General features: G+C 37.6%; 44 protein-coding genes and 1 pseudogene (1 of these 45 cut by a window edge). 20 read left to right on the forward strand and 25 right to left on the reverse strand.

All coding sequences use genetic code 11. The features are described 5' to 3' along the window. Positions 1 to 397: 397 nt before the first annotated feature. Together uvrB and ACFIL3_RS00520 are read right to left on the reverse strand one after the other, a co-directional pair. Positions 398 to 2,707 (reverse strand): excinuclease ABC subunit UvrB, encoded by a 2,310-nt coding sequence (gene uvrB / locus ACFIL3_RS00515; RefSeq protein ID WP_375668215.1) that lies wholly within the window; start codon positions 2,705 to 2,707, stop codon positions 398 to 400. A gap of 258 nt (positions 2,708 to 2,965) precedes the next feature. Beyond that, positions 2,966 to 3,280, reverse strand: coding sequence for an SH3 domain-containing protein (locus ACFIL3_RS00520; protein ID WP_375612971.1), 315 nt, complete (start codon positions 3,278 to 3,280; stop codon positions 2,966 to 2,968). A 338-nt stretch (positions 3,281 to 3,618) separates the two neighbouring features. Here ACFIL3_RS00520 and greA point away from each other — a divergent pair, with 338 nt between their 5' ends. Together greA and ACFIL3_RS00530 are read left to right on the forward strand one after the other, a co-directional pair. After that, positions 3,619 to 4,092, forward strand: coding sequence for a transcription elongation factor GreA (greA, locus tag ACFIL3_RS00525; protein WP_007347010.1), 474 nt, complete (start codon positions 3,619 to 3,621; stop codon positions 4,090 to 4,092). A 17-nt stretch (positions 4,093 to 4,109) separates the two neighbouring features. Next, positions 4,110 to 5,168, forward strand: coding sequence for a glycosyltransferase family 4 protein (locus tag ACFIL3_RS00530; RefSeq protein ID WP_375668214.1), 1,059 nt, complete (start codon positions 4,110 to 4,112; stop codon positions 5,166 to 5,168). Between the two features lie 1,211 nt (positions 5,169 to 6,379). Here the strand turns inward: ACFIL3_RS00530 and ACFIL3_RS00535 are convergent. Next, complete coding sequence (locus ACFIL3_RS00535) at positions 6,380 to 7,774, reverse strand: TrkH family potassium uptake protein (RefSeq protein ID WP_375631664.1); 1,395 nt, start codon at positions 7,772 to 7,774, stop codon at positions 6,380 to 6,382. 310 nt (positions 7,775 to 8,084) lie between these two features. Here ACFIL3_RS00535 and trxB point away from each other — a divergent pair, with 310 nt between their 5' ends. After that, the gene (trxB, locus tag ACFIL3_RS00540; protein ID WP_375638079.1) at positions 8,085 to 9,041 is read left to right on the forward strand and encodes a thioredoxin-disulfide reductase; all 957 of its coding nucleotides are present in this window, start codon (positions 8,085 to 8,087) and stop codon (positions 9,039 to 9,041) included. A 42-nt stretch (positions 9,042 to 9,083) separates the two neighbouring features. After that, the gene (locus ACFIL3_RS00545) at positions 9,084 to 9,989 is read left to right on the forward strand and encodes a LysR family transcriptional regulator (RefSeq protein WP_273791217.1); all 906 of its coding nucleotides are present in this window, start codon (positions 9,084 to 9,086) and stop codon (positions 9,987 to 9,989) included. Positions 9,990 to 11,151: 1,162 nt separating this feature from the next. Here ACFIL3_RS00545 and ACFIL3_RS00550 read toward each other — a convergent pair. The 4 genes and pseudogenes from ACFIL3_RS00550 to ACFIL3_RS00565 form a co-directional block, all read right to left on the reverse strand. Next, a complete protein-coding gene (locus ACFIL3_RS00550; RefSeq protein ID WP_375612967.1) occupies positions 11,152 to 12,354 on the reverse strand; it encodes a pyridoxal phosphate-dependent aminotransferase in 1,203 nt (400 codons plus the stop codon). 322 nt (positions 12,355 to 12,676) lie between these two features. Then, on the reverse strand, positions 12,677 to 12,886 hold the full coding sequence (locus ACFIL3_RS00555) for a cold-shock protein (protein WP_012754908.1): 210 nt from the start codon (positions 12,884 to 12,886) through the stop codon (positions 12,677 to 12,679). 247 nt (positions 12,887 to 13,133) lie between these two features. Further along, positions 13,134 to 16,619 (reverse strand): carbamoyl-phosphate synthase large subunit, encoded by a 3,486-nt coding sequence (carB, locus tag ACFIL3_RS00560; RefSeq protein WP_375628664.1) that lies wholly within the window; start codon positions 16,617 to 16,619, stop codon positions 13,134 to 13,136. 257 nt (positions 16,620 to 16,876) lie between these two features. Further along, a pseudogene (locus ACFIL3_RS00565) lies at positions 16,877 to 16,975 on the reverse strand (integrase); the annotation flags it as partial. 454 nt (positions 16,976 to 17,429) lie between these two features. Between ACFIL3_RS00565 and ACFIL3_RS00570 the strand changes: the two are divergent. Then, positions 17,430 to 17,954, forward strand: a complete 525-nt coding sequence (locus ACFIL3_RS00570) for a methylated-DNA--[protein]-cysteine S-methyltransferase (protein WP_375611196.1) — start codon at positions 17,430 to 17,432, stop codon at positions 17,952 to 17,954. Here ACFIL3_RS00570 and ACFIL3_RS00575 read toward each other — a convergent pair. The 9 genes from ACFIL3_RS00575 to thiC all read right to left on the reverse strand — a co-directional run bounded on the left by ACFIL3_RS00575 (position 17,951) and on the right by thiC (position 29,656). After that, the gene (locus ACFIL3_RS00575; protein WP_375620708.1) at positions 17,951 to 20,272 is read right to left on the reverse strand and encodes an ATP-binding protein; all 2,322 of its coding nucleotides are present in this window, start codon (positions 20,270 to 20,272) and stop codon (positions 17,951 to 17,953) included. The genes ACFIL3_RS00570 and ACFIL3_RS00575 overlap by 4 nt on opposite strands. Before the next feature lie 286 nt (positions 20,273 to 20,558). After that, positions 20,559 to 23,186, reverse strand: a complete 2,628-nt coding sequence (pepN, locus tag ACFIL3_RS00580; RefSeq protein ID WP_375681752.1) for an aminopeptidase N — start codon at positions 23,184 to 23,186, stop codon at positions 20,559 to 20,561. 73 nt (positions 23,187 to 23,259) lie between these two features. Continuing rightward, entirely contained in the window at positions 23,260 to 24,099 is an 840-nt protein-coding gene (locus ACFIL3_RS00585) for a uracil-DNA glycosylase family protein (protein WP_273791211.1), read from the reverse strand. Positions 24,100 to 24,543: 444 nt separating this feature from the next. Then, positions 24,544 to 25,302: a hydroxymethylpyrimidine/phosphomethylpyrimidine kinase gene (locus ACFIL3_RS00590; protein ID WP_375681773.1), complete on the reverse strand. Its 759-nt coding sequence runs from the start codon at positions 25,300 to 25,302 to the stop codon at positions 24,544 to 24,546. After that, complete coding sequence (locus tag ACFIL3_RS00595) at positions 25,293 to 25,898, reverse strand: thiamine phosphate synthase (RefSeq protein WP_375681753.1); 606 nt, start codon at positions 25,896 to 25,898, stop codon at positions 25,293 to 25,295. Before ACFIL3_RS00595 ends, ACFIL3_RS00590 begins: the two co-directional genes overlap by 10 nt. Then, complete coding sequence (locus tag ACFIL3_RS00600) at positions 25,895 to 26,668, reverse strand: thiazole synthase (RefSeq protein ID WP_375611200.1); 774 nt, start codon at positions 26,666 to 26,668, stop codon at positions 25,895 to 25,897. The genes ACFIL3_RS00595 and ACFIL3_RS00600 overlap by 4 nt, the downstream gene beginning before the upstream one ends. A 4-nt stretch (positions 26,669 to 26,672) precedes the next feature. Beyond that, positions 26,673 to 26,870, reverse strand: coding sequence for a sulfur carrier protein ThiS (gene thiS / locus ACFIL3_RS00605; protein ID WP_273791115.1), 198 nt, complete (start codon positions 26,868 to 26,870; stop codon positions 26,673 to 26,675). 3 nt (positions 26,871 to 26,873) lie between these two features. After that, positions 26,874 to 27,824: an FAD-dependent oxidoreductase gene (locus ACFIL3_RS00610; protein WP_375611201.1), complete on the reverse strand. Its 951-nt coding sequence runs from the start codon at positions 27,822 to 27,824 to the stop codon at positions 26,874 to 26,876. Beyond that, on the reverse strand, positions 27,821 to 29,656 hold the full coding sequence (gene thiC, locus ACFIL3_RS00615) for a phosphomethylpyrimidine synthase ThiC (RefSeq protein ID WP_375681754.1): 1,836 nt from the start codon (positions 29,654 to 29,656) through the stop codon (positions 27,821 to 27,823). The genes ACFIL3_RS00610 and thiC overlap by 4 nt, the downstream gene beginning before the upstream one ends. A gap of 1,862 nt (positions 29,657 to 31,518) precedes the next feature. Between thiC and ACFIL3_RS00620 the strand changes: the two genes are divergently transcribed. Further along, positions 31,519 to 32,493, forward strand: a complete 975-nt coding sequence (locus ACFIL3_RS00620) for a tail fiber protein (RefSeq protein ID WP_375611203.1) — start codon at positions 31,519 to 31,521, stop codon at positions 32,491 to 32,493. 1,123 nt (positions 32,494 to 33,616) lie between these two features. Here ACFIL3_RS00620 and ACFIL3_RS00625 read toward each other — a convergent pair. The 5 genes from ACFIL3_RS00625 to ACFIL3_RS00645 form a co-directional block, all read right to left on the reverse strand. Beyond that, entirely contained in the window at positions 33,617 to 34,450 is an 834-nt protein-coding gene (locus ACFIL3_RS00625) for a heme ABC transporter ATP-binding protein (protein WP_375681755.1), read from the reverse strand. After that, a complete protein-coding gene (locus ACFIL3_RS00630) occupies positions 34,447 to 35,544 on the reverse strand; it encodes a FecCD family ABC transporter permease (RefSeq protein WP_375638085.1) in 1,098 nt (365 codons plus the stop codon). The genes ACFIL3_RS00625 and ACFIL3_RS00630 overlap by 4 nt, the downstream gene beginning before the upstream one ends. Positions 35,545 to 35,549: 5 nt before the next feature. Further along, positions 35,550 to 36,452, reverse strand: a complete 903-nt coding sequence (locus tag ACFIL3_RS00635) for a hemin ABC transporter substrate-binding protein (protein ID WP_375612957.1) — start codon at positions 36,450 to 36,452, stop codon at positions 35,550 to 35,552. 18 nt (positions 36,453 to 36,470) lie between these two features. Then, a complete protein-coding gene (locus ACFIL3_RS00640; RefSeq protein WP_375681756.1) occupies positions 36,471 to 37,514 on the reverse strand; it encodes a hemin-degrading factor in 1,044 nt (347 codons plus the stop codon). A gap of 263 nt (positions 37,515 to 37,777) precedes the next feature. After that, the gene (locus tag ACFIL3_RS00645) at positions 37,778 to 39,955 is read right to left on the reverse strand and encodes a TonB-dependent hemoglobin/transferrin/lactoferrin family receptor (protein ID WP_375611208.1); all 2,178 of its coding nucleotides are present in this window, start codon (positions 39,953 to 39,955) and stop codon (positions 37,778 to 37,780) included. 242 nt (positions 39,956 to 40,197) lie between these two features. Here ACFIL3_RS00645 and ACFIL3_RS00650 point away from each other — a divergent pair, with 242 nt between their 5' ends. Further along, a complete protein-coding gene (locus ACFIL3_RS00650) occupies positions 40,198 to 40,968 on the forward strand; it encodes an energy transducer TonB (RefSeq protein WP_375611295.1) in 771 nt (256 codons plus the stop codon). Between the two features lie 992 nt (positions 40,969 to 41,960). Here the strand turns inward: ACFIL3_RS00650 and ACFIL3_RS00655 are convergent. After that, on the reverse strand, positions 41,961 to 44,051 hold the full coding sequence (locus ACFIL3_RS00655; protein WP_375638089.1) for a lytic transglycosylase domain-containing protein: 2,091 nt from the start codon (positions 44,049 to 44,051) through the stop codon (positions 41,961 to 41,963). A 250-nt stretch (positions 44,052 to 44,301) separates the two neighbouring features. On the opposite strand from ACFIL3_RS00655, the gene dapA reads away from it, so the two are divergent. Both dapA and smpB read left to right on the forward strand, forming a co-directional pair. Beyond that, positions 44,302 to 45,186 (forward strand): 4-hydroxy-tetrahydrodipicolinate synthase, encoded by an 885-nt coding sequence (gene dapA, locus ACFIL3_RS00660; protein WP_375612952.1) that lies wholly within the window; start codon positions 44,302 to 44,304, stop codon positions 45,184 to 45,186. A gap of 18 nt (positions 45,187 to 45,204) precedes the next feature. Continuing rightward, entirely contained in the window at positions 45,205 to 45,681 is a 477-nt protein-coding gene (gene smpB / locus ACFIL3_RS00665; protein ID WP_012231306.1) for an SsrA-binding protein SmpB, read from the forward strand. 48 nt (positions 45,682 to 45,729) lie between these two features. Here the strand turns inward: smpB and ACFIL3_RS00670 are convergent, their stop codons facing one another. Next, positions 45,730 to 46,398 carry a uracil-DNA glycosylase gene (locus tag ACFIL3_RS00670; protein WP_375630891.1) on the reverse strand — a complete coding sequence of 223 codons (669 nt, stop codon included), beginning with the start codon at positions 46,396 to 46,398 and terminating at the stop codon, positions 45,730 to 45,732. Positions 46,399 to 46,968: 570 nt separating this feature from the next. Here ACFIL3_RS00670 and rpoZ point away from each other — a divergent pair. The 11 genes from rpoZ to panB all read left to right on the forward strand — a co-directional run bounded on the left by rpoZ (position 46,969) and on the right by panB (position 56,392). Further along, complete coding sequence (gene rpoZ / locus ACFIL3_RS00675; protein WP_273791104.1) at positions 46,969 to 47,367, forward strand: DNA-directed RNA polymerase subunit omega; 399 nt, start codon at positions 46,969 to 46,971, stop codon at positions 47,365 to 47,367. A gap of 128 nt (positions 47,368 to 47,495) precedes the next feature. After that, positions 47,496 to 49,721, forward strand: a complete 2,226-nt coding sequence (locus ACFIL3_RS00680; RefSeq protein WP_375654947.1) for a RelA/SpoT family protein — start codon at positions 47,496 to 47,498, stop codon at positions 49,719 to 49,721. Between the two features lie 16 nt (positions 49,722 to 49,737). Beyond that, the gene (pyrE, locus tag ACFIL3_RS00685; RefSeq protein ID WP_375613047.1) at positions 49,738 to 50,316 is read left to right on the forward strand and encodes an orotate phosphoribosyltransferase; all 579 of its coding nucleotides are present in this window, start codon (positions 49,738 to 49,740) and stop codon (positions 50,314 to 50,316) included. 93 nt (positions 50,317 to 50,409) lie between these two features. Continuing rightward, the gene (locus tag ACFIL3_RS00690; RefSeq protein ID WP_375610146.1) at positions 50,410 to 51,018 is read left to right on the forward strand and encodes a DUF2062 domain-containing protein; all 609 of its coding nucleotides are present in this window, start codon (positions 50,410 to 50,412) and stop codon (positions 51,016 to 51,018) included. Positions 51,019 to 51,044: 26 nt separating this feature from the next. Then, positions 51,045 to 51,446 (forward strand): holo-ACP synthase, encoded by a 402-nt coding sequence (acpS, locus tag ACFIL3_RS00695; protein WP_375629295.1) that lies wholly within the window; start codon positions 51,045 to 51,047, stop codon positions 51,444 to 51,446. 79 nt (positions 51,447 to 51,525) lie between these two features. Then, positions 51,526 to 52,338 (forward strand): signal peptidase I, encoded by an 813-nt coding sequence (gene lepB / locus ACFIL3_RS00700; RefSeq protein WP_375611213.1) that lies wholly within the window; start codon positions 51,526 to 51,528, stop codon positions 52,336 to 52,338. Next, on the forward strand, positions 52,319 to 53,026 hold the full coding sequence (gene rnc, locus ACFIL3_RS00705) for a ribonuclease III (RefSeq protein WP_375612949.1): 708 nt from the start codon (positions 52,319 to 52,321) through the stop codon (positions 53,024 to 53,026). The genes lepB and rnc overlap by 20 nt, the downstream gene beginning before the upstream one ends. After that, a complete protein-coding gene (gene era / locus ACFIL3_RS00710) occupies positions 53,019 to 53,924 on the forward strand; it encodes a GTPase Era (protein WP_375612948.1) in 906 nt (301 codons plus the stop codon). The genes rnc and era overlap by 8 nt, the downstream gene beginning before the upstream one ends. Positions 53,925 to 53,949: 25 nt before the next feature. Next, positions 53,950 to 54,696 carry a DNA repair protein RecO gene (gene recO, locus ACFIL3_RS00715; protein ID WP_375612947.1) on the forward strand — a complete coding sequence of 249 codons (747 nt, stop codon included), beginning with the start codon at positions 53,950 to 53,952 and terminating at the stop codon, positions 54,694 to 54,696. Between the two features lie 23 nt (positions 54,697 to 54,719). Continuing rightward, on the forward strand, positions 54,720 to 55,580 hold the full coding sequence (gene panC / locus ACFIL3_RS00720) for a pantoate--beta-alanine ligase (protein WP_375612946.1): 861 nt from the start codon (positions 54,720 to 54,722) through the stop codon (positions 55,578 to 55,580). Continuing rightward, positions 55,577 to 56,392 (forward strand): 3-methyl-2-oxobutanoate hydroxymethyltransferase, encoded by an 816-nt coding sequence (panB, locus tag ACFIL3_RS00725; RefSeq protein ID WP_375612945.1) that lies wholly within the window; start codon positions 55,577 to 55,579, stop codon positions 56,390 to 56,392. The genes panC and panB overlap by 4 nt, the downstream gene beginning before the upstream one ends. 590 nt (positions 56,393 to 56,982) lie before the next feature. Here panB and ACFIL3_RS00730 read toward each other — a convergent pair. Further along, positions 56,983 to 57,600: a YfbR-like 5'-deoxynucleotidase gene (locus tag ACFIL3_RS00730; RefSeq protein WP_375610152.1), complete on the reverse strand. Its 618-nt coding sequence runs from the start codon at positions 57,598 to 57,600 to the stop codon at positions 56,983 to 56,985. Next, positions 57,593 to 57,671: the end of a YgfZ/GcvT domain-containing protein gene (locus tag ACFIL3_RS00735; protein ID WP_375612944.1), read on the reverse strand. 794 nt of this gene lie beyond the right edge of the window; the window shows 79 of its 873 coding nt (coding positions 795-873); its start codon lies beyond the right edge, outside the window; it ends in the stop codon at positions 57,593 to 57,595. The genes ACFIL3_RS00730 and ACFIL3_RS00735 overlap by 8 nt, the downstream gene beginning before the upstream one ends.

The raw sequence follows: 57,671 nt of genomic DNA on the forward strand, positions 1-57,671 counted from the left end.
TATAAACTCTTTATTTAGGGATAATTTTTTATTGTTTGGTACAATATGAATTGAACAATAGGGATATGAATAAAAGTTATCATTTTTTATCATAGGCTTATGGTGCTATGATAAAGTCTTATTTTACTTTATTTGTATTATAGGACAGTGTCCTATTTGAATATTTTCTTGTAAGGATAAATAATATTGAGTTAGATATCAGAGTATAACTGTATAAAGATAATATATTTTAGAAATTTTTTATAAAATGTTCTCTCTCATGTTGTTTTAGACAAATTGAAGCACCCTTGATGTTGGAGGTTGTCTATTTTTCGGATAACGCTGTTTGCTTTTGAGCTTTCGTCTTTTTTTAGAAGAGCTGAAGATTATTTTATGCGGTTTGAAATTTTTTGCTCCTTCATTGATTGCGTTTTTTTCGTTTTATTGTTGCTTGATTAGGGGTGTTTTTACGAGATTTTCCTTTTTGATTTTCCAAAATACCAGTGTCCATGGTTGGTCCCATGTGTGCAAGGTTTGGTTTGGAGAAAAGACTTGGTTGTAATACGCGCTCATGGGTGGATTGTTCGCTATGATGTGTTAAGGGATTTTCCGCGAGTTCTAGTTCTATCTTTTGTAATTGTTTGATTTCATCGCGAAGGTGTGCTGCTTCTTCAAAATTAAGATCAGCAGCTGCTTCATGCATTAATTTTTCGAGGTGTTTAATATGAGATGCTAAATTGTTGCCAACCATATTTTTTTTCTCGATGACATCAGGGATATTTGTACGAATATGGTTGTTTTCATAGCATGAATTGAGAATATCTCCGATATTTTTTTTGATACTTTTCGGTGTGATATGGTGTTCTTCATTATAGGCTATTTGTTTTTGTCGACGTCTTTGTGTCTCCTGTAAGGCTCGTTTTATGGAACCAGTGATCGTATCTGCATAGAGGATAACACGGCCATCTACGTTACGTGCAGCACGTCCGATTGTTTGTATGAGGGAAGTTTCAGAGCGCAAAAAGCCCTCTTTATCGGCATCTAGAATGGCAACAAAACCACATTCTGGAATATCTAAGCCTTCTCGGAGCAAGTTGATACCGATGAGGACATCAAAGGTGCCAAGCCGAAGATCGCGTAGAATTTCAATGCGTTCTAATGTATCAATGTCGGAATGCATATAGCGTACACGAATACCTTGTTCGTGGAGATATTCCGTTAAATCTTCGGCCATACGCTTGGTTAGGACGGTCACTAGTGTGCGGTAGCCTTTTTGAATTGTTTTACGAATTTCATTCACAACATCATCGACTTGATTTTTGGCTGGACGAACCTCTGTTGGTGGGTCAACAAGCCCTGTGGGGCGAATAACTTGTTCTGCAAAAGTACCGTGAGATTGTTCTATTTCCCACCGTCCAGGTGTTGCGGAGACAGCAATCGTTTGTGGGCGCATAGCATCCCATTCTTCAAAGCGCAAAGGACGGTTATCCATACAAGAAGGGAGGCGAAAACCATATTCTGCTAAGGTTGCTTTTCTGCGAAAATCACCTCGGTACATACCACCAATTTGGGGAATGGTTACATGGCTTTCATCGATAAAAACAAGAGAATTGAGTGGAATATATTCGAATAAAGTTGGGGGTGGTTCACCGGGATTTCGTCCTGTTAAATAACGTGAATAATTTTCAATTCCTGGACATGAACCGGTGGTTTCCAACATTTCCAAATCAAAAACTGTACGTTGTTCTAAACGTTGTGCTTCTAAAAGACGTCCAGCTTCGTTCAACTCATCGAGGCGTTGAACGAGTTCCATTTTGATAGATTTCATCGCTTGGTTAAGTGTTGGGCGTGGTATTACGTAGTGTGAGTTGGCATAAATTTTAATTGATTGAAGATCGCCTGTTTTTTGTCCGGTGAGAGGATCAAATTCCGTAATTGTTTCCACTTCATCGCCAAAGAGCGAAATACGCCAAGCACGATCTTCGAGGTGGGCAGGGAAAATTTCGATTGTATCCCCTCGTACACGAAAGGAACCACGAACGAAGTTGATATCTTGTCGATAATACTGTTGAGAGACTAAATCAGCCAAGAGTTTTCGTTGATTGAGTTTGTCCCCTTTTTCTATTTCGAAGGTCATGGCCGTATAGGTTTCTACGGAACCAATTCCGTAGATGCAGGAGACAGATGCGACGATAATAACATCATCACGCTCTAAGACAGCGCGTGTTGCAGCATGGCGCATACGGTCGATTTGTTCATTAATTGAGGATTCCTTTTCAATATAAGTGTCTGAGCGTGCAACATAGGCTTCTGGTTGATAATAGTCATAATAGGAAACAAAATATTCGACGGCATTATGGGGAAAAAAACTTTTAAATTCCCCATAAAGCTGCGCTGCTAGAGTTTTATTGGGAGCTAAAATCAGAGCTGGACGCTGTGTTTTTTCAATGATATTGGCCATTGTATAGGTTTTCCCTGAGCCGGTAACACCCAAAAGCACTTGTGTACGTTCATTTTTTTGAATTCCCTCAACCAGAGTTTTAATGGCTTGAGGTTGATCTCCCGCTGGTTTAAAAGATGTTTCGAGTTGAAATGGAATACCACCTTCAGATTTTTCAGGACGAATGGGGCGGTGAGGTGTCCATAATGCACCATTCTTAAAAAGAGGATTACCTGAAGCAATAAGAGCAGAAAGAGCTTCTACTGTTGCAGTAACACCATTTTTCATTGTTGTATCCTTTGATAGAAAAGTGCTGGTGATTTTAAAGAAAATACTAATTTTTACAAATTTATTACGACAACAGCAAAACGTTATTGAACAGATTTGTTTTGGTTTATTGGAGCCTTCATTAGGATATTGATCAAGTTTTTTATGAGACAAATTCTTCGAAGTATTTCTTTGGAAGGAGCATATTTGTGGTTGTTCGTGAACACTATTGTATTTTTGCCATGATGATATTCAAGAGGGCATAAGTTATTATGGCTGTTATGGAGAATAATCGGTACGTTTGGGCATTAAAGACATTGTATATGTGTGATAAAGATCATTTCCATCTTTAAATGAAAGATAACGAGATGACACCCAACCTATTTGAGTGTTATATCGGATATGGCACCAATTTCCTTCACAGTTTTTAACAAAAACTAATTCTCCAGCAGAGATTAAGCCGCAAAGTGCATATTGAGTGCTGGGACCTGTTCTAAAATTAAGATTTCTCGTAACAAAAGCATCTGCTGCCTCTGATATTGTTGTGGCTAAAAAGAAAGAGCCAAACATAAAAAAAATGACGATTTTTTTCATTTTTCTGTAAAGAATTTCTTTAGAGATTTTCTATCCTTCTCTCTTCATATTCTATATAATTTCTTTTACTAGATTATGATAAAACAGAAAAAAATACAATTCTTTCTTCTTTAGGACACTTTAAAGAGAAGAGTGAAGTTTAACGTTTTAAACACCAAAATGAGATGTTTTAATCACTATTTGTGCATGTTTTGTTTCCTTTATTTATTTTTATATGGAAAACAGCGATACTGTACTATATAATAAAAAAGATCGTAGTTTTCGGATTCCAAAAGTAATTTTGGAAGCCGTTTTTTGTATTTTTATTAAACCTTCCGTGTAATAGAAAGGGACGGATTATGGAAAAAGTTCCGATGACTACAGCTGGTTTTGAGAGTCTTAAAGAAGAGTTGCGTTGGCGTCAACAACAGGAGCGTCCGCGAATTATTGAAGCAATTTCTGAGGCGCGTGCGCATGGTGATTTATCTGAAAATGCTGAGTATCATGCAGCTAAAGAAGCACAAAGTCATAATGAGGGGCGTATAAATGAGCTTGAAGATTATATCGCACGAGCAGAAGTTATAGATGTCTCGCGTCTTTCAGGTGACAAAATAAAATTTGGTGCAACCATTAAACTCTTGGATGAGGATACTGAGGAAAAAAAAGTGTATCAGATCGTAGGGGATCAAGAAGCTGATGTAAAGGTTGGTAAAATCTCTATTTCTTCGCCTATCGCACGTGCACTTATTGGCAAGCAAGAAGGTGATGTGATTGAGGTGAATGCACCAGGTGGTGCGCATAATTACGAGATCATTAAGGTTCAGTACATCTAAATAACATATGGATTATTATGCGTGTATCTTTGGACGAAACTGAAATTATTGCGCCTCACTTTAAAAGGCGTTTGTCGGGAGTAACATCTACGATTATTCAGCTTATTCCACTGCAACGCGAACAGGGTGTGCGTATATCCACTTTGGGGTTTGGTTTACCACGAACTTTACCAACTCTTGCCTTTAGGGACCTTTTCGGACTTTGGAAAAGTCCGAAAGGGAAGCCGTTTCGTATTTGGCATGCACGACGCAATATTGAGATGCTTTGTGGGATCTTTTTGCGCGATGTTTTGCGAATGAAGCTGAAACTTATCTTCACATCGGCTTCACAACGTCATCATAAGCCTTTTACCAAATGGTTGATTCGCTGTATGGATAGGGTTATCGCTACCAGTACACGTACGGGCGTCTATTTAGAAGTGCCTCATAAGGTTATTATGCATGGGGTGGATGTGAGGCGTTTTACTCCACCACACACTCTTGATGATTACTTTTCTTCGACAGGATTTCCAGGAAAATATGCGGTAGGATGTTTTGGGCGTCTGCGCTACTCAAAGGGAACAGATTTATTTGTTGATGCCATGATAGCATTATTGCCTGACTATCCTGAATGGACAGCACTTATCGCTGGTCGTACGACAGAGCAATATTATCATTTTGAAAAAGAATTACGCCAAAAGATTGCTAAGGCTGGTCTGGATGATCGCATTATTTTTCTTGGTGAGATTCTGGACATCCCTTTATGGTACCGTCGTTTAACACTTTATGTTGCACCCTCTCGTACAGAAGGTTTCGGTTTAACACCATTAGAAGCAATGGCATCACAGGTTGCGGTTGTAACGAGTGATGCAGGAGCTTATAAAGAATTGGTTGTAGAAGCGACAGGAACAGTTGTAAAAGCAGGAGATGGAGCGGCTTTAACAGCAGCAATTGAACCTTATTTTGCTGATGTAGAAAAAACATTGGCATCCGGAAAGAAAGCTTTAACCCATGTTCGTACGCACTTTCCTTTGGAAAAAGAGGCAAGCAAGATTGAAAGTGTTTACAAAGAACTGTTTGCAGAAAAAAGACTTTGATTATTATATCAAAAATCTTCTTGAGGAATGATAAAAGTATTTTCCTTAAAGGTTTTTCATAGTTATCAAGAAAACAGCTCAATGATATAAATGTTATTTTACAAAATTTATATTGTCTTTAGTAGAACACTATAAGAAGTTCCCAAAATTTTGGATAAAAGATTAAAAATGTATACGCTTGAGAGCGATATGTAGTTTATGATAAAGCATACTAGGAGAGAAGAAAGCTACTTTTATTCATTGATATTTTAGAATAAGAAAATAATGCTTTAACTCAAGTCTGGGGATTTATGCACTATCTTATACGGGGTCGTGCTGATATTGTTGGTTTTGTAAGACTTAAATAGATAGCAAAAAAAACGTTTTCTTGTCTTAAAAAGATAATGATGGTATCTCCATGGATAAAATAGTCGTACATATTTTCAATAAATTCATGATAAGATGGATTTAAGATCAATATATATATATATATGATTTTTATAGATAACTTACCTTTTCAATTTGAATAAGAGCTTTGAGTAGCGTAAGATTTTCTTATGTCAAATCTGTTGATATTAACAATGAGAGCTATCTTCTTGCACATCACAATTGGAAGAAGGCATGTGGTGGATAAAAACTATTGAAGACAGGGTGTAAAGAGATTTCTTATAAATTGTCTGAAATGCAGGCTGTTACGACATTAATAGAAAGAAAATAATATGGTGGTACTAATTTATATCTTATTTTTTGGTACCGACTTGCACCTTATTGTTATTTAAGTAAAAATGATGGTGCCCATTTTATATCTTTCATGAGGGCTGTCGTGAAATGGGGGTGATGAGTATTGTGAGATGTTTTTTACAAGCTTGTGAGTTCGTAATATAATAGCATTTTTTTCTATAAGGGTGTAACTCTATTAAAGAGAAAAAACACTTTTATCAGCAAATATTCATATTTTTTGCATGAGAGATTATTCGTAAAAAAGAATGTTCTATGCGTCCACTTTATTTGATAAAGAAGATCAATAAAGTGAAGTTTTATATGTTATGGCTTTGAAAATATTGGTATTTGATTGTTTTTGTTGAATTATTTTATATCATTGATATGATGTTTTGTATGAAATTTTAGGAAATCTTCAGTAGATTGGGTGAGGAGTGAATATTATGACGCATACTGTTCTCGCCTTTTTATCTTGTCAATTTTTTATCATGGTAGCATAAAATATCTCTGCATTAGAATTGTTCACGCCAGAAAGCGGGAATAAAAAGGACGAATATTGTTATGATTTCAAGGCGTCCAGCTAACATTAGAAAACTTAAAATCCATAAAGCATGATCGTTGATTGTAGAGAAATTACCAGTGGGGCCAATAATATCTCCAAAGCCTGGACCAACATTTGAAAGTGCGGTTAAGACCCCCGTAAAGGCAGAGGTAAAGTCAAGACCGGTTGTAAGCAAAAGTGCAGTGCCGATAACAAGGCAAAACATATAAAGACAGACAAAAAACAAAACGGCTTGAGCAACATCATTTGATATATTTGAGTGATCGTAGCGCGCTTTTACAACGACATTAGGAGAAAGAAGTTTTTCTATATTTGTTTGTGTAATACGCCAAAGAATAATGAGGCGATTGATTTTCATGCCACCAGAAGTAGAACCAGCACATCCGCCTGTAAAAGAAACAATAAAGAAAATTCCAAGCGCAAACGGTCCCCAAAGTTGATAATCTTCAGCGCTGTAACCGGTGGTGCTAATAATGGATGAAAGGTGAAAAATGACATCAAGGAAAATCAAGTGGAACGCGCGATGATCATAAAACCGTAGCCATGCCGCTAAAGCAAAGCTGAAAAGGAGAACGATATGGAGAAAAACAATCACTTGTGGGTCAAGGAAGCGTTTAGAGTGTCCAGGAAGGACTAATTTAACATAAAGTACGAAAGGTAAAGCAGAAAGCAACATGAAGATTGTTGAAATAATTAAGATGGCTGGTGTATCAGAAAAATAGCCAAAAGAAGCATCATGCGTTGAAAAACCAGCTGTTGCTACTGTACTCATTGCATGGTTAATGGCATCAAATAAATTCATGCCTGCAGCAAAATAAGAAAGCATACAAGCCAATGTTAACCCAACATAAGCGATGATAATTCCGTTAGCAATTTGGTTGATGCGAGGCAATATTTTTTCAGATTTATCAGATGATTCCATATGAAAAAGTCGCACGCCACCCACACGCAGTGAAGGCAAAATTAAGAGGGCTAAACCGATAAAACCAATGCCCCCAATCCAGCATATAAGAGAACGCCATAATAAAATACTTCGCGATAAATTATCAAGATCAGAAAGGACTGTGGAGCCTGTTGTTGTAATTCCAGAAACAGATTCAAAAATGGCTCCTGCTAGAGAAATGGGAAGAGGAGAAAGATAAAGAGGTAAGGCACCTACGATGCTTCCTGTAAGCCAAAGACAAACAGTGAGCATAAAGCCAAGCCGTGCTGAAAAGCGACAAGTAGCTCCCTTAGTTGCTAAAAGAATCAGCGTTGCTAACATGGTGGTTATGGCACAAGAATAGAGAAAGCTTATCCAATTACGATTGTTGTCGTGCAAATCCACAAAAATTGGCAAAAGCATTGCTCCTCCCATGATTAAGGCAAAACGTGCACAGACATTGATAATAAATTGAAAAATGATCGTTCCCTATCTTTGTATCTCTTTTTATTATGGTTTTGTGCTCATAAGAAGTTACATTTTTCTCTTTATAGGATAAGGATTAATTCTTAACATTAGCGTGCCTTGATGAATTAGTAATCAGACCTTTTCATAAAACTTGAAAAGAAGTATACATAACATAATTAGGGCTCTTGAAAAATATTTTTTTAAAAGGCTGCATTCCGTTATCATTTATAGAATAATTAATTTATAATAAAGTGAAGGGGATTTAATGGTACAATCGCATATTCGTCTGCTGATTATTGGCTCAGGTCCGGCTGGTTATACAGCGGCGGTCTATGCAGCAAGAGCAATGCTTAAGCCTGTTTTGGTGACGGGCTTGCAGCAGGGGGGACAATTGACAATTACAACTGATGTTGAGAATTATCCAGGTTTTGCAGATCCCATTCAAGGACCATGGTTGATGGAACAAATGGCAAAACAAGCTGAGAATATGGGGACAAAAATTGTTTATGATACAATTATAAAGGCTGATTTGTTGAAGTATCCTTTTGTCTTATATGGGGATTCAGGAACACAATATTCTTGTGATGCACTGATTATTGCAACAGGAGCTCAAGCGCGCTGGCTTGGTTTAGAAAGTGAACAGACCTTTATGGGCGGAGGTGTTTCCGCTTGTGCTACATGTGATGGCTTTTTTTATCGTGATAAGGACGTTATTGTCGTGGGAGGAGGAAATACGGCTGTTGAAGAAGCACTTTATTTATCGCATTTGGCTAAAAGTGTAAGCGTGGTTCACAGGCGGGGGCAGTTTCGGGCAGAAAAAATTTTACAAGATAGGTTGCTGGCTTGTAATAATGTGCGTGTTCTTTGGGATCATGTGGTTGAAGAAATTGTGGGGCTGCCAGCTCAAGATTCAATGGGCGCTGTTGTAACAGGGGCACGTCTGAAAAATGTTAAGACAGGTCACGAGATGAAAGTGAATGCAGAGGGCATATTTATTGCCATTGGGCATGATCCTGCTGTTTCTCTGTTTGAAGGACAGCTGAAACAAAAACGAGGCGGCTATTTATGGACAGCACCCGACTCAACAGCAACAAGCATTGCTGGTGTTTTTGCTGCTGGGGATGTGACAGATGAAACATTCCGCCAAGCTGTAACAGCTGCGGGAAGAGGATGTATGGCAGCGTTGGAAGCAGAACGGTTTTTGGATATACCCAGGCGTTAGTCATTCATTGAGAACATAGAGAATATAGAGGTAGAATTAATTGTGGCGCCACCGTTGGATTGGGATAAGTTAAGGGTTTTTCACGCTGCAGCAGAAGCGGGATCTTTTACGCATGCTGCTCAAAAACTTCATTTATCTCAATCAGCCGTTTCACGACAGGTTTCGGCTTTAGAACAAGAGGTTGGGGTATCCTTATTTCAACGTCATGCGCGTGGTTTGATTCTTACAGAACAGGGAGAAACTCTTTATCGTACAGCTCATGATGTTTTGATGAAGCTTGAAAGTGTGCGTTTGCAATTAAGTGAAAGCTATGCAAAACCAACGGGGCACTTGCGTGTGACCTCGACCTTTGGAATGGGGGCAGGGTGGATTGCAGAGCGTATGCCAGAATTTCTTAGTCTTTATCCTGATATGCAGGTTCAGCTTTTGCTTTCCGATGAAGAGCTTGATTTGACAATGTGTCATGCGGATTGTGCTGTTCGCTTACATCAACCCAAACAACCTGATCTTATACAAAGAAAACTCTTTACAATTCATATGCATGTCTATGCTTCGGAAAAGTATATTGCAAATTATGGAAAGCCGGAAAAATTGTCTGATCTCGATGAGCATCGTATTATTTCGTTCGGTGAACCTGTTCCACCTTATTTGTCTGGTTTAAATTGGTTGGAAAAGGCTGGTAGAAGTGATGGATCATTGCGCGTTTCAGTTTTACAAATCAACAATATCATCTCAATAAAGAATGCGCTTATGCGTGATCTTGGGATTGCTGTGCTTCCTGATTATATCGTCAATAATGATGAGCATTTAGTGCGTCTTTTTCCTGATATGGTTGATATTCCTTCTTTTGATACTTTTTTTTGTTATCCTTATAATTTAAAGAATTTGGCAAGGTTAAATGCTTTTCGAGATTATATTTTTTTAAAAGCTCGCCAGTGGTCTTTTTAATATTAATATCTTAATTTATAAGGAATAATTAGCTGTTTTGCAACTTGAGACTCCCGTAATATTCTTTCGTTTCAAATTTGCCTATATTGAATCAATTAAAATTATTTGTTGCACATTAAAAGTGGAGGGAGTTCGTACGGGTAAATATTTTTGAAAAGAGGGATAAATGTTTTTTATGAATGCTAGCAACCGTGAGGGTTATTATATATTGAAAAATGGACAATCGTGTGATGGTGTAGTTAACATTTTTACTATTTAATTAAAGAGAGTGGTACATGATGGAGACAAATTTAAAGCTATGTGTTTATTGCATAGCAGATACGCTTAAGTCTTTATTGTGCTTTTCCTTATAAAATGACATAGAATACTATCTCTTGATTATGTTGCCTCCCAGTTTCGTTTTCTTGAGTGTTCCCTTACGAAGATCTATCAGATTGATTTTATCTCTGAGGATTTTCCAAATTTGCCGGACATATGTCCGGCTTTTTTTTAAATTTTTGAAAGAGTCCCTAGAAATTGCAATATATGGGAAGATGATAAAGAAAAAATTTCGAAACTGGTGGATATCCAACAATTTTTTTAAGAATACTAAAATTCAATGAGGAGTTTGAGAGGGGATATTCTATTGTACTGTAAAAGTCTGTCTTTTAGGGGTGTGATATAAAATATTTAAAACCTTATACATGAAGTGCTTTTTATTAGAATGTGAGGTGAATATTTAAGGCAGGTCTTGTTCATAAAGCCTATGAAGTAAATCAAGTAGTTATTAAATAGAACTTAAAGGAAACTGGATTGCTTACACAACGATGGGAGGTGGCTTCTTCTTCGTTTTAGGACGAAGAAGAAGCTGAGAAATAGAAGAGATTTTATTGTAAGGGCCTTTGATTATAAGGGCAATTGTGTTTAAAAGTGCTCGGTCTTTTTTAGAGTTATAAATTGAATGGAGAAAGTAGAATAGGCTTGTCATCTCTTATGATAATAGACCGATTCATTTATTTGATAGCTAAATTTTTTTGATCTTTATCTACAGCATCTATTTTTGTGTTTATTCATAGATATTTTTGCTGAATCGATAGATTTAGACCATGACACAGTTTCAGATATTTTCTCGGATATACTAACATTCGGCAAAAAACAATCACAAGAGATGATATTAAAAATTTTAAATTAAACTGTTGCAAAAACGCTGTATACGTATACAAGCTTTTTCAAGTAATTCTTCTGATGTTGCATAAGAAATACGAAAAGTTGATCCAAGTCCAAAAGCAGATCCTTGGACGACAGCAACAGCTTCTGTTTCTAGAAGCGCTATGGCAAAGTCTTCATCATTCGTAATACGTTGACCATTGGGTGTTTTCTTTCCAATAAGTCCGGTGCAAGAAGGATAAACATAAAAAGCACCCTCAGGCGTTGGACAGTGAATGCCAGGAGCTTGATTTAGCATGGAGACAACGAGATCACGGCGTGCTTGAAAAATACTTTTATTTTTAGCAATAAAGTCTTGTGGCCCGTTGAGTGCTTCAACCGCAGCCCATTGTGAAATGACACTTGTTCCAGATGTTTGCTGTCCTTGAATGGTATCCATGGCTTTAATGAGTTCTTGTGGTCCGCCTGCATAACCGATTCTCCATCCCGTCATCGCATAGGCTTTAGAAACACCATTCATTGTGAGTGTACGCTCATAAAGCGCTGGTTCTACTTGAGCTGGAGTCACAAAGGTAAAACCCTCATATGTGAGATGTTCATATATATCATCGGAAAGGATATAAACATGAGGATATTTTACTAAAACATCTGTAAGTTTTTTCAATTCATTATGTGTATAAGCGGCACCTGATGGATTTGAAGGAGAGTTAAAGATGAACCATTTGGTTTTGGGGGTAATGGCAGCTTCTAGCTCTTGTGGTTGGAGTTTATAAGAAAATTCGGCTTTTGTTTCTAAAAAGACAGGCGTACCATCGTTGAGTGCGACCATTTCTGGATAACTAACCCAATAAGGGGATGGAATGATGACCTCATCTCCTTTATTCAAAGTTGCCATGAATGCATTAAAGAGAATTTGTTTTCCACCGGTACCAACAATAATTTGTTCTGGTTGGTAAAGAAGATTATTTTCTCTTTTAAACTTTGCAGAAATTGCTTGGCGCAATTCTGGAATTCCTGATATGGGAGGGTATTTTGTTTCTCCCCTTCGAATAGCTTCAATAGCCGCGTTTTTGATGTTGTCTGGGGTATCAAAGTCTGGCTCTCCAGCACTTAAAGCAATAACATTGCGCCCTAATGCTTTTAAATGGCGGGCCTTTTGAGAAGCAGCAATTGTTGCAGAAGGTTTGATACGAGACAGTTTGTCGGCAATAAAAGCCATAATTTTAAATCCTTATATTATATCAACAAATGGTTATTGCTTTAAGGATATTCTATAAGAGATTATATTGTATGCAATAAAAAACTTCCAAAATACTCTTACACGGGCTTTATATTCTTCTTTTTTGAGATATTTTACAAGATAATCTCTTCGTAGATTTTATGAAAGTTTTTGAGGAAGTATAAGAGAGGTTTGATAAATTGTGCAAAGGAGATAAGCAGTCTTTTATTTTAACAAGGTAAAATAATGCTTTATACAAAATAAAAAAATCTTCGTCTTTACAGACGAAGATTTCTAAATAAAATATTGCAGAATTTAAACTTTAAAGTGCTGCAAGGTTACCAGCGGCAAATTTTCCTGAACGACGATCTTGAAGAACATCATAAGAGATTTTTTGCCCTTCATTAAGACTGTTTAGACCTGAACGCTCGACGGCAGAAATGTGTACAAATACATCTGCACTACCATCGCTAGGCTGAATGAATCCGAAACCTTTTGTTGTATTAAACCACTTAACTGTTCCTGTAGACATAGGAAACTCCTTAGAATATATAATTATATTGAGCATTGAAGCTTTCATTTCTTCAATACGGTTGTAGATCGAAATTAGGTGGGAGAAGTTTCGTCGAAAGTGCAGATTGCACAGGAAAGAAAGTCACGTAACCGAAAATTCGATGAAACCTCTATAAAAGTTTTTAGAACAAAAAGCAAGTCTTAATCAATTTTTATATAAAGAAAAAATAAGAAAACAGTGTATATTTTGCTAAGTAGAAAAAAATTCAACTAAAATAACTTTGTAGTGAACGTACCTCAAGGTGCCTTTTTTTGAGTGCTTTGATCGCTTCTACGACGGCTTCGGCTCCAGCTATTGTTGTATAATAGGGAACATTTTGCATGAGTGCTGCATAACGTAATGATTTTGAGTCTGAGATGGCACTGGCAGTGCTAGTTGTATTAAAAATCAATTGAATTTGGCGATTACGAATAGCGTCTTCAATATGGGGGTGTCCCTCTAGAACTTTGTTAATTTTTTTTGCTTCAACGTGGTGTTCGGTGAGAAATTTTTGTGTTCCACTTGTGGCGACAACAGAAAAGCCAAGCTCAGTTAAACGTTTTACAGGATTTAAGATGCGTTTTTTATCTTCATCCCTTACAGAAACGAACAAAGTTCCCTTTTTAGGGAGTTTTACACCAGCTCCAAGTTGGGCTTTAGCAAAAGCAAGCGAAAATTCATAGTCAAGTCCCATAACTTCACCGGTTGAGCGCATTTCTGGACCAAGAAGTGTATCAACACCTGAAAAACGAGCAAAAGGAAATACTGCTTCCTTGACGGCAATATGTTGTTTTTTTTGCAAAGAAGGTAATCCACCATAAGCTTCAAGAGCATCATGAAGCGTTTCTCCTGCCATAATACGTGCAGCCATTTTAGCAATAGGGCGACCAATCGTTTTTGCAACAAATGGGACAGTACGTGAAGCACGGGGATTGACTTCTAAGACATAAATGGTGTCATCTTTTATAGCATATTGTACATTCATTAAGCCGCGAACATGAAGTGCTTGTGCTAATGCTTTGGTTTGGCGCTCTAATTCAGTAACTATTTTATTTGAGAGCGTATGGACTGGTAGAGAACATGCTGAATCACCAGAGTGGATACCAGCTTCTTCAATATGTTCCATAATACCAACGATTAGTGTTTCGTTACCATCACATAGACAATCAACATCTACTTCAATTGCTTCTGTTAAATAGGTATCAAAGAGAAGCGGATTTTTACCAAGCAATATATTGATTTGTCCTGTTGTGTCGTTAGGATAACGGACTTTGATATCTTCTGAAATTAATTCAGGGACACTCTCAAGTAAATAATTTTGTAAGCTACGTTCATCACGAATAATTTGCATAGCACGTCCTCCTAAAACATAAGAGGGACGTACAACCAAAGGGAAGCCTAGTTCGTGGGCAATGAGGCGTGCTTGTTCAATGGAGTGGGCAATACCATTTTGAGGTTGTGTTAAATTAAGTTTAAATAACAGTTTTTGAAAGCGGTCTCTATCTTCTGCTAAGTCGATAGCGTCAGGTGAAGTACCTAGGATGGGGATATTGTGTTTTTCTAGAGCGCTTGCCAATTTCAAGGGTGTTTGTCCGCCAAATTGGACGATGACTCCAACCAAATCTCCTTTTTCCTGTTCTGCTTCTAAAATAGCGATAACGTCTTCTGTTGTTAAAGATTCAAAGTAAAGGCGATCAGAGGTATCATAGTCGGTTGAAACTGTTTCAGGATTACAGTTAATCATAATCGCTTCAAATCCTGCATCACGCAGTGCAAAAGCAGCGTGGCAGCAACAGTAATCAAATTCAATACCTTGCCCAATGCGGTTTGGTCCACCGCCTAAAATAGCAATTTTTTTGCGTTCAGAAACGTGTGCTTCCGAGTGCTCTACACCTGCAAAGGGAACTTCATATGTTGAATACATATAGGCTGTAGGAGAAGAAAATTCAGCGGCACAAGTATCAATCCGTTTGAAGACGTGTTTAACATTCAGTGATTTACGTAAAGCTGCGATATAATCGGGTTCTTTCCCTGTAAGGGAGGCTAATCGCGCATCTGAAAAGCCCATAGCTTTTAACATACGTAAATTATCTGCGTCTTGGGGTAATCCATGAATGCGGATACGCTGCTCCATTTCAATGATGGAGGCTATTTGTTCTAAAAACCACGGATCAATTTTGCTAATTTGGTGAATCTCATTTAAGGGTAAGCCTGTGCGCATGGCTTGAGCAATATAGCGTAGACGATCAGGGCTTGGTATGGCAATGGCTGAGCGTATAGAACTTTTTTCATCACCTTCAGCATGCTCTGGAATCACAATTTCATCAAGACCCGTAAGCCCTGTTTCAAGTCCACGGAGTGCTTTTTGTAACGATTCTTGAAAAGTGCGTCCAATTGCCATGACTTCTCCTACAGATTTCATCGCAGTTGTGAGGACAGGTGATGAACCGGGAAATTTTTCGAACGCAAAACGAGGAATTTTTGTCACAATATAGTCAATAGAAGGTTCAAATGATGCTGGTGTTGCACCACCCGTGATATCATTTTTTAATTCATCAAGTGTATAACCAACAGCCAGTTTAGCCGCTACTTTGGCAATGGGAAACCCCGTTGCTTTTGAGGCAAGCGCTGAAGAGCGAGAAACACGCGGATTCATTTCAATAACAATGAGGCGCCCATTTTCAGGATTGACAGCAAACTGTACATTGGATCCCCCCGTTTCAACACCAATTTCTCGCAAAACAGCAATCGAAGCATTACGCATACATTGATATTCTTTATCGGTTAAGGTGAGAGCAGGTGCTACAGTGATCGAATCACCGGTATGAATCCCCATTGGATCAATGTTTTCAATAGAACAAACGATGATACAGTTGTCGTTCTTATCACGAACAACTTCCATCTCATATTCTTTCCACCCTAAAACACTTTCTTCAATTAATACTTCTGTTGTTGGTGAAGCTTCAAGCCCACGTTCAATAATTTCATAGAATTCAGAGCGGTTATAAGCGATTCCACCACCAGTTCCACCAAGGGTGAATGAAGGACGAATAATAGCTGGAAGCCCAACAACATCAAGAGCTTGAACTGCTTTTGCTGTTGCATGAGCGATATAATGTTGTTTGCGATCAGCTTCGGTATGTCGCCAGTTGCGCTCAAGTTCTTCGAGTGCTTTGTCAAGCGCAGCACCAGAAAGTTTTGCTTTAAGTTCAGCACACGTTTTTGCGTGTTGTTGGCGATTTTCTTCTTTCAGTTCTGTTGCATTGGCTAACATAGAGCGTGGCGTTTCCAAACCGATTTTTGCCATCGCTTGGCGGAATAAAGCACGATCTTCAGCTTTATCAATAGCATCAGCATTGGCTCCTATCATTTCAACATGATAGCGGTCTAGAATACCCATACGCTTTAATGATAAAGCAGTATTGAGGGCTGTTTGTCCTCCCATAGTGGGCAAAAGGGCATCGGGACGCTCGTGAGCAATAATTTTGGCAACTATTTCAGGAGTAATGGGCTCTATATAAGTTGCATCAGCTAGATCTGGATCTGTCATAATCGTGGCAGGATTAGAATTTACCAAAATAATTCGGTAACCTTCTTCTTTTAATGCTTTACAGGCTTGAGTGCCTGAATAATCAAATTCACATGCCTGACCAATGATAATAGGTCCTGCTCCGATGATAAGAATAGATTTTATATCTGTGCGTTTGGGCATGACTTTTTCCTATGACAAATATCTATGTGCGATTGTTGCGGGCAAAATATTTCAGTTCTGAGGCTACAATCATTTTATAAGTTAAGTGACAAAGAAAGTAAGCATTAAAATACCTTTTCCATGCTTTTTTTCATAAAATTGAAGATAAATTTCTTTTTTGAGTTGAGTCATCTCGTCAGTCTATCAAAAGTATGACCTTTGATAAAAAAATAATAACAGTGCTCTAACAAATTAGAATATTCAAGCATACGTGGAGCATAAAAAGCCGGAACATCTTTCCAATCCATTGCCGGTATATTTTGTGTTTTATGACATTTTTTGCCTAAGAGAGCACGCTCTTTTTCTATTGCTTGTAAAACATAAGCCATTATTTATGGTTCAATGGGATTTCGTAAAATGAAGTGGGAAGCTTATCGTGTTGTTCCGTAAAATACTGCCGTTTAGAGCTGTGATATAAGGTATGAAAATTGACCACATTAAGGTATTTTTTGTTAGTATATGATAAAATTCAGGACAAGACTTGTGTGTAGAGAGCTTATGAAATAAACTATATCAAATGGTTTCAGTTGGAATCTGTTAGATAAATAGCAAGATTGTTGATAAATCAGCTCTGGTCGAAGTTTCTGTTTTAGGGTAGGGAACGTCAATCTATAGATGTGTCTGTTTCATAAAAGGGTGAGAGTGTATTTTAATACAATGGCTAAGGAGATCATTTCAGAATGATTTTGTTTGTTTTTAAAAGATAGTGAATACTCTCCCTTTACTTTATGGATGATGTTCAAAACTTTTTAAAATATAAAGAAGGCTAAAATGCTGAATATTTCCCAAACGAGAGTATTCTGTCTGAAAGATGTATCAATAGGAAAGCTTTTGGTGGCTAGGTCTCAAAAAGGGATTTGTCATATAGCGTTAGGAGACACTATAGAGCAATTATTACAGGAGTTTACGATACGCTTTGGTGATGTACAACAAGTTGTAGGTGACAATACATTTAAGAGAGAAGTTGCCCATATTATAGCCATGATAGAAACACCTAAGCTGGTAAAAAAATATAATTTTCCCTTAGATATAAATGGTACAGTTTTTCAACGACAAGTATGGGCAGTATTATGTGATATACCATGTGGTGAAACAATTTCATATGAGATCTTAGCATGCCGTATTGGTATGCCGAAAGCTTTTCGTGCCGTTGCTCATGCCTGTGCACGTAACGAATTGGCTATTATCATTCCGTGTCATCGTGTTGTGCGTAAAAATGGTTTTATTTCAGGGTATCGTTGGGGGGAAAAACGGAAACAGATTTTACTACAACGGGAACAAAATGGAAAAATTTAACTTTGTGTGATGGGCATTATAATCGTTACAGTTGTTCCTTTCATTTCTTTTGAAGTAATTTCAAGTTTTCCTTTGTGGAGTTCTAGCAAGGAGCGTGAAATGGCTAATCCAAGACCTGAGCCCGTATGAGATTTAGTGAGCTGATTTTCGACTTGTTCAAAAGGTTGCCCAAGTTTTTTAATTGCTGATTGGGGAATACCAACGCCTGTATCTGTAATTTTAAAAATAAGGTTATTTTTTTTCTTGAAAGCGCAGACATCAATATTTCCGCCAGAAGGCGTAAATTTAACGGCATTAGAGATGAGATTAAGGAAAATCTGTTTCATTGCACGACCATCAACTTCAGCATGAAGTTCTGGGGTAATGTTTGTTGTAACAACAATATTTTTTTCTTGAGCTTGAGGTGTTAGTGTTCGTACTGCTTCACTAATGATGGGCTCAAGATCGGTATTTTTACAATCAAGCGTAAATCTTCCTGCTTCGATTTTTGACATATCAAGGATGTCATTGATAAGGGTTAGAAGATGGGTTCCTGAATTGTAAATATCATGCATATATTCCTTATAGCGTTGTGAACCAAGAGGACCAAAAGTCGATTGCAACATGATATCTGAAAAACCAAGAATAGCATTCAGAGGCGTGCGCAATTCATGAGACATATTGGCTAAAAATTCTGATTTAGCCTTATTAGCACTTTCGGCGCGTTCTTTTTCTGCTTTCAGACTTTTATTAAGTTTTTCAACTTCTGTTGCGCGTTGTTGAGCACTCCCTCGCGCGCGCTTGAGTTCTTGAATGAAAGAAAAAAGACGCCTTTCACTGTCTTCAAATTTTTCCTGTTGTTGTTTAAGCTCAGAAATGTCAGTACCAATACAAACCAATCCTCCATCTTGGGTTCGTCGTTCGTTAATTTTGAGCCAACAACCATCTGCCGTTTGGCGAATACTGGTTAAGTTACCAGTACCATCATCTTTAAGGGGATATTCACTGAGTGCAGGGCGTGCCATGGCTTCGACGGTTGCACGTTGGATACCTGATTGGAGAATTTGTTTAGGAATAGCGGCATATTCGCAAAATTTGCTGTTGGACATGACTAAACGTCCTTCAGCATCCCACAAGACGAAAGATTCTGAAATGTTTTCAATCGCATCACGGATACGAAGGTCGGCTTGCGCTGTTTGTTCAGCCAATTGTTGCTGTTCACTAATATCGAAGGAAATACCAACCAAATGGGGTTCTTCTTCTTCAGTAACTTCGGCACGAATGCGCATCCATACATAATGACCATCAGCATGACGCATAGGAACGTTAATATCGATATGCTTTTTTTTACCGCTCATTAATTCCTGAGCAAGGTCAAAAAAATTCGCATCATTTGGATTGATAATGGCGCTAATTTGGGAAATTGAGAGCAATGCATCTTGAGGGACATAGCCGAGCATTTCGTACATTGCTCGTGACCAGTAGACGCGTCCACTTGCCATATTCCAATCCCATAGTCCACAGCGTCCACGCATCATTGCCATATCAATACGGTTTTGAATTTTTTCTGAAACAAGATCTGTTTTGCGTGCTCGTACAATTTGGTTGTAATAAGCATAAAGAAGAGCAAGGATAACGCCACTAGTTCCAATGAACATGGTTATATTTAACGAGAGAGCTTTCCGCCATTCCATGTAAATATGTTGCATTTTTTCACTGATGAATACCCCATATTGTCCATTTTCTGTTTGCTGAAAGGAAGCGAGAGCAGGAATATCTTTTCCTATTGTAATTTTCATGATTCCAGCATGTTTTCCTAGAGCTTGTAAAGTAATGCTTTCAGAGGTAAAATTCTGTAAGGGTTTTCCTAAGACAATCTCGGAACTTGATGAAGCTAGGACATTGCCTTTTTGATCGACAATAGCAATAACAGCGCTGGTTTTTATAAAACCTTTGTTACGAAAATTAGTCAGGATATTTTGTAAATGATTATGAGAAAGAGCAGCAGCTTTTCCTTGTCGAGTGGCGGCAAGTAAGTCACGGTCGATTGTATTGGTAATATGAGAAGCTAAGAGAGCGATGGTAGAATGCGTGTTTTTATCAATTGTGTTGCGCCAATCATAGATTGATAGGAAACGGATTGCTGCTAGTATAACAAGAAATGCAAGAATTACAAATGGGAGTGAACGTCGCAGCCAAGGTTCAATAAAAAGAAGTTTTTTATAGGCAGAACCAGAAAACAGATTGGTACGCTCTGTCCGCTCCTTGCGACTTTGAGCGCTTGATTTTGAATCAGCATACACCTCCCTTGGCGCATTATATGCGTCCAATTTAGCCATCTCGCGTTCCTTTAATTCTGGAATAATGTGATTTAAAAACTGCTTCGATATTCATAGTAACCCCATCGAGTGCAATGAATCAAAACAGGAGTCTTCTGTCCAGTCTTTTTTTAAAAAAAAATAATTTTACTTTTATGATTTTGGAATATGAAAAGAAAAAAGTACTTTAAACGTGATCTATAAACAGGCTTAGATTGCCTGTTTATAGATTTAATGATGATCGAATAGTTTATAGAATTTATTTTAAAAAATATTATAGCATATTGATTTAAAATAATTTTTTGTTTCAAGTAAGCAGACGGTTGATGATATCAGCAACATCGCTTGATAATTTTGGCGCAGCAGCAATCATTTTTAATTCAGTTTCAAGTTTTTGTTGTCGAATAGGTTCTAATTGTCGCCAAGAGCGCATCATTGTTAATAATCGTGAAGCAAGCTGTGGATTTTTTTTGTCAATTTCCAAAATAACTTGGCAAAGAAAATGATAAGATGCTCCATCCATCCTGTTAAAGCCCGTGAGATTGTTAGAGGCAAAAACACCGATTAGAGAACGTACACGATTAGGATTATCTTGTGAAAACAGCGGATGTTGCATGAGCTTTTGAACATTCTCGAGTGTTGATGTGCCAGCAACCATTGCTTGAATAGAAAACCATTTATCCATGACCAAAGGGTCATTCTGATAGCTGTTTTCAAAATCATTTAAGGCATTTTGTGCCTGCTCATTTTCATTAAAACGCTTCACGAGAACAGCGATACTCGCCATACGGTCAGTCATATTATCAGCTGTTGCATACTGTATAGCAGCTCGATTTGGATTGGCTTCAGCAATGGAAAGGTAATCCAGTATGATATTCTTTAATGCTCGCTTTCCAGCTTGTGCAGTGTTTGGTGAATAGGGCTCTTGGGTTTGCATTTGTCCATAGAGTTTTGTTAAGAGCTCTTGATGAGTTTGTGCAAGTGAAACTAAAAACTGATTGCGGACATAATGAATACGATCTGGGTCAATATTTTTACCGATTGTATGAGCAAGCTCAACTTCACTAGGTAAATTTAAACAGAAGGCACGAAATTCAGGCTCTAAGGTTTCATCTGTTATGATCGTTTCAATCAGCTTTAGCAAAGCAGAAGGGAGTGTTGCTTTTTCTTGTGTTTTATCTTGAATGCTTTGAATCAAAGCTTGCGTCATTAAATGATTAAGAGATTGCCAGCGATTGATGTGATTGTCATCATGTTGTGCAAGAAAAATAAGTTCTCTTTCATTGAATGGAGTGTGTAGAATGATTGGTGCTGAAAAGTCTCGCAGCAGTGATAAAACGGGTTTTTCACGCAGTCCCTTTAATGTAAAGGTTTGGCTTTCCTTGGATAAAAGCATAACATCTGATTGAATATTTGTATCTGCTTCATAGGTGAGGTTTTCTCCGTTAGGTCCTAACAAGCTAAATACGATAGGGATAAGCATAGGCTTTTTTGTATTTTGTTGTGGGGTTGCGGGAATATGTTGCTTTGCATGAATTGTTAAAACACCATCGCTATAATGACTATCGATTTCTACATTGGGTGTTCCTGCCTGTTCATACCATAGCATGAATTGGGAGAAGTCTTGACCAGACACTTCAGCAAAACAGGTAATAAAATCTTCAATTGTACAAGCTTGTCCATCATGACGTTGAAAATAAAGATCAGTGCCTTTACGAAAAAGAGTAGGACCTAAAATAGTCCGTATCATGCGAACAACTTCAGCACCTTTTTCATAAACAGTTGTTGTGTAAAAATTATTAATTTGGCTATATTGACGAGGACGCACAGGATGCGCAAGAGGTCCTGCATCTTCTGCAAATTGCGTCGCTTTTAATGCTTTTACATTTTCAATTCGCTGTAGGCTGCGTACATTTTGATCTGATGAAAATTCCTGATCACGATAAACAGTGAATCCTTCTTTTAAACAGAGTTGAAACCAATCGCGACAGGTAACACGATTACCGCTCCAATTATGAAAATATTCATGTGCAATGACACGTTCAACATTTCTATAATCCTGATCGGTTGCTGTTTCAGGATCGACAAGAACATATTTATCATTAAAAACGTTAAGGCCTTTGTTTTCCATTGCTCCCATATTAAAGTCGGAAACAGCAACAATATTGAAAACATCAAGATCATATTCGCGCCCAAAACATTGTTCATCCCAACGCATGGAACGTTTAAGAGCATCCATTGCATAGGTTGCGCGTTCGGTTTTTCCTTTTTCTACATAGATACCAAGCTTGATACGTCGTCCAGATACAGTTGTAAAATGGTCTTCTAACTTATCAAGATCTCCACCTACTAAAGCAAAGAGATAAGATGGTTTGGGATAAGGATCTTCCCAAATGGCAAAATGGCGATTATTTTCTAAAGTTCCTGTTTCCACCAGATTACCATTTGAAAGCAAGATTGGGATTGTTTGGGTATCTGCTTCAATTTTCACTCTATAGGTAGAAAGAACATCTGGGCGGTCGTAAAAATAAGTAATACGACGAAAACCTTCCGATTCGCATTGTGAGCAATAAACACCATTTGAAAGATAAAGCCCCATAAGTTGGCGGTTGCTTTCAGGATTCAGTTCCGTAACCAATTTCAATGTAAAAGGAACCGTTGGTGGCGTTGTAATTTCTAAACGTGAAGGCGTCACTTTATAAGTGTTTGGGGCTAATATCTCATCATTAATAGAAACGGAAATTAAAGTAAGATCATCACCAGAAAGAACAAGAGGTGTTAATTCTTTTGTATCGTGACGGGATTCAATAGACAATATGGCTGTAACATAGGTTTTTGTCGGTGCTAATTGGAAAGAAAGTTGTGTTTTAGGGATAACGTAAGGGGTTGGTTGGTAGTCTTCCAAACGATAAATAGATGTTATTGGCTGTTTCATAGTTTTTTCCCATTTGTATTTTAAGAGTTAAAGAAGGGTGTGTTAATTTTAGAAGCAATATAGGATTAAAGAATTACAAAAGGCTGTCGAGGCGATTTTTTACTTCTAAGAAGTCTATCCATGTAAGCTTCTTTTGACTAGGGGTTCTAAGAAGGTAAGCTGGGTGGAAAGTTGGCATAACAGGTATTTTTATATTATCCTCGCTTTCATAGATATGCCATTTCCCTCTTGTTCGGATAATCCCATTTTGAGATCCAGTAAGAAACTGTGCAGCAACGCCTCCCAGTGCTATAAGAACACGAGGACGCGCTAAATAAATGTGCCGTTCAATAAAAGGGCGGCACAAGGCAACTTCTCTTGGTGTTGGTGTACGATTTCCTGGCGGACGCCAAGGAATAGTGTTGGCAATGTAAACATTATTTCTTGTTAAGCCAATTGATGCGAGGATTTTATTAAGCAACATCCCGGCTTTTCCCACAAAAGGAATTCCTTGTATATCCTCGTCTCGTCCTGGTGCTTCGCCTATAAGCATCAGGGGGCTTCCTGCTGTTCCATCTGAAAAACAGGTATTTTTTGCTGTCAATTTTAATGAACAGCCATTAAATGCAAGGAGAGCAGATTTTAATTCATCAAGTGTCTTTGCACTTTTTGCACTCTCTATAGCTGTGGATTCATTTTGTATAGTCCTAGAGTTATGCAGCTGATGATGATCTAATTTTACGGTTGGAGATGTTTTGGGAGATGCTTGTTGATTATGAGAAATGTTCACGACAGATATTAATTTTCTCTCTGAACAAGCAGACTGCTTAAAACGATCAATAGGGAAATCCGTCAGAACGGCATCCGCACCACTTTCTTTATAAAAGTTTAAGAGTTCTTCATAGGAAATTGAGCATGGTGTTTGATTTAACATTTTATTTTTTCTAATGATCTAGCGATTATAGATCAAACAAAATTATCCTTCAAGTTTTATTAAATGTATTCGCTAGCCATTAATGTATAAGAACGCTGATAGGATTCTCTCTTTTCACAAAAAAGGCAAATCGTAAAATGCGAATGTTCGCGATTATATACATCTTTAAATGTACAATTTGTTTAAATTGCGCTATTTCAAATTTTTAAACAGACTAAACTCACTCATACTAAAAGAATTTTTTACTGAATGCAAGTGGTGTGATAATATTTTTTATCATTATATTCTATATTTAATACTTAATGAAAGTGAATTTTGTAGTATTTTATTTATAGGATTAATTATAAATTTTATATTATTATATTTTTTTAATAACTTTTATTAAAAAATAAATATATTAATGAATATATAAATATTACTTTTATATGAGAAAATACTAAGACGTTATAAACTATTTTTACAATGGGTTAAAAGCAATGTGTGGATATATGCTTTTGCTTTTTTTACAGCTGAAATGAGAGGTTCATTTAATGCTAAATGCGCTGCAATAGCGCTTGAGAGAATGCAACCTGTTCCTCGCATTGTTCCTTTTAAACGTGGAGTAGAGATATTTATGACTTCAGTTTTGTCAATGAAGCTATCAATTGCAAGAGGCCCCTCTGCATGTCCCCCTTTTACTAAAATAGAGCGAGCTCCCAATGACAAAAGTTTTTTTGCTTGTTGTATTGCTTGCTTATCATGAGATGCCAATGGACTGTGGCTAAGAAGAGCGAGTTCTTCTCTATTCGGTGTTAAAAGATCAACATGAGGAAGCAGTTTATCGATCATCGTGTCGATGATTGTTTCCGTTATTAGTTTTCCTCCTGATGAAGCGACAAGTACAGGGTCCCAAATAACTGGAACATGGGGATAGTCTTTGAGTACGTTACAGATTGCTGCTATAATTGCTTTTGTCCCCGTCATACCGATTTTTATTGCGCTTATTGGATTTGCTTCTAGGGCAGCACGCATTTGCGCAGCGACGAGGTCCCCACGCATTGGAATGATTTCGACAACGCGATTATCATCTTGTACGTTAACACAAGTAATTGCTAAATTTGCTTTTATTTGAAAATGTGCAGAGGTTTCTATATCACGAACAATACCAGCACCTCCTGTTGGATCAGTGCCCGCAACAATAAGAATAGAAGGTATCAACGCCATGTTTGTGTCACTTTTATCCACTGCTGTACACGCTCTTCTGGTTTTTTATGGAGGATAATATCAGTCACAACAGCAGCACTATTTGCTCCTGCTTTTAAAACACCCACTGCGCGTTCTGGTGTTAAACCACCAATACCCACCAAAGGTAAAGCACCAATCCGCTTTCTCCATTGTTTGATTTTTTCTAGTCCTTGCGGCATCCATTTCATTTTTTTTAAGATTGTCGGATAAATAGGACCAAGTGCAATATACTCAGGATTAGCAGAGAGTGCGGTATCCAATTCATGTTCATCATGTGTACTAAGACCAACTTTTATACCACTTTTACGAATTGCGTGAAGATCAGCATTGCTTAGGTCTTCTTGTCCCAGATGAATAAAATTACACTTTTCATCAATTGCTATTTCCCAATGATCATTAATAATTAATTGTGCTCCCAATTTATTGCATATGTTTTTTGCACGCTTAATATGTTGACGGATTATTTGTTGATTTTCATGTTTCATACGCAATTGTACGAGCTTGATACCAAGAGGAAGCAAACGTTCAATCCAATCAGCGTTATCAACGATGAGGTAAAATGGATCCAGTTTCATGAAAATACCGCTTTTCCAATGATTGGTGTTGAAGGGACTGCTACATTGCGTGCTTCGATCATGCCAGCTTTATATCCCATACGTCCTGCTTGAACAGCTTTAGAAAATGCTTCAGCCATCAAAACAGGATCAGCTGCTTTAGCAACTGCGGTATTAAGAAGGACCGCATCATAACCCAGTTCCATCGCAATGGCGGCATGTGATGGGCGTCCAATGCCGGCATCAATAACAAGAGTAGCATCAGGAAGGTAAGCACGGATAGAACGCAATCCATCAGTATTATGAGGTCCTTTGGCAGAACCAATAGGAGCACACCAAGGCATAATAACACGGCAACCAATGTCAAAAAGTTTTTCAGCAACAATGAGATCATCCGTTGTATAGGCAAAAATTTTGAAACCTTCATTGTTTAAAATTTGAGCTGCTTCGATTAAGGAAAAAATATTTGGCTGTAAGGTGTCTGAATTACCGATAATTTCGAGTTTAATCCAAGCTGTTTTAAAAAGATCTCTTGCTAATTGGGCTGTGGTTACGGCCTCTTTAACAGTATAACAACCAGCAGTATTAGGAAGCACTGTTACCCCAAGTTCTTGAAGAAATTTCCAAAATTGTCCACCTTGTTTTCCACCTGCAGTTTCACGGCGCAAGGAAACAGTTACAATTTCCGTATTCGATTTATGAATAGCATCACGAAGGATTGCTGGTGAAGGATATTGCGCTGTACCTAATAGAAGACGGGAAGAGAATTGTCGTCCATAAAGATTCAGCATAATTTTAGCCTCCTTGCATTGGGCTTAAAATTTCAATTTTATCTCCTTCATGCAAGACAAATTGGCTTCGTGCATCTATGGGAACAACTTCAGCGTTAACAGCAGTTGCAAGCCAATTTCCTTCATACCCCAATTCTTCAAGCAAGAGACCGAGAGTCATAACTTCTGTTTGGACTGTTTCACCATTAACAAATATTTGCATGTTTTATTCCAATGCCAATTCCATTGCTCGTTTTGCCATTTCTGGAGACAACAGAAAACCATGTCTATAAAATCCATTAATAGAAATAAAGTTACCATCTTTATGCACAGAAGGGAAGTTATTAGGATAACATGGACGAACACCAACGCCAGATTCAATAATTTCTGCTTCAGCAAAAGCAGGATGTAAAGTATAAGCCGCGTTGAGCAGTTCCATCATTGATCTTACAGAGATTGCACCATCAAAGTCACTTTCAATCATCGTTGCACCAATCATAAAAATATTATCTTGTCGAGGTACAATGTAGAGAGGAAACCGTGGATGAAGAAGACGAATTGGACGCGAAATTTTAATATCGGTGCAGCGCACGAGAAGCATTTCACCGCGTACGCCCCGTATATTTTTATCTTTTCCTAAACGTGCTATTCCTGTCGCATCAATAACAATATCAAATTTTTTTTCAGCCTTCTCTACATCAACAAAACAGGCTCCATTGTTGAGCAGCTTTTCTTTTAAAGCCATAAGTGCTTTGCGAGGATCAATATGGGCTTCATTTTCATAAAAGAGTGCACAGTTAAAACGTTCAGCAAGATCTGGTTCAAGATGAGCTATTTCTGTATTATCTACGGTTTTGTGATTATGCGTACGTACAGAAAATCGTTCGAGCTCTCCTCTATCTCGTGTAGGTGCAACCACTAAAGTGCCTTTTTGTATGACAAGGTTGGGGAGCGTTTTACGCCACCATTGTATAGCTTGTACACCAAGATCTTCAACAATTTGTTCTGCACTTTCCCTTTCACAGTAAGGTGCGAGCATTCCTCCTGCATACCAACTAGCACTTCCTATAGGTGAATGAGGGGGGGCTGATACAGTAACAGAAGCACCTTTTTGCTGTAACATAAAGGCAGCTGTTAAGCCGCCTACACCTGCACCTTTGATAAGAATGTTCTTCAACTATTTACTTTCTTTTTTTGAGGAGGAACAATTTCCATATAAAGGTCACCATTTTTCTGATATTTTTCGGCCATGGCGATCATACCTTCCCCTTTTGTTTTTCTTATTGCAGCTGCCTCACGAATATCATGGGAAATACGCATAGAACAGAATTTTGGTCCACACATGGAACAAAAATGCACTAATTTATGGGCTTCTTTAGGCATTGTCTCATCATGAAAGGCACAGGCTGTTTCTGGATCAAGAGAAAGGTTAAATTGATCGTGCCATCTAAAATCAAATCGTGCACGCGAAAGAGCATTATCGCGCAATTGTGCTCTAGGTAAACCTTTAGCAAGGTCAGCGGCATGAGCAGCAATTTTATAAGTGATCACACCAGTTTTTACGTCATTCCTATCGGGCAGTCCTAGATGTTCTTTAGGTGTTACATAACACAACATAGCAGTTCCAAACCATCCAATCATAGCGGCACCAATTGCTGATGTAATATGGTCATAACCAGGAGCAATGTCCGTTGTAAGAGGTCCCAAAGTATAAAAAGGCGCCTCATGACAAAGATCTAATTGTTGCTCCATATTTTCTTTAATTTTGTGCATTGGGACATGCCCAGGACCTTCAATCATAACCTGTACATCTTTTTTCCAAGCAATTTTTGTCAATTCTCCCAAAGTTTTAAGCTCTGCAAATTGGGCCTCATCATTGGCATCGGCAATAGAGCCAGGGCGTAATCCATCCCCCAATGAAAGAGAGATGTCATACGTGCGTGCAATATCACAAATTTCATCAAAATGTTCATAGAGAAAGCTTTCTTTGTGATGATGGAGACACCATTTTGCCATAATAGAACCGCCTCGTGAAACAATACCTGTTACACGATCAATGGTCATAGGAATAAATGGTAATCTTAATCCTGCGTGAATGGTAAAATAATCAACACCTTGCTCTGCTTGCTCAATAAGGGTATCACGGAAAATATCCCATGTTAAGTTTTCGGCAATACCCTGTACTTTTTCGAGTGCTTGATACAGAGGAACAGTCCCGATGGGCACAGGAGAATTTCGAATAATCCACTCACGAATATTATGAATATTTCGACCTGTTGAGAGATCCATAACTGTATCTGCTCCCCAGCGAATGGCCCAAACCATTTTATCAACTTCTTCTTCCATAGATGAAGTTACTGCTGAATTGCCAATATTAGCATTAATTTTAACACGAAAATTACGCCCAATAATCATGGGTTCGCACTCTGGATGATTAATGTTTTGTGGAATAATGGCGCGTCCACAAGCAATTTCATTGCGCACAAATTCCGCAGTATAAATTTCTGGTATTGATCCAGCAAATGTTTCATTTGATGGTACATTCTGCCGTTCTTCTACTGCTAATCCTTCATTTTCTCGTATAGCCACATATTCCATTTCGGCGGTAATAATACCTGCGCGTGCGTAAGCCATTTGTGTAATTGCTTTGCCATTTTTTGCTCGTAAAATAGAACGTTTTTGCTTAAAGGCTGGTGTAAGGTTTTTATCAGAAGTCAATCCATTATCTTCAGGTTTAACTAATCGTGCAGGATAAGTTTCAGTATCATCCCGCTTAGAGAGCCAAGGCAAGCTAATTGCTGGCAGGCCTTTTGTAATATCAATGATCCTATCTTTATCTGTGTAGGGGCCAGAAGTATCGTAGACGTTTAAAGGTTTTTCACCACTGCCATCAGCCAGTGAAATTTCACGCAATGGTACGCGCACATCAGAAAAGAGAAGGCTCTGTTGATAAATTTTGCGTGAAGCGGGAAAGGGGCTACAACTGATTGATGGAGTATTTTTCTGCACAAACTTTTTCCTTATAGACACGGAGTTCAAAAATAGGTTGCGATGTTAATGGAGTTACGATGTTAATGGAGATGTATTCAAATTATCAATCACGAGCATTCAGATGAATAGGGATAGTATTGCTTTGTAGCAAAGAAAACCCAATACAGCTCAAGAAAAGTTATTTTGAAAAACTGATACAATATCTATTCTAATATTTGCATGCCTCCTCCCACTTGAAGTATTTTTGTTAATACGAATATGGTTGGCTTAAATATCTATATTGTCAATCATAAAAATATATTTTAAACGATTTTGGTGTGTTTTTAAGAGTGAAAATAGATATTATGAAGTGATAAACTATGATATTGAAGCTTTTATAAACCAGAATAAAGTTAAAAACGGATTATCAGGGAAAAGTAGATAGTTTATGGCTTTGATTGAGATTTTTTTCATATTAAAATAATAACTCAGAATACCATAAGATCCTCTCATCATATATCTTTTCGTATAAAAACACTTCCTTGCACGTCATAAGTGGGAGCGTATGGGGCAAAGCACTTGAAGAAAGGAAGCCAAATGTCATTTAATGAACATTCTAAGAGTGAGGCTGTCAAAACGTGGGAGCCAACAAAATGTATGATGGATTCCACTTGTATCTTCAAAAGCTTAAAGCTGATGATCTATAATGGCTTGCTATTGTATCATTGACGTGCGCTGTCGTAAAATGAAAGGAGTATATTTTGAACAATATTTCTTAAAAAGTGCGTAATATGCAATATCATTATATTTTGTTTGGGGCATTCTATTCTTCATGAGGGGGATGTTCCCATTAAGAATGCGATAAATAAAAGCGAGAAACAATACCTAATCTTTATTATAAAAATAATATTGCCTTGAATTAAGAAGAACACCAATAATTGCAAGATGTTGTTTAGAATGATTTATTGTTCTTGCAAAAAAAATATACATATAATAATATATAGAGGAGGATGTGCTAAGTGTGGGAGGGGAAAAGTTGGTTATGGGGCGTTTAATAAACAAGGATATTGTTCATAAAAATTGGGGGAGGGGCTGGGTTATGCTTTTTAGTTTTTTCCGGATCGAATACAACCTTCAAATTTTGTGAAGGTGTGTGATATTTAATATTTCAAAGTATTTTATTTCCAGTTTAATGAAAGTGTGGAGCAAATGTCCATATTGAATATATTCTCTGTGATACATTTAGATTGAACAAAAGCTTATTCAAAAAAACATTGGTGCTAATCTTGTGACACAATTTCAGAAATCAATTGAATAAAATAGAACAAAGTATTTGCATGTGAATAAAAACATAATGAAGCATGCAAAAAATTTGAAGCTAATTTTTAAAGTTTTAATACAAATGATAGCCAAAAGATAGAATTTCTTTGTTTAAAATATATGGTATAAAATATCGAAGAGATAGATTTAAACTATTGAAAAAAAATAAAAAAAGATAATGTTTAAGTCAGAAACTTTCTATGTGGATGATAAGTTATTACATTCAGTAATGGTTATATGAAATCCATAATAAGAAAAATTTTGGAAGTATTTATAAATTTTGCAACAAGATGCAAGATTGAAAAAATAATTATATAACAACAGCAAAGCAACAAAACAAGATATTAAGTAACATCAGATGAGGTGGTTACATTATACATTAGAAGAGAAAGCATTAATACTAATGTTATGAAAAGCGTCTGGTGAATTTAGGTTATAAAATTGGAAGGAGTGAAGAGAGATAAAATGCGTAAATAAGGATGGTGCAGTGGTTATGATGTACCAATAAACAACGGCAGCACATTTTAGTGCACAGAACGAGAAGTTGTTAGAAAAACTATGAAAATAATGGGGGATTTAAAATGTCTAATATCTATGATTGGTCTCTAAAGGCTGATGAAAATGCTTATTCAGATAGTATCATTAATTGGGCAGAAGGACAGCCGCCTAGTTCTGTTAATGATAGTGCAAGGGCGATGATGCAGCGCGTGCGCGAATATCTTGCAGATAATGGTGGATCTATTAATTCAAGCTTTATAGTAAATTTGGAAGATAAAACAACATTAATTACCTTAAAGACAGTTTCGCCTATAAAGAAATACAACAATGATATCGTCATACGTTTTAAAGCTTGTGGTGTAAATATTGGCGTGACAACAATAACTGTTAATAATATAGGAGAAAAGCTTATCTATAAAGCCACTGATACGGGGGTTATACCATTAGAAGGTGGAGAATTTCAAACAGATGGCATTTATGAAATGGTATACAATAATGGTGTTTTAATAAAAGAGCATGAGGGTTGGTATTTATTAAACCCTACACCACCAAAGATAGAAAGTTTCCCCTCTGGATTTATTGCAACATTTGCTATGCAAAATGTGCCAAATGGTTGGCTTTTATGTGATGGTAAGGCCTATAAGCGTGAAGATTATCCGCAGTTATTCGAGGCAATAGGTGATAAATGGGGAAAAGACAGCAATAAAACTTTTAAAGTTCCTGATTTTAGAGGCATGTTTTTACGCGGCTTTGATAATGGTCGGGGTTTAGATGGTGGTAGAAAGTTTGCAGATGAACAACAAGATAGCATAAAATCACATACGCATATTGGGAGTATTGAAAACGCAGGCGAGCATGCGCATAATTTTGAGTATCAAGGGGTAGGATGGCCCGTTGGTGATATTGGGAGACTCCCGAATCATTATACTTATAATGCAACCCTGAAAGGGAGAACAGCTTCTGCTGGTGCACATACACACAAGGTAACTCTTTCCCATACGGGTGAGGCAGAAACGCGCCCTGTTAATACAACCGTTGTCTATGCTATAAAATCATGAGTATGTTTAAGTAATAATAATCTATACACCTTGATAATTTTGTTAACGCGGAGCAATTCCGCGTTATTTTCTATACATATGAAAAGGAAATCTATATTGTTAATAGAATACTTGAGAGCGTCAAAAAACAAATTTAAAATGATTGAAAGAAAGAGTTAAGGATATAATTTATTTTATAATTATATGATAACATAGGGAAAATGTTTAAAAATCATTTAAACTGTGCCGTGAAGAGATCTGGAGATATATTTTTTCATAAGGTGTTTTGATAGGGGAAGGTAATAAAATTATTCAACCTGAGGCATAAAAAAGTACAATATTTTTAGCGTTTTTTGTGCAAAAATAGCATACCCCTGTATGAGTTAATTCATCTTATAAATATATTTCTCACCTTGTTGTCGATTTCATTTCTTTGCATTGCCATGGTAGGAGGCTTTATCTGTAAATGATAGTTCCCCTTTGAGTGGAATCATCATTATGCTTATGAAGCAGAAGACAAACGCTATTTCTATACTCTCTCCTCATCCCTATATTCCGCATTGTTTTTGCATTAGGGGGCTTACAAAAAGCGTTATTGAGTTTATTTTAAAGTTTTTATTCAATAGGTTAATTCTTTGTGATATGCCAATAAACAATTTTTTAATAGAGAGAGAAAAGTAAAAATATCATTGTAAATCAATATTTATTTATACAAATAAGCTAAAGTATATGTATTATAAAGAAAACATTACCATTAAAGCTACAAATAAATCTTTTATGCAGGGGAGAAAGGTACTTGATTTCTATATGGTCCTTAGAAGATATAATAATACATCCGTTATTATAACAAAGGCATTTGTACGCATTTCTTGAATCATTTTTATAAAGATAAAAGTGATAGTAAAGAGTAGGAAAACGCATATTTATGTTGTATAAATTCGTATTATCTAACAGTTTGATAGCAAAACAAAACTTCACATGTTTTTAGTTACGTAAAATCTTGAAAGATTTTAAACTGGTAGTTTTTTCCAAAAATATCTTTAGGGTGCTTGGTCTTCTTTTTTAATGATAGATGACAAAAAGGAGTTCATATAAAAATAAAAAAGATTCTTGAATATTTGCGTGTTTTATTTTGCTATGGACTTTAGTTTTTAGATTGAAGCCGATAGCCTAGAGATCTAATTTCATAGGGGGATGTCGTTTGAGGGAGTATAAAAGGGATATCTTCTTTAGGTAATTCAGAAACGTTTAAAGAACAATGATAAACATCGCGGAGATTTTGTGTTGTCAACACATTAGTTGCATTTCCTTCGCAATAAATCTCACCTTCCTTGAGCAAGATCATGTTATCTGCATAATGTGCCGCGAGATTGAGGTCATGAAGAACAGCAAGAACGCCGCCACCAGAATGAGCAAATTGTTTAGCAATATCCATAACGATGATTTGATGTTGAATATCGAGGCTAGCAATAGGTTCATCTAATATCATCCAGCGAGGAATCCCATTATGAACAGGTTTCCAGACTTGGCAAAGTACACGGGCAAGTTGTACTCTAGCTTGTTCTCCACCTGATAATTGGTGATAATACAGGTTGCCATAATCAGAAAGGTCAACGCACTCTAAAGCTTTCTGGATAAGATTTTGCAATTCGGCTTTGGCAATGCTAAATTGGTTTACAGAAAGGCCAAGCCCTACAACTTCATGGACTAAGAATGGAAATACGAGCGTTGTTGATTGTGGTAGTACAGCCCGCATTTTTGCCATTACATGAGTTTTTGTTTGGCATACATTATAACCATTTAAGGTTATTTTTCCACTATAAGGAATTTCACCACTCAGAGCTTTGATAAAAGTACTTTTTCCTGATCCATTAGGACCAATAATAATGGTAAAAGCACCACTTTTAGCTTGAAGATTAATGTGTTTAAGAATCTGCTTCTTTCCGCGCTGAACACAAATATTTGTCGCTTCAATCATGAAAAGTCTGTTCCTCGTTTGCATATAAGGATCCATAGAAAGAAAGGTGCACCAAAAAGCGCTGTTACAATCCCAATCGGCAATTCTGCGGGGGCAACAATTAAGCGTGCAAACATATCAGCAAAAATAAGTAATGCTGCTCCCAAGAGAGCAGAGCAAGGAATGAGATAGCGATGATCAGGACCTATGAGTTGACGTAAAATATGAGGAACAATAATACCAATAAAACCAATACCACCACTGACAGCAACAGCACTACCGCACATAAGAGCAACAAGGGGAATAGCAATATTTTTGACGCGTTGAATATGGAAACCAATATGGCCAGCAACAGCTTCTCCAAGAGCAAGGGCATTAAGTGCTCGTGATAAAAAGGGAGAGAAAAGAAGACCAATAACGATAAAAGGGAGAACAAGCCATACTTTCAACCATGTAGCGCCCGCAAGAGAGCCCAGACTCCAAAAAGTGATATCACGCAGTTGTTGGTCATTTGCGACAAAAATCAATGTTCCGACAACTGCACTGCTTAATGCACCAAGAGCAATACCAGCAAGCAGCATGGTTGCAATAGAGGTAAAGCTGTTATGCGTTGCTATTATGTAGAGAATAATCGTTGATAAAAGTCCACCAAAAAAAGCACCTATGATAACTTTATAAGGCTCTAGAAAAGGTGCAAAAGAAACAGGAAAAGCAATGCCGACAACAATTGCTAAGACTGCTCCAAGTCCAGCACCTGCTGATACACCTACAATTCCGGGATCTGCAAGAGGATTACGAAAAAGCCCTTGCATAAGAACACCGGAGACAGCTAAGGCTGCTCCAATCAATAATCCCAAGATAACACGGGGAAGCCTTATGTCGATGAGCACGAGGTAATCACGCGTTTTACTACTTACCGAAAAATCTTGTGTAAGTATCACATGGAGGAGATCAACGAAAGAAACCTTTGCTGCACCATTCAAGAGCCCACCAAAAATACTGAAAATAAGGAATATTATTAAGCTTAATAATAAAATCTTCCCCTGCTTTGAACGGTTTATTTTTTTACCTTCTTTTTCTTTAGGTAAATGCATCTTGGATGTACCGTCTACCATTTTTATCAGCTCTTACCGTTTTGATGTGCACCATAAAGTATCTCAATAAGCTCTCTTGATGCGTCTGCAGTACGTGGACCAAATCCCAAAAAATACATAGCATCCATCTGTTTTATGGCATGATTTTTCGCTGCAGTTGTTGCTTGAATTGCCGGTATGGCTAAAATCTTATCAATGCTGGTTGATCTTGCACCATGTTTTACAAGCAAAATAACATCAGGATCTGATTTCAATAATGCTTCGCCATTGAGAAGTTTATATCCTTTATAATCGGTGATAGCATTGATAGCACCTGAAAGTTTGATCATACTATCAGCTGCAGTACCTGTTCCAGATGCCATGACGCGTCCATTTTGCACAGAGAAAACAAAAAGGACACGCTTTGGTGTTGTTACTTTCGCCAAAAGCGCATCGTTGTCTAAAAAATTACGCTTCAATTTCTCAATTAACGCCGCGGCTTGCACTTCCCGATGAATGGCTTGACCAACGAGGCGAATCTTTTCTATCACATTTTCACGGGAGTAGTCTTCTGGTATGATCACCAGAGGTATTGATGTTTTTTTGAGAATATCAATTGTTGAAGCGGGACCACTTCCTTCAACAAGCAATATACCCTCTGGAGCAAGTGATAAAACCCCCTCAGGTGAAAGAGCACGCATATATCCAAGCACAGGAAGCTTGAGCGCTTCTTGTGGGTAGACGCTTGTACTATCACGGGCGACAAGTTGATCTTGGGCTCCCAATGCATAGACAATTTCTGTAAGTGCTCCGCCGATAGAAACAATTCGAGCATTTTCAGGAAAACGCGTTGCAGGTTCAGCAATTACTTGTTTAGAAAAACAAGTAAGAGAGAGCAGTAAACACGTAAGAAAAAGGTTTGATAACCTATGTAAAAGAGATATGAACATGTCTAACCTTATCTTATCTTAGGTACTGCTGTTTTCTTGGCATGATGGCAAACTATTCAATAAAGAACGCCAATCTTCACGTTCTTTTTGACCCTCCTTGCGTACGCCAAAAAATTGAATAACCATCTCATCATCTTTATCGAAAACTTCAAGTGAACTGACATAACCATCACGGGTAGGTTTGCGAACATGCCATACTCTAGCAATCCCGGACGTGAGTAAATGAAGGTCAAATCTTGGATCAAGAACATTAAGCCAAGGTCCCATTTGCTTAATATTTTTTACAGTCCCACTAAAAATTTGAATACACCCTTTATTCCCAACAAAACACATGATTGGCAGTTCTTGTTGTGCGACTTGGTTAAGCATTATTTCAACAGCATTTACCTGTAATTCATCGGCAAATTCATTACCAACATATTTTACAGCATGATGTCGATTAATTTTAAATTCGGAAATAATTTTGTGAAGTTGGTGTACATCTGTCATTTTCCGCCAACGATCCCGAAAACTCTCAATATCCAATTCTGTTATGTCACATTGGGCTGGGAGAGAAACGGGAAGAATGTTAAGAACAGGAGACTGATCTTCAAGAAGGAGCTTTTCAACAAGTTTATTCCACTCTTCCATATTTGTCATATCTTTAGAATAGACCTTTAAAATAGCAACGCCATGTTGATCAAAGAATTGCAGACTTTTTGTAGGTTTTCCAAGAATAACGACATCATATTCAAAACCGAACTTCCATTGTTTTGTAAAAATACGCAAATCAATTTCACCAAGTGTGATAGGAATATGTTCGTTTTGAACAATTTTTTCAAAGCGTCCCGTTATTTCGTGAACAGCATATTCATTGCGAGTTAAGACCATGACGGTTCCAAGTCGAGGTGCATTTTCCAAGAGAGTAGCAACATCAGTTTGTAGCCTTTTTGCTTTTCCAATGGTACAATAAGCCGCAATAAGCTCCGCTTCAGATATACCAATCGAAACCGCAAAATCGCGGTTTCGCATTTCTTTTTTTTCTTCACGCAAACGAAGAATCATTTCAGCTGTATGTGCCATGAATTTACCTTATGTTACTTAACTCAAAAACTAACTTTCAAATTTTACAATTCCAAGGCAATAAATTAAATTCTTTTAAGAGTTCAATCTATCACAAAATAACACTCTATCGCCAACAGCTGAGCAATCAAAAAACGATAAAACAGAAAGAATTAAAACTTTTCTACCAAATCTTTGTAATTTTAAAGATGTTGAAAATAGAAACACAATAATTAATCCTTTTATCAATACGATTTTATTGACCGAATAATTAACAGAAGTGACTAAAACTTTTGTACAAACGACACCTTAAAGTTACGACCTGGCTGGCTATAATAATCTTTTGGTGTTGAACTTTTACCTGAAGGAAGTTCAGATACATTCCAATATTTTGTATTGAAAAGATTATAAACACCGGCTCTTAGAATAGGTCCCGTTTCACCGAATGGTTTCCACCACCCTGTCATATCAACGACATGATATCCTGGAATTTTTTGGTAATCAGATTCTCCGGCTACTTTGTCACGTTTAGCTGCCAAAGTAAGGATAATATCGCTTCCCCAAACCTCTTTTGCATATCCTAATCCGATAACTGCTTTCAAAGGAGGAATTGAGTTAAGATACTCCTTTTTATCAAGATCTTTTCCTTGTGAATAAGCAAGAGCAACATTGCTATGAAAACCATTTTTAAGAACTAAATGGGCTTTTGTCTCAACACCAAAAATTTGCACGTGAAAACGATTCATGTAATGCCGACGCGCAAATCTAAATTCCTCTGATGGCCCTCTATCCTCAGTATCTATGAAATTCTTATATTTATTGAAAAAGGCATTGAAGGAACCACCGAAATTTACATTTCCATACCGTAGACCAACATCATACCCATTGCTTGTTTCTGGTTGAAGATCAGGATTCCCTTTCACGTAATAAGCAGAAGGTTTGATATAAGAGACGTAAAGTTCTGAAATACGTGGTGCACGAAAAGCCTGTGCCCACTGAGCATAGAGCGTTACTTGATTACGAACATCCCACTCCACGCGTAATTTAGGAGAAAAGCGTGAACCATTTCTTTCTGGAGGGAATTTATCAGAAATCAGTGCTTTCTCATAAGAAGGTGTTTTCTGAGGAACATATTTGTACCAATCATACCGGATTCCCGGTGTTATACGAAAACGATCATCAACCAACCCAATTTCATCTTCAAAAACAAAACCTAAATTGTAACCATTTGTGTCTGGTGAATCTGATCGATTAGCAGGAACAAAAAGACATCCCCGAGCGTATTCTTTTATATGACAATTGTCTTTACCTAACAAATAGTGATGAAATTTAGATGACGAAACATTCATTACAAACTTTAACGTATGGTTTATAGTGCCAAAATCCACTTTTTTAAGGGCATCAGCATTGAAACCATAATTGATATTACGCAAGAAATTATCTCTCAAATAATCCCCTTTGGGAGCTGAAACACGAACGCCTGTCATAACGTAACGACTTGATTGCCTTTGCCAATAAAGCTGCCCATTAAACGCATCAAGAACTGCATCACCATTACCATTATAATTATAAGAAAGAGAAAAGCGCTCACGAAGTTTATTATCCTGCTCATAAACGGAACCTGGAGCGTATCTTTTAGACGAATTTAATTCATGTGTGTTACTATTATGACCAAAACGCTCTGCGGTAAAACCAAGGCGGTGATTATCACTCAAATATTGATGAATTTTAAAAAGCAAGTTATTTTTATCAAAGTGAGAAGGGTTTTTGCGCGTGCGTTCCTCATACCCTTCTACTGTTCCCATATTTTTGCGCTCATGACCTTCTACATAAGATCCTTGAAAAAGTAAAAATGTCCGGTAATTACGCACAGCAAAAGCTTGATCGATGCGCCAGCTGTTATCAACAGAATTATAACCACCTTTTATAAGGCTTCCCCAATTCTTTTCTTCCACGATCAGGTCTTCAGGATCAAGGGTACGCAACGCAATGATTCCCCCTAAGGCGCCAGAACCATAAAGACTAGAATCTGATCCTTGAATAGTATCAAACGTAGAAAGAGCATTGAAATCAAAAGTTGTGTTTCCACCTCCACCACGGAATATATCATTAAACCATGGAAGAGAAATACCATCCATTGTCGTAAGAACACGGTTTGCATCTAAACCCCGAATAACGAAACTGTTATTTTCTGAGTTATAGGATACGGAAGGATTAAGACGACTCACATCATAAACATCAGTTATTTGTCTTTCATCAATATTCTTGTTGGTCTTACGATCAGTCAGAATGGTTATTGAATTTGAAGCATCTTCTATTTTTTTTCCTTTAATAAGGATTGGTTTGAGTTCAGTGACAGCACTTCCATCTTTATTTTGTGCAAAAACAAATGAAGGTATACAGACCGATAATGCACTTAAAATTACACAGCTTTTATAGATATTTTTTCGTCTTATTTGCATAACACATCATAACCCTTTTAAACATCCCCTCTCTGTTTTGAAATTTTTTAATACAAAAAGGCTGGACTCACTGATTAAAACTTGCCAGCCAAGTAGGAATGATTTTGACAACGTCACAAAATCATTAGAAGACCATATTAAACATGACAAAATCAGTCAAGAAAAAAGTTGCAATTTCAAAATAGCCTGTTTTAATGAGATTGAACACCAATATTAAGCTTAAAATAGTGGCAGAAGAAACGATGATTTTTGCAAATACGAAACAATTATTAACTCTTTGGATTGGTGCATTTATTGGGGCTTTCTTTTTGCATGTATTATTGGCAGCACAGTTTTATTTTCAAAGTACTGGTATAAGTAATGGTTTGCTCTCGTCGGAGATTATGCTGACTTTTATGCAAGAAACTGTATATCCGGATGTTGATACAGACTTGCCAGATATTCATAGAGAGTCGGATATTAATACAGAGCAAGAAGTATTACAGTCTGATCTCCTAGAGCAGGAGTCAGAAGGATTGGAATCCGTGGATGAAGTTCAATCGGAAGAACCTCAGCATATAGTAGAACAAGATGACTTAAAGCCTTTAGAAGAACCCCTACCTCAAAAAGTAGAGCATAAAGCGTTTATCAAAAAAACAATACCGATGCCAAAGGCTGTAGTAAAGCGCTCCAATGCAAAGGCGGTACGTTCTTCTTCCATCAACAAGGGCGGCGGTACAGCAGGGCTTGAAGATATGTTGTTAATGGAGTGGTTAGCAAAGGTACAGTCACAATTAGAAAGGCAAAAAAATTATATTGTGGGACAGCGCACCAATCGTACAAAAGGAACGGTGAAGTTAGAATTTATGGTGCATGAGCAGGGGAGTATTTTTTCTAGTCGTGTAGTAGTCTCTGCTGGTGACCCGGAACTTGATCGATTAGCGATGGCAGCCCTTCGACGCGTTGGTTCTTTTCCACCACCACCACCATCAAAAGTGAATAAAACAATTAGAGTATCCCTAATATTTAGCTGATTTTTTATGCGGGGCGCTTTCTTATAATATATTGATTTATAATGATTGTTTATAATTTTAATGAAAGTTCAAATATAATTTATTCGAATTTTTTTGATGTTGAATCAATCAAAACCATCCGCTTACTTATGATACAAGTTGAGGAGGAGCATGGATAAAAAACTTCTAAAAAGCAGTGAATATACTTCTTATGAGTGCTCTAAATGAAAGGGCTTTTGCAACATTGGGAGTTAAGGGATGATAGAGCTATAGCTTTTATTAATTAAAGGTCTAATCGATTTTTATACCATTCGTGAGAGGATTTTCGTAAGTACTTTTCAGATACACCGTTGTGAAATGGACTTAGAAACATTAAAATAAAACAATAATATAAATAAGAAAAACATACTATTTGGGGATACTCTGTTTTGTGTGAAGGATGTGAGCTTATATGTAAAGCTTATATGTAAAAATGAGAAAAACAAAAAGCAAAGTTTCATCTTCATTATTAAAAGATATTGACATATTTCAAAGTCGTAGAACCGAATGAAAGGGAAGGGGCAGAAGAGAATTGTTTGTCTTTAAGGCTTTCTAACTCAATGAGTCTGTCTTTCTGTTATCAGAGATAATCCAAACGATATATATATATATATAATAACGTGCTCTTATTTGGTATAGAAATGTTATAAGCAGGAAAAATAGTCTTAAAAGATGCTGTTTCACAAGATTTGAATATTGACTAATAAGCAACAGTAAAAGGATGAGCTATTTGTTTCACTCTTCTCTTATATTTGTAATCTCTATGATATTGTCGTCTATGTTGAGAAGAAATGAATTATTTGTACTACCTGTTGATTTATAATGATAATTCATCATTTCGAATTTATTAATACTGAATCAATTAAAATTACTTTCTTATACGTCCTAAGAAAGTGGGTAGGGTACTATTTAAAAAGGAATAAAAACACTTCTTGTGAACGCATTTCAAATGCTATTTGGGAAGTTAAGGCATATTATTTCCGTCGACCAGAAAGCAAGTCGGTTGTTATATCTATTTTCCCAGTGAGTCTTGCTTTGTAGACACCATAATTTTCCATGACACGCATCACGTAATTACGTGTTTCTGTATAAGGAATACGTTCAATCCAATCAATGACGTTATCGAGAGATTGACCTCGAGGATCGCCATAACGTTTTATCCATTCATTGACTCGACGGGGACCCGCATTATAGCCAATAAGAGTTAGTATATAGGATCCATTAAAACGTTCTAATTGTTCATTGAGAAAATGAGCACCTAATGTTGCATTATAATGAGCATCACTGCTAAATTTTTTAGGAGACCATGCGATTGAGTATTTTTTTGCCAGTGCTTTTGCTGTTGTAGGAAGCAATTGGAGTATACCTTGTGCACCTGCTTTTGATATGGCTGTTGGATTAAATTCGCTTTCTTGGCGTGCAATGGCATAGATAAGCGATTTTTCTTCTACAGAAATATTAGCAGAAGCTGGTATAGCTCCCAGAGGATGAGAGAGTGCACCGACATTTTTCCCCTGAAAAACAGCCATTTTTCCAATTTTGAGGCTGGTATAATAGTCTCCATTTTTTTCTGCCATAACAGCCAGAAGAGCTAATTCACCGGGGCTTTCTATTTTTTTTCCGAGCTCTCTATAAAAAATTTTAGCAAAATCAGCATAGCCGGCTGCTTCAAGACGTTGAATTGCTTTGATCGCTTTTCGTGCACTAAAATGTTGTCGCTCAGCGGTTGTTGGTTTGGGAAAGAAAACTTTAAGCTTTTTTTGGTTGAGTCGTGCAGCGGCTAATTGACCATAGTAAGTTGCACCAAAATGAGCTGCGCGATGAAAGTATTGCTGGGCATTTTGATGTTCTTCTAGCGTTTCTGCTGTTCGTCCCATCCAGTAATATCCACGTGATGCATAAAAAGGTAAAGAAGAGAGTTGAGGAATACGTGAAAAATGCTGCATTGCCAATTTAGGGTTATGAAGAAACCGTAGTGCATACCACCCTGCATGAAACTCAGCATCGACGGCTAATGCAGATGTTATACCAGTGTGCATTGCAACAAGTTGATAAGCAATTTTTGGTTTGTTTAAATCGAGCATTTCACGAGAAAGGGCGCGTTGTTCTTTCCACAATGAATGAGGGTTCATAAGGCGGAATGCATCTTTTGATGTTTTCATCATGAGTGCTGCTGCTGCATCATATTGCTCTGTTCGTCGAAGATGGCGTATTCGAGCAAACTGAAAAAGAGGATCTTTTTGCCATGATCTCTCTACAGCTTTTAATTTTTGTGTAGCTCTAGGATCATTTTTTTCAACGGCCACAAAAGCATTAAAAAGAGATTGAGCATGGGCTAATTTTGCAACGCGTGCTGCTGAATCAAAACGATGTGCATAGAGCATAAACTGCATGCGTCTCAAATGATCAATAGGTTTTAATGCAGCGTTTGCATTTTTAAGAACAAATACTTCTTCTTTTGCATTAAGCTGTGTTTTATGCCACCATGGCGCAATAACGTGTTGAGCACGAGTGGTTTGTCCCGTTGCGATAAGTGCTTTAGCGAAGAGAGCCATCCCTTGTGCTGTTTGGGGCGGGTGATGAGAAAATTTTTGGATGATTGCGCGTGTGACGTTGGTTTCGTTAAGAAAAGCACGTTCAGCATTGCGTTGCATCGTTTCTATACCGGGCCATCCTTTTAGCATGTTGATTGCATTAAATATTTCAGAACTGGGTATATTAGCTTGGTTTGACACCCCCAGCGCCCATGTCAAAATATGACGATCAAGGCTATGTTTTTCCATTGAATTACGAAGATTTATTGTTTTTGCAATATTGTTGTTTGCTAGTGCATCTAGCCCAGTTTTCAGTTGCTGAAGTGTAGCAGTATTGTGTGATGTAGTGTGTATCTGTTGAAGAGATTCTTGAGCTTCTTTTGCGGTAAAGGGAGTAGGGCGAACCAAAGGGATTGGTACTTTCCCTTGCAAAAGGGGTGTTTGCGCGTATGCACTTGAAAATAAAATTCTTATTGCCAGTATAAGTGTAGTAAAGGTTGATACGAAAAGAGAGGTGGATAATACACGCATAGAGAAAAGACCTTGAGACCTTGCTTTTTGTAAAAACTTAAGGATTTATAGAACACAAGCATGAAAAACGCGTTAATATAGACGGCTTATTTTAAAGAAATGTTCAACATTTAAGGAGGGACATTTTCATCTTATGGGGGCTTTTTTTGAAATTCATCTTGCTTCAATGATAGAGCAAGATTATGTTCTATTTAAAATTTATAAAAGGCGATTATAAAAAAATAAAAGCAAACATTATAGGGAGTTTATCATGCTCAAGGGAGCTATAACTGCGCTTATCACACCGTTTGATAACAAGGGCGCGATTGATGAGAAGGCGTTTTGTGATTTTGTTGAATGGCAGATCACACAAGGGATTAACGGAGTAAGCCCTGTTGGGACAACAGGTGAATCAGCAACGTTAAGTCATGAAGAACATAAGCGGATTATAGAATTGTGTGTTGAGCAGGTTGCAAAGCGTGTTCCTGTTGTTGCTGGAGCGGGATCAAATAGCACAAGCGAGGCTGTAGAGCTTGCACAATACGCGCAAAAAGCTGGTGCAGATGCAGTTTTGGTTGTCACTCCCTATTATAATAGACCAAATCAATCTGGTTTATACAAGCATTTTTCTTCCATTGCCAAAGCTGTTTCTATTCCGATTATAATTTATAATATTCCTGGTCGTTCTATTATCGATATGGCTGTAGAAACGATGAAAGACCTTTATCAAGATTTTAACAATATCATTGGTGTTAAGGATGCAACGAGCAGAATTGAGCGCGTTAGTGAACAAGGTGAAAAGTGTGGAAAAGATTTTGTGCAGCTTTCCGGTGATGATTGTACGGCGTTAGGTTTTAATGCACATGGAGGTATGGGGTGTATTTCAGTTTCTTCTAATGTTGCTCCAAAGCTTTGTGCTGAACTTCAAGCCGCTTGTTTTCGTGGTGATTATAAAACAGCACGAGAATTAAATGATCGCTTGATGCCTCTTAATCGTGCTGTGTTTATTGAACCTAGTCCAGCAGGTATTAAATATGCTGCTGCAAAATTAGGATTTTGTGGTGATACTGTGCGTTCTCCTATTGTTCCATTAACAGAAAGAACAAAGAAGATTATTGATGCAGCCCTCAGTCATGCTGGTCTTTTAAAAGCATAAAATGATATTGACAAAGCCATGAATAAAAAAAAGAACGCGCCCGTACGGAAAATAATTGCTGACAATCGTAAAGCACGTTTTAATTTTGAAATCCTTAATAATCTCGAGGCTGGTCTTGTCCTTCAGGGAGCGGAAGTGAAGTCCTTACGTTCTAATCATGCCAATATTGCTGAAAGCTATGCGAGTTTTGAGAATGGGGAATTATGGTTAGTAAACAGCTATATTCCTGAATATACGCAGGCTAATCGTTTTAATCATGAACCACGACGTTTGCGCAAATTATTACTTTCAAAACGTGAGATGGCACGTTTTTTTAATGCAACGTCTCGTGAAGGAATGACACTTGTTCCTCTCAAACTTTATTTTAATGAACGAGGGCGCGTTAAGTTGGAGATCGCTCTAGCGCGGGGGAAAAAGCTTCATGATAAGCGCGAAACGGAAAAAAAACGTGATTGGGGACGTGAAAAAGCAAGACTTTTAAAAAGATATGGATGATGGATGCAATTTCGATATTCTTTATTTATAGCACTTTTTAAAACAGTTTTAGCATTGATCTAAGTATGTTTTTGCTGCTTGAAAGATTTGGTGAAACATGGCGTCTGTCAAGCGCCCAGTATTTGTATTATAACGAGAACAGTGATAGCTCGAAAAGATGCGTAATCTGCCGATGTTATTGATTTCACCGTGTCCAAAAGGGTGAGATAAAACTTTTGCATTAAGGGCACGTATCGTTGAATGGTGCGCAATGGTGCCTAAGGTAATAACGGCTTTAAGTTTGGGAAGATTTGTTAAAAGAGGTGAGAAGAAATAGCGGCACGTGTTAATTTCTGCACCGGTGGGTTTATTTTCTGGTGGAACACAACGAACAGAGTTAACAATTGCTGCATCAATAAGTTCAAGAGTATCGTCTGCTCTTTCTTCAAAGGTTCCTTGGGCAAAACCAAACTTTTTTAAAGTTGAATAAAGTAAGTGCCCAGCATAATCACCAGTAAATGGACGTCCAGTTCGATTTGCTCCGCGTAATCCAGGAGCAAGCCCAACAATAAGAAGGCGTGTTGTATCTGGCCCTTTATAAGGAAAGAATGGGCGCACCGGTGCGTTATACCAACTTGGTTCTTTTACACGCCAGCCAGCGATAAATTGATGAAGCCTAGGACATAAATTGCAATTTTGGGGTGGTTCTGGGCAAAGTGATGTTAATTGGCTATTCATGGTGTTAGGCATCAATCGTTTTTCTATTTTTTTGAGTCTTTATATAGCGTATATGACGGGTTATGTTTTGATAAACAATCTATAATGAATATAAATAAACTTTTTTAGAAGAAAGTTTAATATAAACTTATTGCTCATTATTGTGTAAAGAGAGATCATCTTTCAGTAATTCATTCGATGAATAAGAGTGCGATACACATGATGTTCAAAGAAAAAAGTTTTCTCTTTAGATAAAGATATTATCATAAAAAGTATGTATAAGGCTGCTGTTATTGCAAAGGGTTTAAACAGCAGGTATTCCTTTTAAAAGGATAAGGACTCCAGACAAGTATTTTGTCAAGAAAGACCTCCCTTTGTTTGAAGTCAATCTATTGGAATGCTTTTAAAAGAAATTTTGATAACAAGCATGAATAGGTTATACATTTTTATAAATTTTCCAAGATTTTTTTTAAATAAGTTCTTTAATCAAAAAATATAAAAGTTTGTGTTGTTTTTCTTGTGTTTTATTTTGATTATTGTATATACTCCTCTATCCGCTATTAAATTTTTTTATTTGAGAAAGAGGCATAAATGGCCCGCGTAACGGTAGAAGATTGTATTGATAAAGTTGACAACCGCTTTGAATTGGTACTTTTAGCAGGTCATCGGGCGCGTCAGATTTCACAAGGAGCGCAGATTACGGTTGATCGTGATAATGATAAAAATCCAGTTGTTGCTTTGCGTGAAATAGCAGAAGAAACATTGTCGCCTGCTGATTTAAAGGAAGACCTTATTCATTCGTTGCAAAAGCATGTGGAAGTAGATGAGCCAGAAATGGCAAGTGAATTTATTACCCATTCAGGTGAAGCTGAAAGTGTTTTTAATACGTCGTCGCAAGAAGAAGGTACTTCATTTGATCATATGTCAGAAGAAGAGCTTTTAGCGGGTATTGAAGGTTTGGTTGTTCCAGAAAAAAGTGACGATTATTAATTGCAGCAATTTATGTTACAGGAGTAAAGATACCTTGTCATGTAAGGAGCAATTATTTTTCTTGTCTTTTATTGATAGGACATGTTCAATAAAGATTAGAGGTGTGAAAAGATAAAGGATATGCTCGTATGATGCGTCAGTGTGAGCTTGTTGGACGTGTTCAACGTTACAAGTCTGACGTAGATGAGGCTCTTTTAAACAGGGCCTATGATTATGCAATGAAAAAGCATGCACATCAAAAGCGTGCGTCAGGTGATCTTTATTTTTCTCATCCTTTAGAAGTTGCTGCTATTTTGACAGATATGCGGTTGGACGAGGCAACGATTGCTGTTGCTCTTTTGCATGATACAATTGAAGATACAAGCGCTACACGAGCAGAAATTGATCAGCTTTTTGGTTCTGAAATTGGGAAGTTGGTTGAAGGGCTTACAAAGCTTAATAAGCTTGATCTTGTATCAAAGAAAGCCGTACAAGCAGAAAATCTTCGTAAACTTCTTATTGCTATTTCTGATGATGTTCGTGTTCTTTTAGTCAAACTTGCTGATCGTCTTCATAATATGCGTACCCTTGGTGTTATGCGTGATGATAAACGTCGGCGAATTGCTGAGGAGACGATGGATATCTATGCGCCACTTGCAGGTCGTATGGGTATGCAGGATATGCGTGAGGAATTAGAGGATCTCTCTTTCTTTTATTTAAATCCAGAAGGTTATCGTACGATTACCAATCGACTTTCTGAATTATTGAAACACAACCGTGATTTGCTTTCCACAATTGAAAATGAATTGACAAAACTTTTTTTCGAGCATGGCATTAAAGCAGATGTTAAAAGCCGTCAGAAAAAATCTTATTCAGTTTTTCGCAAAATGGAAAGTAAAGCATTATCTTTTGAACAATTATCGGATATTTTTGGATTTCGTGTGATTGTTGAGTCCGTGAATGATTGTTATCGTGCTCTTGGTGTCATTCATACGACATGGCCAATGGTTCCTGGTCGTTTTAAAGATTATATCTCTATACCAAAGCAAAATGATTATCGTTCTATTCATACAACAATTGTTGGTCCTTCAAGACAACGTGTTGAGTTGCAAATTAGAACGGCTGCTATGGATGAAGTTGCTGAATATGGGGTTGCTGCTCATTCCATATATAAAGAGCACGGTTCCAATTATTCGACTGTGAAGTTATCAAGTGAAACGAATGCCTATGCATGGTTGCGTCAAACGATACAATCTTTGTCTGATGGAGATAATCCAGAAGAGTTTTTAGAACATACAAAACTTGAGCTTTTTCAAGACCAAGTTTTTTGTTTTACGCCGAAAGGTCGATTAATTGCTTTTCCTAAAGGAGCTACGCCTATTGATTTTGCTTATGCCGTCCATACAGACATCGGTGATTCTTGTGTTGGTGTAAAAATCAATGGTCGTATTATGCCTTTAATGACCAAATTAAAAAATGGTGATGAGGTTGATATTATTCGCTCACACGCTCAAATTCCGCCAGCAGCATGGGAATTTCTTGTTGTCACGGGTAAAGCACGTTCAGCTATTCGACGAGCAAGTCGTGCAGCGGTACGTAAACAATATTCGGGTTTAGGATATCGTATTCTCGAGCGTTCATTTGAATATATGGGAAAGCAATTTTCAAAAGACCTTTTGAAGAAAGTTTTGCCACGTTTAGCACGTAAAGATGTAGAGGATGTATTGGCTGCTGTTGGGCGTGGAGAGCTGTTTTCCGCTGATGTGATTAAAGCGGTTTATCCTGATTATCAAGATCACCGTGTGGTACAAAAGTCATCTTTTAAGCCTGGGGAAGAAGGTTGGTTTAATATTGAAAATGCTCAAGGTATGATTTTTAAAGTTCCAGAAAATGAAAAGAATGCAATGGTCGAGAATCATCAATCTAAAGCCTTGCCTATTAGAGGAACCCGTGGAGATATACCCGTACGTTTTTCACCGGAAGGAGCAGTACCTGGAGATCGGATTGTTGGTATTATGCAGCCAGGAGCTGGGATTGTTATTTATCCAATACAGTCTTCAGCTTTGATGGCATATGATGATCAGCCAGAACGATGGATTGATGTCCGCTGGGATATTGATGCCCAAATGAATGAACGTTTTCCTGCACGGATGAATATTTTAGTTGTAAATAGTCCTGGTTCTCTGGCTGAAATTACACAAATAATTTCTGCTAACGATGCCAATATCCAAAATTTATCTTTTATCCGTACAGCACCAGATTTTACAGAAATTATGATTGATTTGGAAGTGTGGGATTTAAAACATTTGAATCGTATTTTTTCTCAGTTAAAAAAGGCAGGTTCAGTAAGTACAGTACGGCGGGTTCATGGATAAAAAGAAAGATTTTGCAATGAAGACACAAGATGTCATTGATATTTTTAAACAAGCAGATGCTATTCTAGAAGGGCATTTTATTTTAACATCGGGGCGCCATAGTGCGACTTATATGCAAAAAGCGAAAGTATTCATGCATGCTGACTTGACGGAAAAGTTATGTCGTGGATTGGCTGAAAAAATCAAAAAATCTATCGAGGGAAAAATTGACTATGTTGTTGGTCCCGCAATTGGCGGTCTTATTCCTTCCTATGAAACTTCACGTCACCTTGGTGTTCCTTCTCTTTGGGTAGAGCGTGTAAATGGCATCTTTGAATTGCGTCGTTTTGAAATCAAGAAGGGTGCACGGGTTGTTATTGTTGAAGATATTGTAACAACGGGTCTTTCCATTCGTGAGACTGTTGAAGCGCTTGTTGCAGCAGGAGCAGAGGTATTGGCTAGTGCATGTATCCTTGATCGTTCTGGTGGTAAGGTCAATGTTGGAGTTCCATTGATTGCGCTTGCTGAATACGAGATAACCTCTTATGCTAGTGATGCACTTCCTGCAGAGCTTTCTGTTCTTCCCGCGATTAAACCAGGCAGTCGAAATATTTAATTGTCGTTCTATTTTTTTTGTGCAAAAGCTTAAAAAGATTAATTTGGATGATATAGATTATTTCATCATCAAAAGATGTATATTGAGAGTCATATGCTTTTTCGTCGTCGAGAACCAATAGATTTTGTAACGCGTATTCGACTTTGGTTATGGCCACGTCGTTCATTTTCTCGCTCATTTTGCTACATACATAAACGTATTTTGCGTATATCAGCAACACCGCATGAAGTAGCATTAGGGGTTGCTGTTGGCGTTTTTTTAGCTTGTTCCCCTTTCTTTGGGCTGCATATTATTTTGGCAATATTTTTTTCTTGGCTTTTGCGTGCAAACTTTGCTGCCGCAATCATTGGGACAATTTTTTCTAATCCACTCACATTTTTATTGATTGTCATGGCTGATTATAAAGTAGGGTATTTTTGTTTATCACTTTTTAGCGATGTCAAAGAGATTTCTCTTTCGCAAATTCGTGCTCTATTTAATGGTTTGACATTGTCAAATCTCTCTCTCCTCTTTAAAGGCGCATGGGACACAATTATGAGTCCTATGATTTTAGGGGGAACTCTTTTAGGTATTGTTTTTGGTGGTTTATCTTATATAGGTGTTTACAGAGCAACGGTTCGTTTTAAACAAAAGCGATATCAAAAGATTATAAAAAAAAGGCGTTTAAAGAAGCGCTCATCGCCTGTATTAAAACAGAAATAAATTTAAGAAAGATCGGGTAATATCTTATGATTATTGGTCTTGGAAATGATCTGGTTGATATACGACGTATTGAGAAAATGTTGGTTCGTTATGGTGAGCGTTTTATTGAACGTATTTTTACGGATATTGAAAGAAATAGATCTGAAAATCTCAAAAAAAGCTCCTCTTCTTATGCAAAAAGATTTGCTGCTAAAGAAGCATGTGCTAAAGCCTTAGGAACGGGAATCGCTTGTGGTATCAATTGGAAAGACATGGGGGTAGTTAATTTGCCGTCTGGTAAACCAATAATGCAATTAACAAATCGTGCGCAAATACAACTTCAAAAGTTATTACCTCCTCATCATGATGCAGTTATTCATCTTAGTATAACAGATGATTTTCCTTGGGCACAGGCATTTATTATTATCGAAGCACTTCCACGTGGATAGATGGCATGAGAGATTGTGCTTTTGTTATTTGAATATTATGATGAAAAAAATTATATCTGTGATGAGAAGGCAGTTGGTGATGATCCAAAAAGATAAAGTGCATAAAAAAGAAAAAAAAGGTGGGCTTCGTGAATTTATTTCTGTTTTAATACAGGCTTTGCTTTTAGCAGCGTTTATTCGGACACTTTTTTTCCAGCCGTTTAGTATTCCTTCCGGTTCAATGCGTCCTACTTTGTTGGTGGGAGATTATCTGTTTGTTTCTAAGTATGCATATGGGTATTCTCGTTTTTCCATCCCCTTTTCTCCTCCTCTTTTTTCTGGACGGATTTGGGCATCTCAACCTCAACGTGGAGATGTGGTCGTTTTTCGCTTACCAAGTAATCCGAAGATTGATTATATAAAACGCGTTGTTGGGCTACCAGGTGATCGTATACAAGTCCGTCAAAGTGTCCTTTATATTAATGATGAGGCTGTTTCACGTCACTTTATGGGGGAGATTGATAATTCTGATATAACAGAGGTTAACTATCCTGTTGAGGTTTATCGCGAGACAATGCCTAACGGTGTCAGTTATGATACACTTGATTTAGCTTTCATCCCGAAAGTTGATGATACAGAAGTCTTTGAAGTTCCTCAAGGACATTACTTTATGATGGGAGATAACCGCGACAATTCAGATGATAGTCGTTTAGATGTAGGCTATGTTCCAGAAGAAAATCTTATTGGTCGCGCGAGCGTGATTTTCTTTTCTATCAGTAATGGTTCAAGTGCTTGGCAGATTTGGCGCTGGCCATTTGATGTGCGTTGGAAACGTTTGTTTTCTTTCATAAATACGGTTCATGATTTGCCGCTTATCAAGCAAGGAAACAACGATGAAACGTCTCATGATTGATCAGCTTTTCAAGCTGACGGGGCATCGTTTTAAAGATGAAGAGAGGTTAAAGAAGGCATTAACACACTCGAGTGTACAAGATTCGGAACAGGGGAATTATGAACGACTAGAGTTTCTAGGGGATCGGGTTTTAGGGCTTTTGATTGCAGAGATGCTGTATCAACTTTTTCCTCAGGCAAGTGAAGGTGAATTATCAGTCCGTTTAAATCATCTGGTCAATGCACAGACATGTGCTGATATTGCGCGTGAAATGAGACTTCCTGATATGATCCGTGTTGGTTTTGAGATGAAAAATTTTGAGGGGCGTCGACTTATCAACATGCATGCAGATGTCGTGGAAGCTTTGATTGCCGTAATATATCTCGATGGAGGATTGGAAAGCGTTCGCCCTTTTATTCAAAAATATTGGCAAAGTCGGGCAAAGAAAATGGATGCTGGTCGACGTGATGCCAAGACAGAATTACAGGAATGGGCGCATATCCAAGGCAATGCACAACCACATTATCAGGTTATAAAACGTTCAGGTCCAGATCACGATCCTGTTTTTATGGTAGAGGTCAGTATTTCTGGGTTTGCTTCAGAGATTGGGCAGGGAAGCTCCAAAAGATATGCTGAAAGAATGGCAGCTGAAAAAATTTTGCGACGAGAGGGTGTATGGAAAACAGTAGGAAAAAATGATCATGAGTGACGTTATGAAAAAGCGTTCTGGGTTTGTTGTGCTTATTGGGATGCCTAATGCCGGTAAATCGACATTGGTTAATCAATTGGTTGGAACAAAGGTTTCAATTGTAACACATAAGGTACAAACAACACGAACTTTAATCCGCGGTATTGTCATTCATGATGATGTGCAAATTGTGTTGGTTGATACACCGGGTGTTTTTCGTCCCCATAAGCGCTTAGAACGAGCCATGGTCTCTGCTGCTTGGGGAGGGGCTAAGAGCGCTGATGTTCTACTCGTTTTAATTGACGCTCAAAGTGGTCTTTCGGATGAAGTTGATATGATGTTAGATATTGTAAACAATATGAAACAAGAAAAAGTTCTTGTTCTTAATAAGGTTGATACAGTTGTTAAATCATCTCTTCTAGCGTTAACCACTAAAATAAATGAACGTGTAAAGTTTGCGCAAACATTTATGATTTCTGCTCTAAACGGTTCTGGTTGCAAGGATTTACTTCATGCGTTGAGTAACATGATGCAGGAAGGGCCATGGTATTATCCGGAAGATCAAATTTCTGATATGCCTATGCGTCATCTTGCTGCTGAAATTACGCGTGAAAAACTTTTTCTTCGTCTTCATGATGAACTTCCTTATTCCTCAACGGTTGAAACAGAAAACTGGGAAGAGCGTTCAGATGGTTCCGTTAAAATTAATCAAGTTATTTATGTCGAGCGTGAGAGTCAGAAAAAAATTGTCTTAGGAGCAAAAGGCGATACAATTAAAGCGATTGGTCAAGCAGCACGTAAAGAACTCATGGAAATTATGGATCAAAAGGTGCATCTTTTTCTCTTTGTGAAAGTGCGCGATAATTGGGATACCGATCCAGAACGTTATCGTGAAATGGGATTGGATTTTTTAAAATAAGATTTTTAAAAATAATTAAAGTAAAATGAAGTGGAAAGAACAAGCCGTTATACTTGGTACACGCCAATATGGTGAAACAAGTGTTATTCTTGAGATTATGACACGTGAACATGGTCGTTATATGGGAGTGGTAAAAGGGGGGCGCTCGCGTCGCATGGCAGCTCTTCTTCAACCTGGAAATTTTGTGGAGGCTGAATGGTGGGCTCGTTTAGACGAACATTTGGGACTTTTTCGGCTTGAAGCTCTTGATTTACATGCGGCACGATTAATCTGTCTACCAGAAGCACTTTATACTTTGCAATTGATAGCTTTTCATTTGCGGCTTCTTCCCGAACGTGATCCGCACCCCATTTTATATGATATTTTACACCTTTTTATGCAGAATTTTGATGAACCATTTGTAAATGCAGAATTGCTTGTACGTTTTGAAATGCGGCTTCTTGAAGAACTTGGTTTTGGTCTTGATTTATCTTGTTGTGCTGCAACAGGTCGTCAGGAAAGGCTTCATTACGTATCACCAAAATCTGGACGGGCTGTCTGTGAAGAAGCAGGGGAACCTTGGAAAAAAAAGCTTCTCATTCTACCACAGTTTCTTGTACAAAGAACGACTCGTCCTGCTGATTTTAGTGACATAATAAATGGTTTTATACTGACGGGTTTTTTTCTTATGCGTCATGTCTGGGAGCCACGAGATATAAAGCAGCCGTCAGTGCGCATGAATTTGATACAATTGTTTGAGCGTCAATTTGGTGTACAGGCATTAATTGGTTGATCTGATGATAATTGAATGGGAAAATGAGAATTTTAAAGACAATTGCTGAAGTCCGCCAATATACTTCAGAGGAACGACGTTTAGGTTTTTCGATTGGTTTTGTTCCAACAATGGGGGCATTGCATGATGGACATCTTGCATTAGTACAGTATGCAAGAGCAATGTGTGATCGCGTAGTGGTTTCTATTTTTGTCAATCCAAAGCAATTTGGACCTCATGAAGATTTTTCTCAATATCCAAGAGATTTGAAGGGCGATTGTGCTTTGTTAAAAGAAGCAGGTGTTGAATGTGTTTTTGCTCCTTCTGTCGATGAAATGTGGCCACTGGGGAATGATACAATTGTACAAGTGAAAAAATTATCACGTATTTTGATGGGAAAATTACGTCCGGGGCATTTTTGTGGTGTAACAAGCGTTGTTGCTAAACTTTTTAACATTGTCCAACCAGATAAGGCTTTTTTTGGGGAAAAAGATTTTCAACAAATTTTAATTATTCGGCGTATGGTTGAAGATTTGGCTTTTCCTATTGAAATCGTTGGAGTTCCTATTCTACGGGAGTCAGATGGTGTAGCGTGTTCTTCACGCAATCAGCTTTTAACATTAGAAGATCGTAAAGCTGCCAAAATTATTCCTGAAAGTGGAAAAGCTGCTGAAAAGCTTTATCATGAAGGTGAACGGTCGGTTGATAAATTATGCAAAACTGTTCGTGATATTTTACAACAAGAAACGCGTGCAATCATTGAAGCGATAGATTTACGGGATATGGAAACTTTATGCGTGGTTAAAGGAACATTGAATAAACCAGCAGTTTTACTTCTTACTGTCCGCTTTGGTGAGATAAGGCTGATTGATCAATATATATTGCAAGAGAAGGGTGGAAAATGAGTGTACATAAAACCGTAAAGCGTATAACATCTTCCGAAATACGTGCACGAAAGGGACAACAGCCAATTGTTTCTTTAACAGCTTATCAAGCTTATACTGCGCGGATTGCTGATCCATATTGCGATATCCTTTTGGTTGGTGATAGCGTTGGGATGGTTGTGTATGGGTTTGAGACAACGCTTCCTGTTAATTTAGATATGATGATTTCACACGGGAAAGCCGTGGTGCGTGGATCTCAAAAAGCTCTTGTTGTTATTGATATGCCTTTTGGTTCTTATGAGGAAAGTCCAGAGCAAGCTTTTTTAAATGCATCGCGCATTCTTGCACAAACGGGGTGTGGTGCAGTTAAGCTTGAAGGGGGCGTTTATATAGCCGAAACAGTAGATTTTTTGTGTAAACGTGGCATTCCAGTGATGGGGCATATCGGTCTTACACCCCAAGCAATGAATCGTTTTGGTGGTTTTAAAACACAAGGACGCAAGGAGAATGATTGGCAAAGAATTGAAGCAGATGGAGCAGCGATTGAAGAGGCAGGTGCTTTTGCTGTTGTTTTAGAAGCAATGGTTGAACCTTTAGCGGTGAAACTGACAGATAAGCTTTCTATCCCTACGATCGGTATAGGGGCGTCCAATCAATGTGATGGGCAAGTATTGGTTATGGAAGATATGTTGGGCTATGGTTCTCATGTGCCAAAATTTGTACGCCGTTATGGAGACCTTGAACAAGCCATGGAAACTGCAATAAAGAATTATGCAGAGGATGTCACATCTCGTGCTTTCCCAGCGGATAATGAAGTTTATAAACTAAAATAAACTTCAGTTTAAGATGAAAGGTTTGACAAGAGAACATTTGTTATTTTGATAATGAATGTGCATTTTTAATATATTTTGTATGCAATTTGAACTGTGATTTTTTCCATTTCTTTAATGAAGTCACGCCTCTCATGCAAAACAGAACGCCATTGGGTCGCTAATTCACATGCTTTTTTAAAGAAAGCTTTCTTAAGGTACCCAACCTATTTCGCGACGGCGTTCGTGAATAGTATAGTGGTAAGTCCCTTATGAAGTGTATAAAATTTATAGAGTACTCCCGTCTTTACGCTTCATAAGAGAGCAAGCCGGCATCATCACACACTTTGCCAATTTTCAATGCTGCGACAGCGCTTAGCACTTGAGATGGTCATAAGAAGCATTTTAACTCTTTCTTTAAAAAATTTTACCCACACGCCAGACCCGCTTGTGGTGTGCAAGAGAATGATTTTGATTGATTCAATATAAACAGATTTGAAATGAGTGAAGCTTACGATATTAGGAGCTCTCATTCAAAATGAAAAAACAATGAATTATTATTATAAGTCAGTGTGATGATTCTGTAATGACAAGGAATCAACAATGCGAAAGGGCTATAATCTTTGGACATCCAAGTCATTAAAGCGCGTTAAAAATGCGTTTTCAATGTGTTGGGTAGAATAGGGGGATAAATTCAGATCATCGGGTAAAATATTATTGGGAGAGCCAAAATAGTGAAGGGCTTCTTCTGTATTAAATCCAGCAAGCGTAATCGCTTCATAATAGGCAGCGATACGGTCGGCTTGTTTAATTTTTTTTAAAAGTTTTTGAGAAAGATCAACGGGAAGAGAAAAGCGCATGTGGATAGCATCTTGGATGCGCTTTTCAACGCGTTCATATTGTTTTCCTATAACAGCTTTAAAAGGGGAAATCATATCGCCGATGACATATTCTGGAGCATCATGAAGAAGGGCATAAAGACATTCGTTGCTTCCCGATTGTGGAAAAAGTTTTTGAAATATTTGTTCAACCAAAAGTGAATGTTGTGCAACAGAATAGGCATGCTCTCCTCGTGTTTGACCGTTCCAACGTGCTACGCGAGCAAGTCCATGGGCAATATCTTCAATTTCAACATCAAAAGGAGAAGGGTTGAGAAGATCAAGTCGCCTTCCAGAGAGCATTCTTTGCCAAGCGCGGGCTTCTCCATTTTTTAATAATTCAGCTTTAGCCATGAGTGTTTTCTATAGTATTTTCAGGAAAGGTAAAATTCATATTTTCAGCAATGCTTATAGTGACAGGAATG

The sequence above is a fragment of the Bartonella sp. CE47NXGY genome (assembly GCF_042195415.1).
In the GTDB taxonomy this organism is placed as follows: domain Bacteria; phylum Pseudomonadota; class Alphaproteobacteria; order Rhizobiales; family Rhizobiaceae; genus Bartonella.

Excerpts from the sequence above, each read along its gene's own strand:
- greA (WP_007347010.1), top strand. The coding sequence starts at position 3,619 with ATGGAAAAAGTTCCGATGACTACAGCTGGTTTTGAGAGTCTTAAAGAA.
- dapA (WP_375612952.1), top strand. The coding sequence starts at position 44,302 with ATGCTCAAGGGAGCTATAACTGCGCTTATCACACCGTTTGATAACAAG.
- ACFIL3_RS00680 (WP_375654947.1), top strand. The coding sequence starts at position 47,496 with ATGATGCGTCAGTGTGAGCTTGTTGGACGTGTTCAACGTTACAAGTCT.
- ACFIL3_RS00690 (WP_375610146.1), top strand. The coding sequence starts at position 50,410 with ATGCTTTTTCGTCGTCGAGAACCAATAGATTTTGTAACGCGTATTCGA.
- ACFIL3_RS00550 (WP_375612967.1), bottom strand. The coding sequence starts at position 12,354 with ATGGCTTTTATTGCCGACAAACTGTCTCGTATCAAACCTTCTGCAACA.
- ACFIL3_RS00590 (WP_375681773.1), bottom strand. The coding sequence starts at position 25,302 with ATGGCGTTGATACCTTCTATTCTTATTGTTGCGGGCACTGATCCAACA.
- ACFIL3_RS00595 (WP_375681753.1), bottom strand. The coding sequence starts at position 25,898 with ATGAAACTGGATCCATTTTACCTCATCGTTGATAACGCTGATTGGATT.
- ACFIL3_RS00585 (WP_273791211.1), bottom strand. The coding sequence starts at position 24,099 with ATGTTAAATCAAACACCATGCTCAATTTCCTATGAAGAACTCTTAAAC.
- ACFIL3_RS00620 (WP_375611203.1), top strand. The coding sequence starts at position 31,519 with ATGTCTAATATCTATGATTGGTCTCTAAAGGCTGATGAAAATGCTTAT.
- ACFIL3_RS00650 (WP_375611295.1), top strand. The coding sequence starts at position 40,198 with ATGATTTTTGCAAATACGAAACAATTATTAACTCTTTGGATTGGTGCA.
- smpB (WP_012231306.1), top strand. The coding sequence starts at position 45,205 with ATGAATAAAAAAAAGAACGCGCCCGTACGGAAAATAATTGCTGACAAT.
- ACFIL3_RS00730 (WP_375610152.1), bottom strand. The coding sequence starts at position 57,600 with ATGGCTAAAGCTGAATTATTAAAAAATGGAGAAGCCCGCGCTTGGCAA.
- acpS (WP_375629295.1), top strand. The coding sequence starts at position 51,045 with ATGATTATTGGTCTTGGAAATGATCTGGTTGATATACGACGTATTGAG.
- pyrE (WP_375613047.1), top strand. The coding sequence starts at position 49,738 with ATGAAGACACAAGATGTCATTGATATTTTTAAACAAGCAGATGCTATT.
- pepN (WP_375681752.1), bottom strand. The coding sequence starts at position 23,186 with ATGAAACAGCCAATAACATCTATTTATCGTTTGGAAGACTACCAACCA.
- ACFIL3_RS00645 (WP_375611208.1), bottom strand. The coding sequence starts at position 39,955 with ATGCAAATAAGACGAAAAAATATCTATAAAAGCTGTGTAATTTTAAGT.
- panC (WP_375612946.1), top strand. The coding sequence starts at position 54,720 with ATGAGAATTTTAAAGACAATTGCTGAAGTCCGCCAATATACTTCAGAG.
- uvrB (WP_375668215.1), bottom strand. The coding sequence starts at position 2,707 with ATGAAAAATGGTGTTACTGCAACAGTAGAAGCTCTTTCTGCTCTTATT.
- ACFIL3_RS00570 (WP_375611196.1), top strand. The coding sequence starts at position 17,430 with ATGCTGAATATTTCCCAAACGAGAGTATTCTGTCTGAAAGATGTATCA.
- ACFIL3_RS00635 (WP_375612957.1), bottom strand. The coding sequence starts at position 36,452 with ATGTTCATATCTCTTTTACATAGGTTATCAAACCTTTTTCTTACGTGT.
- trxB (WP_375638079.1), top strand. The coding sequence starts at position 8,085 with ATGGTACAATCGCATATTCGTCTGCTGATTATTGGCTCAGGTCCGGCT.
- ACFIL3_RS00670 (WP_375630891.1), bottom strand. The coding sequence starts at position 46,398 with ATGAATAGCCAATTAACATCACTTTGCCCAGAACCACCCCAAAATTGC.
- era (WP_375612948.1), top strand. The coding sequence starts at position 53,019 with ATGAGTGACGTTATGAAAAAGCGTTCTGGGTTTGTTGTGCTTATTGGG.
- lepB (WP_375611213.1), top strand. The coding sequence starts at position 51,526 with ATGATCCAAAAAGATAAAGTGCATAAAAAAGAAAAAAAAGGTGGGCTT.
- panB (WP_375612945.1), top strand. The coding sequence starts at position 55,577 with ATGAGTGTACATAAAACCGTAAAGCGTATAACATCTTCCGAAATACGT.
- thiS (WP_273791115.1), bottom strand. The coding sequence starts at position 26,870 with ATGCAAATATTTGTTAATGGTGAAACAGTCCAAACAGAAGTTATGACT.
- ACFIL3_RS00640 (WP_375681756.1), bottom strand. The coding sequence starts at position 37,514 with ATGGCACATACAGCTGAAATGATTCTTCGTTTGCGTGAAGAAAAAAAA.
- rnc (WP_375612949.1), top strand. The coding sequence starts at position 52,319 with ATGAAACGTCTCATGATTGATCAGCTTTTCAAGCTGACGGGGCATCGT.
- ACFIL3_RS00625 (WP_375681755.1), bottom strand. The coding sequence starts at position 34,450 with ATGATTGAAGCGACAAATATTTGTGTTCAGCGCGGAAAGAAGCAGATT.
- ACFIL3_RS00575 (WP_375620708.1), bottom strand. The coding sequence starts at position 20,272 with ATGGCTAAATTGGACGCATATAATGCGCCAAGGGAGGTGTATGCTGAT.
- recO (WP_375612947.1), top strand. The coding sequence starts at position 53,950 with ATGAAGTGGAAAGAACAAGCCGTTATACTTGGTACACGCCAATATGGT.
- carB (WP_375628664.1), bottom strand. The coding sequence starts at position 16,619 with ATGCCCAAACGCACAGATATAAAATCTATTCTTATCATCGGAGCAGGA.
- ACFIL3_RS00655 (WP_375638089.1), bottom strand. The coding sequence starts at position 44,051 with ATGCGTGTATTATCCACCTCTCTTTTCGTATCAACCTTTACTACACTT.
- ACFIL3_RS00530 (WP_375668214.1), top strand. The coding sequence starts at position 4,110 with ATGCGTGTATCTTTGGACGAAACTGAAATTATTGCGCCTCACTTTAAA.
- ACFIL3_RS00535 (WP_375631664.1), bottom strand. The coding sequence starts at position 7,774 with ATGCTTTTGCCAATTTTTGTGGATTTGCACGACAACAATCGTAATTGG.
- rpoZ (WP_273791104.1), top strand. The coding sequence starts at position 46,969 with ATGGCCCGCGTAACGGTAGAAGATTGTATTGATAAAGTTGACAACCGC.
- ACFIL3_RS00520 (WP_375612971.1), bottom strand. The coding sequence starts at position 3,280 with ATGAAAAAAATCGTCATTTTTTTTATGTTTGGCTCTTTCTTTTTAGCC.
- ACFIL3_RS00555 (WP_012754908.1), bottom strand. The coding sequence starts at position 12,886 with ATGTCTACAGGAACAGTTAAGTGGTTTAATACAACAAAAGGTTTCGGA.
- ACFIL3_RS00600 (WP_375611200.1), bottom strand. The coding sequence starts at position 26,668 with ATGCTGAATCTTTATGGACGACAATTCTCTTCCCGTCTTCTATTAGGT.
- ACFIL3_RS00630 (WP_375638085.1), bottom strand. The coding sequence starts at position 35,544 with ATGGTAGACGGTACATCCAAGATGCATTTACCTAAAGAAAAAGAAGGT.